General features: G+C 35.3%; 68 protein-coding genes and 2 tRNA genes (2 of these 70 only partly in view). 42 read left to right on the top strand and 28 right to left on the bottom strand.

Translation table 11 applies throughout. The annotated features are described in order from the left end of the window. A protein-coding gene (locus NsoK4_RS06130) for a thrombospondin type 3 repeat-containing protein (RefSeq protein ID WP_211686152.1) crosses the window boundary here: on the top strand, positions 1 to 129 show its 3' end. 1,455 nt of this gene lie to the left of the window's left edge; 129 of the gene's 1,584 nt are visible here — the last part of the coding sequence; its start codon lies off the left edge, out of view; it ends in the stop codon at positions 127 to 129. A gap of 423 nt (positions 130 to 552) precedes the next feature. Beyond that, the gene (locus tag NsoK4_RS10035; RefSeq protein ID WP_249111016.1) at positions 553 to 2,310 is read left to right on the top strand and encodes a hypothetical protein; all 1,758 of its coding nucleotides are present in this window, start codon (positions 553 to 555) and stop codon (positions 2,308 to 2,310) included. A gap of 626 nt (positions 2,311 to 2,936) precedes the next feature. Here NsoK4_RS10035 and NsoK4_RS06120 read toward each other — a convergent pair. Then, entirely contained in the window at positions 2,937 to 3,728 is a 792-nt protein-coding gene (locus tag NsoK4_RS06120) for an adenylate/guanylate cyclase domain-containing protein (RefSeq protein ID WP_211686150.1), read from the bottom strand. A 139-nt stretch (positions 3,729 to 3,867) separates the two neighbouring features. Between NsoK4_RS06120 and NsoK4_RS06115 the strand changes: the two genes are divergently transcribed. From NsoK4_RS06115 to NsoK4_RS06105, 3 genes are read left to right on the top strand one after another with little or no spacing between them, the layout of a single operon-like run. Further along, a complete protein-coding gene (locus tag NsoK4_RS06115; protein WP_249111015.1) occupies positions 3,868 to 4,050 on the top strand; it encodes a hypothetical protein in 183 nt (60 codons plus the stop codon). Between the two features lie 46 nt (positions 4,051 to 4,096). Further along, positions 4,097 to 4,702, top strand: coding sequence for a PEFG-CTERM sorting domain-containing protein (locus tag NsoK4_RS06110; protein ID WP_249111014.1), 606 nt, complete (start codon positions 4,097 to 4,099; stop codon positions 4,700 to 4,702). 20 nt (positions 4,703 to 4,722) lie between these two features. Next, positions 4,723 to 5,457, top strand: a complete 735-nt coding sequence (locus NsoK4_RS06105) for a plastocyanin (protein WP_211686148.1) — start codon at positions 4,723 to 4,725, stop codon at positions 5,455 to 5,457. A gap of 2 nt (positions 5,458 to 5,459) precedes the next feature. Here the strand turns inward: NsoK4_RS06105 and NsoK4_RS06100 are convergent, their stop codons facing one another. Continuing rightward, positions 5,460 to 5,846 carry a DUF6659 family protein gene (locus tag NsoK4_RS06100; protein ID WP_211686146.1) on the bottom strand — a complete coding sequence of 129 codons (387 nt, stop codon included), beginning with the start codon at positions 5,844 to 5,846 and terminating at the stop codon, positions 5,460 to 5,462. A 50-nt stretch (positions 5,847 to 5,896) separates the two neighbouring features. Here NsoK4_RS06100 and NsoK4_RS06095 point away from each other — a divergent pair, with 50 nt between their 5' ends. Further along, a complete protein-coding gene (locus NsoK4_RS06095; protein ID WP_249111013.1) occupies positions 5,897 to 6,175 on the top strand; it encodes a hypothetical protein in 279 nt (92 codons plus the stop codon). A 447-nt stretch (positions 6,176 to 6,622) separates the two neighbouring features. Here NsoK4_RS06095 and NsoK4_RS06090 read toward each other — a convergent pair whose 3' ends face one another. From NsoK4_RS06090 to NsoK4_RS06080, 3 genes are all read right to left on the bottom strand, one after another. Then, positions 6,623 to 7,108, bottom strand: a complete 486-nt coding sequence (locus NsoK4_RS06090) for a YqaA family protein (RefSeq protein WP_211686144.1) — start codon at positions 7,106 to 7,108, stop codon at positions 6,623 to 6,625. Positions 7,109 to 7,165: 57 nt separating this feature from the next. Next, positions 7,166 to 7,336: a hypothetical protein gene (locus NsoK4_RS06085; protein ID WP_211689069.1), complete on the bottom strand. Its 171-nt coding sequence runs from the start codon at positions 7,334 to 7,336 to the stop codon at positions 7,166 to 7,168. Between the two features lie 801 nt (positions 7,337 to 8,137). Further along, entirely contained in the window at positions 8,138 to 8,287 is a 150-nt protein-coding gene (locus tag NsoK4_RS06080) for a hypothetical protein (RefSeq protein WP_211686142.1), read from the bottom strand. Between the two features lie 395 nt (positions 8,288 to 8,682). Between NsoK4_RS06080 and NsoK4_RS06075 the strand changes: the two genes are divergently transcribed. Continuing rightward, the gene (locus NsoK4_RS06075) at positions 8,683 to 9,564 is read left to right on the top strand and encodes a nucleotidyltransferase domain-containing protein (RefSeq protein WP_249111012.1); all 882 of its coding nucleotides are present in this window, start codon (positions 8,683 to 8,685) and stop codon (positions 9,562 to 9,564) included. Between the two features lie 112 nt (positions 9,565 to 9,676). Here NsoK4_RS06075 and NsoK4_RS06070 read toward each other — a convergent pair. Further along, positions 9,677 to 9,751, bottom strand: a tRNA-Glu gene (locus NsoK4_RS06070). A gap of 112 nt (positions 9,752 to 9,863) precedes the next feature. On the opposite strand from NsoK4_RS06070, the gene NsoK4_RS06065 reads away from it, so the two are divergent. Continuing rightward, positions 9,864 to 10,748: a hypothetical protein gene (locus tag NsoK4_RS06065; RefSeq protein ID WP_211686140.1), complete on the top strand. Its 885-nt coding sequence runs from the start codon at positions 9,864 to 9,866 to the stop codon at positions 10,746 to 10,748. 53 nt (positions 10,749 to 10,801) lie between these two features. Then, a complete protein-coding gene (locus NsoK4_RS10135) occupies positions 10,802 to 10,936 on the top strand; it encodes a hypothetical protein (RefSeq protein ID WP_256438670.1) in 135 nt (44 codons plus the stop codon). Between the two features lie 32 nt (positions 10,937 to 10,968). Here NsoK4_RS10135 and NsoK4_RS06060 read toward each other — a convergent pair whose 3' ends face one another. Then, entirely contained in the window at positions 10,969 to 11,139 is a 171-nt protein-coding gene (locus NsoK4_RS06060) for a hypothetical protein (RefSeq protein WP_211686138.1), read from the bottom strand. A gap of 95 nt (positions 11,140 to 11,234) precedes the next feature. On the opposite strand from NsoK4_RS06060, the gene NsoK4_RS06055 reads away from it, so the two are divergent. Further along, entirely contained in the window at positions 11,235 to 12,698 is a 1,464-nt protein-coding gene (locus tag NsoK4_RS06055; RefSeq protein WP_211688967.1) for a peptidase, read from the top strand. A 49-nt stretch (positions 12,699 to 12,747) separates the two neighbouring features. Next, complete coding sequence (locus NsoK4_RS06050; protein ID WP_211686136.1) at positions 12,748 to 13,107, top strand: lipopolysaccharide assembly protein LapB; 360 nt, start codon at positions 12,748 to 12,750, stop codon at positions 13,105 to 13,107. Position 13,108: 1 nt separating this feature from the next. Here NsoK4_RS06050 and NsoK4_RS06045 read toward each other — a convergent pair whose 3' ends face one another. Beyond that, positions 13,109 to 13,585: a hypothetical protein gene (locus tag NsoK4_RS06045; RefSeq protein ID WP_211686134.1), complete on the bottom strand. Its 477-nt coding sequence runs from the start codon at positions 13,583 to 13,585 to the stop codon at positions 13,109 to 13,111. A gap of 82 nt (positions 13,586 to 13,667) precedes the next feature. Here NsoK4_RS06045 and NsoK4_RS06040 point away from each other — a divergent pair, with 82 nt between their 5' ends. After that, complete coding sequence (locus tag NsoK4_RS06040) at positions 13,668 to 14,312, top strand: hypothetical protein (protein WP_211686131.1); 645 nt, start codon at positions 13,668 to 13,670, stop codon at positions 14,310 to 14,312. Here the strand turns inward: NsoK4_RS06040 and NsoK4_RS06035 are convergent. Then, entirely contained in the window at positions 14,296 to 14,637 is a 342-nt protein-coding gene (locus tag NsoK4_RS06035; RefSeq protein ID WP_249111011.1) for a nitroreductase/quinone reductase family protein, read from the bottom strand. The genes NsoK4_RS06040 and NsoK4_RS06035 overlap by 17 nt on opposite strands. Positions 14,638 to 14,705: 68 nt before the next feature. Here NsoK4_RS06035 and NsoK4_RS06030 point away from each other — a divergent pair, with 68 nt between their 5' ends. The 9 genes from NsoK4_RS06030 to NsoK4_RS05990 all read left to right on the top strand — a co-directional run bounded on the left by NsoK4_RS06030 (position 14,706) and on the right by NsoK4_RS05990 (position 23,727). Beyond that, entirely contained in the window at positions 14,706 to 15,158 is a 453-nt protein-coding gene (locus NsoK4_RS06030; protein WP_211686129.1) for a hypothetical protein, read from the top strand. Positions 15,159 to 15,377: 219 nt separating this feature from the next. Beyond that, positions 15,378 to 16,379, top strand: coding sequence for an ATP-binding cassette domain-containing protein (locus NsoK4_RS06025; protein ID WP_249111192.1), 1,002 nt, complete (start codon positions 15,378 to 15,380; stop codon positions 16,377 to 16,379). After that, entirely contained in the window at positions 16,376 to 17,161 is a 786-nt protein-coding gene (locus NsoK4_RS06020) for an ABC transporter permease (RefSeq protein WP_211686125.1), read from the top strand. Before NsoK4_RS06025 ends, NsoK4_RS06020 begins: the two co-directional genes overlap by 4 nt. Positions 17,162 to 17,232: 71 nt before the next feature. After that, a complete protein-coding gene (locus NsoK4_RS06015; protein WP_249111009.1) occupies positions 17,233 to 18,792 on the top strand; it encodes a 6-bladed beta-propeller in 1,560 nt (519 codons plus the stop codon). A 139-nt stretch (positions 18,793 to 18,931) separates the two neighbouring features. Continuing rightward, complete coding sequence (locus NsoK4_RS06010) at positions 18,932 to 20,533, top strand: hypothetical protein (protein WP_211686123.1); 1,602 nt, start codon at positions 18,932 to 18,934, stop codon at positions 20,531 to 20,533. 129 nt (positions 20,534 to 20,662) lie between these two features. Then, complete coding sequence (locus NsoK4_RS06005) at positions 20,663 to 21,292, top strand: DUF47 domain-containing protein (protein WP_211686121.1); 630 nt, start codon at positions 20,663 to 20,665, stop codon at positions 21,290 to 21,292. Positions 21,293 to 21,301: 9 nt separating this feature from the next. Further along, positions 21,302 to 22,288, top strand: a complete 987-nt coding sequence (locus NsoK4_RS06000; protein WP_211686119.1) for an inorganic phosphate transporter — start codon at positions 21,302 to 21,304, stop codon at positions 22,286 to 22,288. A 48-nt stretch (positions 22,289 to 22,336) separates the two neighbouring features. Then, a complete protein-coding gene (locus NsoK4_RS05995) occupies positions 22,337 to 23,425 on the top strand; it encodes a sodium-dependent bicarbonate transport family permease (RefSeq protein WP_211686117.1) in 1,089 nt (362 codons plus the stop codon). Further along, complete coding sequence (locus NsoK4_RS05990) at positions 23,422 to 23,727, top strand: DUF3240 family protein (RefSeq protein ID WP_211686115.1); 306 nt, start codon at positions 23,422 to 23,424, stop codon at positions 23,725 to 23,727. The genes NsoK4_RS05995 and NsoK4_RS05990 overlap by 4 nt, the downstream gene beginning before the upstream one ends. Here NsoK4_RS05990 and NsoK4_RS05985 read toward each other — a convergent pair. Next, on the bottom strand, positions 23,724 to 24,023 hold the full coding sequence (locus tag NsoK4_RS05985; protein WP_211686113.1) for a metalloregulator ArsR/SmtB family transcription factor: 300 nt from the start codon (positions 24,021 to 24,023) through the stop codon (positions 23,724 to 23,726). The two genes, NsoK4_RS05990 and NsoK4_RS05985, sit on opposite strands and share 4 nt — an antisense overlap. A gap of 40 nt (positions 24,024 to 24,063) precedes the next feature. Here NsoK4_RS05985 and NsoK4_RS05980 point away from each other — a divergent pair, with 40 nt between their 5' ends. The 13 genes from NsoK4_RS05980 (at position 24,064) to NsoK4_RS05920 (ending at position 36,350) form a co-directional block, all read left to right on the top strand. Beyond that, the gene (locus tag NsoK4_RS05980; protein ID WP_211686111.1) at positions 24,064 to 24,465 is read left to right on the top strand and encodes an arsenate reductase ArsC; all 402 of its coding nucleotides are present in this window, start codon (positions 24,064 to 24,066) and stop codon (positions 24,463 to 24,465) included. Positions 24,466 to 24,468: 3 nt separating this feature from the next. Beyond that, complete coding sequence (locus NsoK4_RS05975; protein WP_211686109.1) at positions 24,469 to 25,149, top strand: MIP/aquaporin family protein; 681 nt, start codon at positions 24,469 to 24,471, stop codon at positions 25,147 to 25,149. 32 nt (positions 25,150 to 25,181) lie between these two features. Then, entirely contained in the window at positions 25,182 to 26,462 is a 1,281-nt protein-coding gene (gene hemL, locus NsoK4_RS05970; protein WP_249111007.1) for a glutamate-1-semialdehyde 2,1-aminomutase, read from the top strand. Next, positions 26,459 to 27,394 (top strand): hydroxymethylbilane synthase, encoded by a 936-nt coding sequence (gene hemC, locus NsoK4_RS05965; protein ID WP_211686107.1) that lies wholly within the window; start codon positions 26,459 to 26,461, stop codon positions 27,392 to 27,394. Before hemL ends, hemC begins: the two co-directional genes overlap by 4 nt. Beyond that, entirely contained in the window at positions 27,391 to 28,131 is a 741-nt protein-coding gene (gene cobA / locus NsoK4_RS05960; protein ID WP_211686105.1) for a uroporphyrinogen-III C-methyltransferase, read from the top strand. The genes hemC and cobA overlap by 4 nt, the downstream gene beginning before the upstream one ends. 1 nt (position 28,132) lies before the next feature. Next, positions 28,133 to 28,930, top strand: a complete 798-nt coding sequence (locus NsoK4_RS05955; protein WP_211686103.1) for a uroporphyrinogen-III synthase — start codon at positions 28,133 to 28,135, stop codon at positions 28,928 to 28,930. Between the two features lie 84 nt (positions 28,931 to 29,014). Continuing rightward, on the top strand, positions 29,015 to 31,084 hold the full coding sequence (locus NsoK4_RS05950; protein ID WP_249111005.1) for an Ig-like domain-containing protein: 2,070 nt from the start codon (positions 29,015 to 29,017) through the stop codon (positions 31,082 to 31,084). A gap of 89 nt (positions 31,085 to 31,173) precedes the next feature. Continuing rightward, positions 31,174 to 32,574, top strand: coding sequence for a Fe-S cluster assembly protein SufB (sufB, locus tag NsoK4_RS05945; RefSeq protein WP_211686098.1), 1,401 nt, complete (start codon positions 31,174 to 31,176; stop codon positions 32,572 to 32,574). Positions 32,575 to 32,597: 23 nt separating this feature from the next. Then, positions 32,598 to 33,998, top strand: coding sequence for a Fe-S cluster assembly protein SufD (gene sufD, locus NsoK4_RS05940; protein WP_211686097.1), 1,401 nt, complete (start codon positions 32,598 to 32,600; stop codon positions 33,996 to 33,998). Positions 33,999 to 34,003: 5 nt separating this feature from the next. Next, positions 34,004 to 34,312, top strand: a complete 309-nt coding sequence (locus NsoK4_RS05935) for a non-heme iron oxygenase ferredoxin subunit (RefSeq protein ID WP_211686095.1) — start codon at positions 34,004 to 34,006, stop codon at positions 34,310 to 34,312. A gap of 4 nt (positions 34,313 to 34,316) precedes the next feature. Continuing rightward, entirely contained in the window at positions 34,317 to 35,561 is a 1,245-nt protein-coding gene (locus NsoK4_RS05930; protein ID WP_211686093.1) for a cysteine desulfurase, read from the top strand. Then, on the top strand, positions 35,558 to 36,001 hold the full coding sequence (locus NsoK4_RS05925; RefSeq protein ID WP_211686091.1) for an iron-sulfur cluster assembly scaffold protein: 444 nt from the start codon (positions 35,558 to 35,560) through the stop codon (positions 35,999 to 36,001). Before NsoK4_RS05930 ends, NsoK4_RS05925 begins: the two co-directional genes overlap by 4 nt. 1 nt (position 36,002) lies before the next feature. After that, entirely contained in the window at positions 36,003 to 36,350 is a 348-nt protein-coding gene (locus tag NsoK4_RS05920; protein ID WP_211686089.1) for a hypothetical protein, read from the top strand. Here the strand turns inward: NsoK4_RS05920 and pgk are convergent. Beyond that, entirely contained in the window at positions 36,343 to 37,551 is a 1,209-nt protein-coding gene (gene pgk / locus NsoK4_RS05915) for a phosphoglycerate kinase (protein ID WP_211686087.1), read from the bottom strand. The genes NsoK4_RS05920 and pgk overlap by 8 nt on opposite strands. 134 nt (positions 37,552 to 37,685) lie before the next feature. Between pgk and NsoK4_RS05910 the strand changes: the two genes are divergently transcribed. Then, positions 37,686 to 38,354, top strand: a complete 669-nt coding sequence (locus NsoK4_RS05910) for a phosphatase PAP2 family protein (RefSeq protein ID WP_211686085.1) — start codon at positions 37,686 to 37,688, stop codon at positions 38,352 to 38,354. Here NsoK4_RS05910 and NsoK4_RS05905 read toward each other — a convergent pair. Next, positions 38,343 to 38,654 (bottom strand): hypothetical protein, encoded by a 312-nt coding sequence (locus NsoK4_RS05905; protein ID WP_211686083.1) that lies wholly within the window; start codon positions 38,652 to 38,654, stop codon positions 38,343 to 38,345. The genes NsoK4_RS05910 and NsoK4_RS05905 overlap by 12 nt on opposite strands. A 137-nt stretch (positions 38,655 to 38,791) precedes the next feature. On the opposite strand from NsoK4_RS05905, the gene NsoK4_RS05900 reads away from it, so the two are divergent. Then, positions 38,792 to 39,745 carry an ATPase V gene (locus tag NsoK4_RS05900; RefSeq protein ID WP_249111002.1) on the top strand — a complete coding sequence of 318 codons (954 nt, stop codon included), beginning with the start codon at positions 38,792 to 38,794 and terminating at the stop codon, positions 39,743 to 39,745. 62 nt (positions 39,746 to 39,807) lie between these two features. Here the strand turns inward: NsoK4_RS05900 and NsoK4_RS05895 are convergent, their stop codons facing one another. Then, positions 39,808 to 40,122: a DNA-binding protein gene (locus NsoK4_RS05895; protein WP_211686081.1), complete on the bottom strand. Its 315-nt coding sequence runs from the start codon at positions 40,120 to 40,122 to the stop codon at positions 39,808 to 39,810. Between the two features lie 149 nt (positions 40,123 to 40,271). Between NsoK4_RS05895 and NsoK4_RS05890 the strand changes: the two genes are divergently transcribed. Beyond that, positions 40,272 to 40,372 (top strand) — tRNA-Leu (locus tag NsoK4_RS05890). Between the two features lie 46 nt (positions 40,373 to 40,418). On the opposite strand, the gene NsoK4_RS10130 is transcribed toward NsoK4_RS05890, so the two are convergent. After that, positions 40,419 to 40,541, bottom strand: a complete 123-nt coding sequence (locus NsoK4_RS10130) for a hypothetical protein (RefSeq protein ID WP_256438669.1) — start codon at positions 40,539 to 40,541, stop codon at positions 40,419 to 40,421. 186 nt (positions 40,542 to 40,727) lie between these two features. Here NsoK4_RS10130 and NsoK4_RS05885 point away from each other — a divergent pair, with 186 nt between their 5' ends. Further along, on the top strand, positions 40,728 to 41,348 hold the full coding sequence (locus NsoK4_RS05885) for a hypothetical protein (RefSeq protein WP_211686079.1): 621 nt from the start codon (positions 40,728 to 40,730) through the stop codon (positions 41,346 to 41,348). Continuing rightward, positions 41,349 to 41,969, top strand: a complete 621-nt coding sequence (locus NsoK4_RS05880; RefSeq protein ID WP_211686077.1) for an HD domain-containing protein — start codon at positions 41,349 to 41,351, stop codon at positions 41,967 to 41,969. 178 nt (positions 41,970 to 42,147) lie between these two features. On the opposite strand, the gene NsoK4_RS05875 is transcribed toward NsoK4_RS05880, so the two are convergent. Both NsoK4_RS05875 and NsoK4_RS05870 read right to left on the bottom strand, forming a co-directional pair. Beyond that, positions 42,148 to 43,053 (bottom strand): transcription initiation factor IIB family protein, encoded by a 906-nt coding sequence (locus NsoK4_RS05875; RefSeq protein WP_211686075.1) that lies wholly within the window; start codon positions 43,051 to 43,053, stop codon positions 42,148 to 42,150. Between the two features lie 252 nt (positions 43,054 to 43,305). Next, a complete protein-coding gene (locus NsoK4_RS05870; RefSeq protein ID WP_211686073.1) occupies positions 43,306 to 44,148 on the bottom strand; it encodes a B12-binding domain-containing protein in 843 nt (280 codons plus the stop codon). A gap of 316 nt (positions 44,149 to 44,464) precedes the next feature. Here NsoK4_RS05870 and NsoK4_RS05865 point away from each other — a divergent pair, with 316 nt between their 5' ends. Beyond that, on the top strand, positions 44,465 to 45,844 hold the full coding sequence (locus NsoK4_RS05865; RefSeq protein WP_211686070.1) for an NAD(P)H-binding protein: 1,380 nt from the start codon (positions 44,465 to 44,467) through the stop codon (positions 45,842 to 45,844). 11 nt (positions 45,845 to 45,855) lie between these two features. Here the strand turns inward: NsoK4_RS05865 and NsoK4_RS05860 are convergent, their stop codons facing one another. Further along, on the bottom strand, positions 45,856 to 46,404 hold the full coding sequence (locus NsoK4_RS05860; RefSeq protein WP_211686068.1) for a YbgA family protein: 549 nt from the start codon (positions 46,402 to 46,404) through the stop codon (positions 45,856 to 45,858). A gap of 135 nt (positions 46,405 to 46,539) precedes the next feature. On the opposite strand from NsoK4_RS05860, the gene NsoK4_RS05855 reads away from it, so the two are divergent. Continuing rightward, entirely contained in the window at positions 46,540 to 47,442 is a 903-nt protein-coding gene (locus tag NsoK4_RS05855; RefSeq protein ID WP_211686066.1) for a peptidase, read from the top strand. A gap of 25 nt (positions 47,443 to 47,467) precedes the next feature. Here NsoK4_RS05855 and NsoK4_RS05850 read toward each other — a convergent pair whose 3' ends face one another. From NsoK4_RS05850 to NsoK4_RS05835, 4 genes are all read right to left on the bottom strand, one after another. Then, on the bottom strand, positions 47,468 to 47,689 hold the full coding sequence (locus NsoK4_RS05850) for a hypothetical protein (RefSeq protein ID WP_249111001.1): 222 nt from the start codon (positions 47,687 to 47,689) through the stop codon (positions 47,468 to 47,470). A gap of 86 nt (positions 47,690 to 47,775) precedes the next feature. After that, the gene (gene hemB, locus NsoK4_RS05845; protein ID WP_211686063.1) at positions 47,776 to 48,756 is read right to left on the bottom strand and encodes a porphobilinogen synthase; all 981 of its coding nucleotides are present in this window, start codon (positions 48,754 to 48,756) and stop codon (positions 47,776 to 47,778) included. Between the two features lie 36 nt (positions 48,757 to 48,792). After that, positions 48,793 to 50,052: a glutamyl-tRNA reductase gene (gene hemA, locus NsoK4_RS05840; RefSeq protein ID WP_211686061.1), complete on the bottom strand. Its 1,260-nt coding sequence runs from the start codon at positions 50,050 to 50,052 to the stop codon at positions 48,793 to 48,795. Beyond that, positions 50,049 to 50,702 carry a bifunctional precorrin-2 dehydrogenase/sirohydrochlorin ferrochelatase gene (locus NsoK4_RS05835; protein ID WP_211686059.1) on the bottom strand — a complete coding sequence of 218 codons (654 nt, stop codon included), beginning with the start codon at positions 50,700 to 50,702 and terminating at the stop codon, positions 50,049 to 50,051. Before NsoK4_RS05835 ends, hemA begins: the two co-directional genes overlap by 4 nt. Positions 50,703 to 50,805: 103 nt before the next feature. Here NsoK4_RS05835 and NsoK4_RS05830 point away from each other — a divergent pair, with 103 nt between their 5' ends. After that, positions 50,806 to 51,822, top strand: coding sequence for an Lrp/AsnC family transcriptional regulator (locus NsoK4_RS05830; protein WP_211688957.1), 1,017 nt, complete (start codon positions 50,806 to 50,808; stop codon positions 51,820 to 51,822). Here NsoK4_RS05830 and NsoK4_RS05825 read toward each other — a convergent pair. From NsoK4_RS05825 to NsoK4_RS05795, 7 genes are all read right to left on the bottom strand, one after another. After that, a complete protein-coding gene (locus NsoK4_RS05825; RefSeq protein ID WP_211686057.1) occupies positions 51,819 to 52,154 on the bottom strand; it encodes a hypothetical protein in 336 nt (111 codons plus the stop codon). The two genes, NsoK4_RS05830 and NsoK4_RS05825, sit on opposite strands and share 4 nt — an antisense overlap. Before the next feature lie 6 nt (positions 52,155 to 52,160). Further along, on the bottom strand, positions 52,161 to 53,159 hold the full coding sequence (locus NsoK4_RS05820) for an aldo/keto reductase (protein ID WP_211686055.1): 999 nt from the start codon (positions 53,157 to 53,159) through the stop codon (positions 52,161 to 52,163). A gap of 93 nt (positions 53,160 to 53,252) precedes the next feature. Further along, entirely contained in the window at positions 53,253 to 53,930 is a 678-nt protein-coding gene (locus tag NsoK4_RS05815; RefSeq protein ID WP_211686054.1) for a chlorite dismutase family protein, read from the bottom strand. 36 nt (positions 53,931 to 53,966) lie between these two features. Further along, positions 53,967 to 54,188 (bottom strand): DUF167 domain-containing protein, encoded by a 222-nt coding sequence (locus NsoK4_RS05810; RefSeq protein WP_211686053.1) that lies wholly within the window; start codon positions 54,186 to 54,188, stop codon positions 53,967 to 53,969. A gap of 34 nt (positions 54,189 to 54,222) precedes the next feature. Further along, positions 54,223 to 54,993, bottom strand: coding sequence for a Fe-S cluster assembly ATPase SufC (gene sufC, locus NsoK4_RS05805; RefSeq protein WP_211686052.1), 771 nt, complete (start codon positions 54,991 to 54,993; stop codon positions 54,223 to 54,225). A 102-nt stretch (positions 54,994 to 55,095) separates the two neighbouring features. Beyond that, positions 55,096 to 56,052: a transcription initiation factor IIB family protein gene (locus NsoK4_RS05800; protein ID WP_211686051.1), complete on the bottom strand. Its 957-nt coding sequence runs from the start codon at positions 56,050 to 56,052 to the stop codon at positions 55,096 to 55,098. Next, a protein-coding gene (locus NsoK4_RS05795; RefSeq protein WP_249111000.1) for an H/ACA ribonucleoprotein complex subunit GAR1 crosses the window boundary here: on the bottom strand, positions 56,049 to 56,115 show its 3' portion. It continues 182 nt past the right edge of the window; the window shows 67 of its 249 coding nt (coding positions 183-249); the start codon falls outside the window, past its right edge — the gene reads right to left on this strand; it ends in the stop codon at positions 56,049 to 56,051. Before NsoK4_RS05795 ends, NsoK4_RS05800 begins: the two co-directional genes overlap by 4 nt.

Here is a 56,115-nt window from a genome sequence, read left to right as displayed (position 1 = left end):
GTTATGGTCAATGGTCAGAGCCCTAGTCAGTTGGATGCAAAAAATAATGTGTTGGGAGAAGATATTGTAATGATAAAATTTGTTCCAAATGAACAAGGACTGGTTTTGATTACTCCTCTAGCCCAATAATGAAGTAATAAAATCGAGAATCTTATCGAAGATATTTTCCATGACGGATATTGCAAAATTTGTATTTAGCTTAGTTTTACCTCTAAAATTCGACTATGTGCTAATGTCAAAGTCCTGACAAATCTGATTTCTATTGTGTATTTTTATCCTCAAAATGGTCGTTGTGTTTCTGTGTATTCTCGCTTCTAATGGGCTAAAATAAAGTCTTGACTGGTTTTGCCGCTAGTTGTCTCCTTCCATTTTTGTTTTAGACTTAATGGGATTGCTTAGGATCATAAACCAAATGTGTGATACTGGGGTATACGCAACGACTTTACGTCTGACTTTCTGAAATCCAGTGAAATTATCTTTCTACAATTATTCTAATTTCATAATTGAGAATTATCACAGTCATTAAGTAATATTTTTCAAAAATCTAAAATAATGAATCCGTTTTTTATTCTAGTTTTACTCTTTGCTTTTGTTGGTTTGTTACTTCCTCCTGTAGTATATGCTCAGGAATGGAAAGACAGATGGATGGATTTTAAATCCTCTGAATGCAATTATTCACTTGATGGGCAGAATTGGGAGTTTGAAGATGGATATGGGACACGAGGATCAATTTGGGATAATCCTTCTGGGTTTTCATGGTTGCATCCAAATGAAATACAATTGTTAATGATTGCATGCAAATCACACCATGCATTTGAAACTGAAATTGGAATTGCATATGCAGATCAACTGATCACTTTCCTCATTTACAAGGATGACTCCTTGGCAAGCTATGTGTTTTCAGAACTAGAAAAGGGGATTCCAATTTCAGGTGTTCTTTATGGTGGAAAAGATCAAGAATATCTTAAAAAAGTTATAGACCACAATAATCTTAAAAAATATTTTGCAGAACCTAGATGGATTGACGATGATTTTGGAAAACTAGACTATACTCTGATTGGCAAAAAACAGTCTGCAATCACTGAAAAAACCAACAATGTTTTGATGATTTCAAGCATTGATGTTTACTTGACAACAGAATACAACGAAGGTGCAAGACCGCAACCCAATGATGCCTATCTTTCACCCCCTGGCGTGAATATTGACAAACTGCATGAAGTTTCAAAAAAAATCCTAAACACAAGGATTGATGATTTTGAAGAAATACCAGAAGAAGAATTTGATACTAGGGCGGATATTGCATTAGATGCTGAGGGCACATGCATCGATATGGAACAAGCAAAACCTGTTGGTCAGTTTGTTGGGGTTTTTGGCGAAGTGTATGTAAAGCCACTTGGCTGCAATTACTGGAAACCTGCTGTCAAAGGGTTATTGTTTCATGAAGGCTCTGAAATTCTGACTGTGGACAAAAGCAGAGCAAGAGTAGAATTTGATGATCACCTTTCTCAAAGAATACAGCATGATAAAGAATCCTTTTCTCCTTATGTGTACTCGGGTAATGGAGCAGGACCTACAACTATCAACATATCTCCAAACACACAATTTGTTGTAGAAGATTACATCACACAATTAACAGATGGGGAACCAGAACAACAAGGAGTAATTGATATCATACGTGGAAAGATTAGGGCATTTGCCAAGGGCTGGGGGCAAAATTCTATGTTTAGCATAAAGGGAGGAGTCGGGATTTGTTGGATCAGAGGCTCTGAAGTAATAGTTTCACATGATCCTGATACAGGTAGTTTTGAGGCAATGGTAAAAGAGGGACTGATGGAGGTACAAAATACACAGTCAGAAAAAACATTTGTTTTAACTGACAATCAAATGGTGTCTGGCAACCGTGATAACTTTGTCAAAAGTGTTCTGTCTGACCAAAAATGGAATACCGCAATGACATCTTCAGGATTAGATGATGATGTGTTTGGAACACCCATATCAGAATCTCATGAGAAAAAAGTTGAACAGAGCAAAAAATCAAAAAACATCCCTGATTGGATCAGAAACAACGCAAAATGGTGGGCAGATGGTTCCATTGATGATAACTCCTTTGTCCAGGGATTGCAGTTCTTGATCAAAGAAGGAATCATGAAGATTCCGCCTACGACACAAGGTGCAGGTTCTGGCTCTAATGAAATTCCTGCATGGATTAAGAACAACGCAAAATGGTGGGCAGATGGTTCCATTGATGATAACTCTTTTGTCCAAGGAATTCAGTTCATGGTAAAAGAAGGGATAATCAAAATCAATTAGTTTTATTTTTCACTGCTGGAGTATGGTGTCCTTAAAGTGATCTATTTGTTTAGTTAAACGCACTTCACCTTATGCAATCTTGCAGATTAAATGGAGCGTTTTGTAACATGGGAAAAATCACAAGGGGGTTGAAAAAATTACCTCTCCAATAATTGACGGTTATACGTTGTATCTACATTACATTGTATCTCACAATTTGTAAGAAACCATGGAAATTGGTGCAAAATCTAATGATGTGCTATGTGACTTTCTTTAATGCTCTATCTCGCTTACATATGGCACAATATTCTTCATTTGAATTTTTACTAATGGGAGTTAAACAGTCGTGACAATATTTCATATCTTTTAACAGGTAAGCGCATTATATTAAGAACTATCAGAAACTCTTTAACTGTTGACGTCACGCCACTTTTGATGTGGTATTGCTAAATTTACTGTGATATCTAATTTTTAGTTGTTTTTGTACATGCTCTAAAATTTTCCAAGACACCGTTATTCCAATCAATTACTGAGTGCAAAATCTTCTCCTCTAACTATCTCAGTTTGCAATACCGCATCGGGTTTTATAAGATAAGTTCACCACTACATTATTTTGAGATATTTGATCGAAAATGAATTATCCTACTTCACTGATACTTGTATCTGTAAACGCGGTAAATCTTCTCATTCTCGTCTGAATGATGCTGTAAAGGATAATCCAATTCATCTGTCATGTCTAAGAAAAAGTCTTGCATGTATGGATCTAGTTTATTGTATATGTCTTGGCCCACTATGATCTGGTTTGGTTTTGCCAAATTTTGAATCTTTGATGCCACATTCATTGTAGGTCCGAGTAAATCCACGTATGCCTTTTGTTCATCGGCACCATATCTTACTACTGAATTCTTCCCAAAATCAATGCCGATTTTTACGCTAATCTCTGAAAGACCCGCTTTTTCAATTAATATTGGGTTGATTCCTTGTTTTACAACCTTTATCATGGATTCTGCACAAGCAACTGCGTTGTATGCTGCCGGTATTTGGGTTGTCTCGTTTTCTACAAAATATCCTATAACTGCATCACCGACAAATTTTAGGACATATCCATGAAACTGTTCGATCACATATGACATTTCCTGGGAAAATGAGCTTAGTATTAACGATAGTTTGTCTGATGGCAATGTCATACTCATTTTTGTAGAGCCCACAATATCCACATAAAGTACTGCCATGTTAATTTGCCCAAATACGTTTTTTCTTAGAAATTTTTCAGATGAGTCAATAACTCGTACATACTCATATCCTTTTTCTAATGCATTATTGACTCTGGTCTGCACATTTTCTAACAATATGGCAGAATCAACCGTATTTTCTGAACTCTTGCTCAAAAGCATGTCTATTATGTTTGGATTTTGTTCTTTGCTTGGTTTAGAACTCATTAATTTTATAGTGTGTGACTAGTATATACGCCATAATCTACCTGTTTTGTTTTTGTAAAAGAAATTAATGCTGAAATATGAAATTAATGAGTTTGTTTATCTATGATAGAATGCATCTATACATATGGTAAGAGGAAAGATGACTCAAGAAGATGTAGAAGAACAGAAAAAAGAGCAGAAATTAAGAACCGATGGTTCAAGAGCAGATAGAAGAAGTGGAAAATCCATCAAGAAAGAAGGTAAAGTTAACAAAGCAAAGGCAAAAACAAGAACGCCTAGATCACAGAAGAAATCAGCAACAGTACGAAAATCACGCTACTAACAGACTCCTTAATAGTAACATAGACGTATATAACATAGTGATTATTTTGAATAATTTAGTTTGTATTTTCAATCTGAATACAATACAAAAAATTTTATGCATTTCTGTATTGCTTGTTACAGTATTTTCAATTACAAATTTTGATATATTTGCAGAAGAATTAGTCATTCCAAAAGCTGAATTGAGTCTTGGTGCAAATCATCTTGGTTCTATGATAACAACACAGACAGTTTCTGACGATGGCTCTGTCTGGATATTTGTTACAGCAACAGAACCCGTAGAACGTGAACATATGACAATTAATGTAAGATTTACTGATAAAAATGGTCAAGAGTTAACTGATGTAAATTATGACATTATGGCATCTCAAAACGGACAAGTCATTTTGGACAAAACTATGGTAAATCAACAAATTGGCATTGGCGACCACCTTACTCAAGCATTGCCAAGTAATGATAATGTGAGTATCGATATTACATTACATGGAATTGGAGATGATTCCTTTGCATCATCTAATGGAGAATCTATTGAGATTAATGTGGTTCCAGAATTTGGAGCGATTGCCAGTATTGTTTTGGCAATATCGATTTTGAGCATAATAATTATCAGTGCAAAAAAGAACTCTGTGTTTAAACCACTTATTCCTAGTTAAAAAGGAAAAACATGTCTAACTTGAAAACAGTTCTTGTTTTAATTCCGATTATGGCATTGTTGATAGGGAGTTTCAGTTCATATTCTTCGGCAGAATCCGTTCCGTCTTGGATAAAAAACACTGCCCTGTGGTTTGGAGAGGGTAATGTATCTGAACAAGAATTTCTTAATGCTATAAAATTCCTAATTGAGAACAACATAATTACAATAGATAAAATAAAAGACAAAGTCGTTGCAGATCCTGTGATCTTAACATCTGATGAATCATTTAATGATCCAAGAATTGCTCAATGCAATATTTTGTATTCTTCATACACTTCTCTAGATTATTACCAATTCCAAGAACAGTATTCCTACATAAATTATCTTTATGACTGTGTGGAACTATACAATGACAAGGTTTGGAACTATAGGGGAGAAGATAGGGAAGAAAGAGTTTACGAAAAATTCATTGAAATACACACACAAAATCTTGCATCTCCTTCTAGAGTTCCAGTAGATCCTTACACTGAAATTCGTTCAACAGAACAACTTGGCACTGAAACATACATGGTACAATTTGATATTTGTGCAGGTGATGTGCTTTTGGATAAAATCAAAGTGTTGGTAAAATCAGATGTGGAGACAATTCTTGTGGTAACTGACAAAGACTTTTTGCCAAATTCTTGTCGAAATTATGAAACAAGGATTTACTCAACACATTTAGATCATATAGAAATTGAAATAATTGAAAAAATTTTAATGCATGATGAATAAATCTATGTTCTTTCAGGCATATCTTTCAAAGATTGAATTATCTCATCAATTATGGGTTCTACCTTTACATTAGATTCAGCAGAAATCAACACAAGATAATTGCTCACGGGAATTGTGATTATCTTTATGTTTTTTCTTTTTGAAATTATGTAATCCAATGGTCCCAAGGAGTCATCAAGATCATTTTTCATGAATAGTTCTAACGCATGCTCCATACAGATCTTGTATTGGTCTATTTTTGCAATTGGCACTACTCCTTTTTTGTAATCTCCTGCAACAAGATTACCCATATTGTCTATGATTCCCACAAATCTGATTTCTGGAAAACTCAGAATGTACTTGCTTGTAGATTCCCAATATGGCATATTTTCAAACTTGAATTTTGACATCACATTACCTAGTTCTTCTTGGATATATACTAGATAAGACCTAGTAATACATGGATACAAATACCAACAAACGTGATAATTCAAATGATGCATCTGAATATGTGCAACAAGAAAAAATTGACTCCATAATAGAATATGGACAAAACAAGATCAAACAAATACTCAAAAGAGTTTTAGAAAATGAGGTAAAACTAGAATCAATGGAATCACATTCTGATTATGAATACAAAGATTTACTCAAAGAATTCAACGAGGCAGAAAAAGATCATAAAAAGGATCTAAATCTTTTTGTTGATTTGCTTTGCAATTACAAAATTATTGCAAAGTGATCAAGAAACAAGTCTACTCTACTAACCTCGTTATGATGACAATGGAATCCTTTGAAGGAACAACATAAAACTGATCTATATGAAGACATGATCTAGAATATATCCTATGTATGTGTATTCTATAATATGACAAAAATAAAGAATAAGAAAATACATCAGACAAACAAGAATAATAAAACAAAACCCGAGAATTTGATGAAAAAGGAGTATCTAGAATCATACAATGAGTTAAAAAAAGATATCGAGACTAGTCAACAACCATGAAAAAATATCTCAATTTCATCAAAATACATTTTGGTGTTTCATCTAAATGACACTTGTAAATGGTATCTGGTATGACAATGAACTGAACTACAAATACGAAAAACACGTGTTTGTAATATTGCCAAACAGTCATTCAATGATATGATGAAATGATAAATAGACAATATGGTTTAAAACATTTTTTTAAAATACAAGTCCCAATCCTGCTACCACTACAATAGTTTTGAAGGTTTTTCCTGTGATCATAAAAATAACAAACTTGGCAAGGTTCATTTTCTTCACTCCTGCAGAAATCAAAATAAAATCTCCGATAATTGGAATCCAAGACGAAAAAAACACTGCTCCCCACCCGAATTTATCCAGCATCTTGCTGTCTTTGTTTTTATGTTCTGTCTTTTTTTCATCTTTGTTTTTGACTTTTACAAACAATATTTTTCCACCAAATCCAATAAAGTAATTTAACACCCCTCCAATAGATGATCCTAAAATTAACGCAATGCCAACTAGAATTTGGCTTTCTCCGCCCAGAAGTAAGGCTGAAGTTAAAATTTCAGTTGGTAATGGTATTGCAGTAGAAGACAAAAAAGAATTTAGAAATAATCCGATTATTCCATAATCCTGAAAAACATCGTTAGAAAAAATATTTTGGATTTGTGTATGAATTTCCATATTGTTCTAGTCCACAGATGTTACTTTACTTTTCTCATGATGATTTCTGTTTCTACATTATTGTGTCAAACGTTGATGAAGTTCATTGTTTGTGTTTTCTTTATCTTTTGAAGTACCAGTACGGATAAACTTGTGACATCTGGTACACTCATACATGCCAGCATATCCGGCCATCTTTACTTTTGCATCATGCGGACAAGTGTCCTGAGTCATTGTATTGTATGCCAAAACTTACCTATACCGATCCCAGTGACAGTCACAGTTACAACCATTCTGACAGTTCATTCTCTTGCAATCTGAACATGTCTTTTCTCCCCAAGAAACAGTAGTGCGCATGATGTTATTGACGCTTTCATCCTAATTAACCCCTCATTTACAGAAACAATATAGGCAAAATTGACGTATGGTAAAACGTCGTAGTGGTGTGAGTTTGCATATCTGTAAAGAAGGACTGAATTAACTACTCAGCTACGCACTGGTTGGAACATTGTGAAAATTTCTGTCTTTATTAGGCAGATAAGCCCTATTTAATCATGTTAAAAAGACTAATTTTAAAACTGAAAGGAAAACAAAAAGAGACATCAAACTACGTAAACACCCTCAAAGAAATCAAGGAGAAGAAAAATTCTGAAGTATAATTGCAAAAACTGCAAGTTTCATTGGGAAGGGTGGATGGACACTTTTGCGGCAGTTTTGATTCATGAAAAAACGCATTTGACAAATAAACATAATCTGATTGGGGTGACAACATAATGGTCACATTAAATGATTTAAGGACATGTGAAAATTGTGGCAATGTATTTTCAAAACAGATTTTAGATACGAAAGTAAATCGATGCCCTGCATGCAATGTGTGGAAAAAGGAAGACACGAAATGAAATTAAGTGCGTATGATTATCTTAAGAGCATTTTTCATCGATTCCTTCACCACAACATACAAAAGAAACATCATTGGTGGAAAGAACAATGATGCAGTCACAAATGACTTGCATTTGTGACCATTCTTCAATTAGATTATTGTAAAATTAACTAATCTAAAGGCAGTCTTCTAAACTTTTCAGCTTGTCTATCAAGTATTAACTCACGTACATTTATCAGTTCTTTATCAGAAATGGATTTTCTTCTAAGACTTGAAATTGTATTTTCAAATATTTCTATTTTCTCTTCTTTTGTAATCATGTTGTAATGTGCAGTTCATCGTACTTAAGGTGCATAAACTTCTAGATTCCAATGCGATCATTATGATGTTGCTCCTGTTACATTTTCTGTATGGGTTTTCTCATGAATCAAAACTTTCTCAAAAACATCGATGTTTCCCCCAGAAAAATTTGTGGTTTTTGCACCGTGTATATCCCCCTAAAGTGTATGCTTCCATCGGGTTTTGTCAAATTGGTTCAAGACTCAGCACTTTTGTTTATAAAGAAAATTAGATTTTTACAAATTATGCCATTTAGAGTCATGATCTAATTTGATTTTAGTTTTTGAATTGTATGTGATAATTTAGTTGTTAATGTTTTCATCATAAACATTGGAAGAGTTTATGAATGCATTTCATGGAAATATCTTGATTTTACTTGCCAATTCAAAACAAAATGCTAAAGCAATTCATGAAAGACTTTGTATTAGAACTAGTCAAGAAATACCCTGGTGAAATTATCTCCTTTGTACTATTTGGCTCTGCTACCACTGGGGAATGGATACGCGGAAAATCAGACATTGACTGTATTGTGATAATCAAGAACAGAAAACTATGCCGAGAAATTGAAGACTATCTGACTAGTCTTTTACTTTCTCTTGATGCAAAATATGATTTGAAACTGTCTGATACTTGCACATCCTACAAAAAAACTGATAACCCCGCATTGAATCTAATTTTCAAGACTGAAAACAAGATGATGTTTGGTCAGCCATTTTATGTGGTGGCTCAAGACCAACTAGACTTGAAAAAATTCAAGATTACAAAAGATCTCAAAGTAGAGATTGGAACAAGAACTATTGCATCTATTGGATTATTCTTGCAGAGAATCAAAAACACCGGAGTCATTTTGTATGGTAAAGATATCAGAAAAGAAATTCCAAAATCGGTTCCAACAATTGAGAAGATAAAGGCGTCATTTAATGCAATGTTGTTATTGATGATGAGTTTTGTAATATTTCCATACAGTCCAAAGTCTGCATTCTCTCATGCAGTAAAGGCAAATTTTTGGGCATGTGATGATGTACTTTTTGCATTAGACAAGCCGTTGTCCACTACAAAACAAGAGGTAAAGGAAATCTGCTCTATTTTTGGCAAATCTGAAATTGATTCGGATCATCTAATCCAATCATTGGAATACAAGAAAACTAAAGATGACATAAAAATGAAGAAAGGATTTGTTTTTGGGTATATGTTAAAGAGCACAAAATTTGTTTATGGATTATATGCTGTAACTTTAAGAAAACTATTCCAACGGTAAGAGTATGTATAATCAACATGACTCTCAACTTTTGTTTAACATTCTATGAATACTAAGCAATGTTCCAAGAATCTTTGAGCGTTTTGCTTGGGGATTTAAACCAGATGTGTAATGCTCCCATCGGGATTTGAACCCGAGTCACAGCCTTGAGAGGGCTGTATGCTTAACCGGACTACACTATGGGAGCTTGTTGAAAAACAATTTCAATCTCAATTTAAAGGAAATGTTTTGTCAATACATCGATTGGTAAAAATTAGTAAGTTAGATCCTTTATACAAAATTCAAACTACGTTATTTTCATGGACTGGAAAAAAGTTATCCTGCAAGAGGGATTGGCAGACTTTCCAGTTGGTTTGGGCGGTTGCCGAGTAACTGACACTAGTTTTGATTTATGCGATTATGACATATCTGTTTTTGATGACAAAACAGAATCTGACAAAATTGTAACTTTTGATGATAAACTTGTTCACATACATCATAGTTCACTAAAAGAGACAAAATCTGAGATTTTAGTTCAATATGATCAAATGAAAATACTTCAAGATGATTCTTGGGAATTGCGTATGTTCTTGTCAAAAATTCAAGAGAAAAGAGATGCGCTTTTCAAAGATTTTGCAAAAAATTGCCTAATTGAATCTCTTTTTTGTTGCAAGAAAACAACTGATGGTCTGGACTCGTCACATGTTTTTGCGTCTTGTTGGCAAAAATGTGCATCTTACTACCTGGCTGATGCAATATGCGCTTTGAATAAGAAAAAGCCTTCACCATCTCACATGCTTGATTTGATGAGAAAGTTTGAAAAAAACTCTATCAACAAAGAAATTTCTGTTGTAAATGAGGCAATAGGAATTGAGCGTGCAACACCTGTATTGTTGGAAAGAATGCTAAAGTCTACAATAGGGTTTTCAGAACAAATTGAAAAAAATAACCATTTTGAGGAAATCCAACAAAAACATGACTTTTTTGTAAATAACTCTATGATGTCTGATTGCTACTTTTACTTAGGATACATCAACAAGACAAATTTTGTTCGGTTAAAAAACCATGTTGAAAAGCAACCCGAACTTATTCATATCTTAAAGATCGCATTTGATTTGGAGGTTGATTCTGAATTAATACGACAACATTCAGGAAATACCCAAAAAGCATGTCGCCAAATTCTTGAAAATGTTTTTCAAGCGTAATTTTCCAAAACCCTGTACTAACCTTTTAAAATAAGTTAATTCCTTGCTATGGTATGTCCGACGCAGCATGTGGATGCGCAGCACAAGCCGAAAACGGCACTGAATGTGACTGTGCTATGCAAGGAGAATGTTACTGTGACGCTACTTGTGATTGTAAACTAGATGTTTGCAAAAACGCAGAACATTAAAGAAAAACAACTTTTTCTTTTCTTTTTTAATTTTATTCGTCTTCTTCCTCTTCGAGTCCCCAAGACTTTACTAGTTCTTTTTGAAATTTGTCTGCTTGTTTTTCATCTAATGCAAAACCGCAGTTTTTGTGCGTTGGGACTACAACCATTCCGTCTAACTTGAATTCCACTTCATACAAGTGAACTTTGGAACATTCGCACATGTCTGAAATTTCTCTAATTTTCCTCTATATTTGCTTATTTGAATAACCTTTAACTATCCGTTGCGTTCATTTTTTTTAAATTGAAGGCAGCATCTATGGCCATTCCATTAATTGCAGTTTTGATCTTCGGATCGTTTTCTATGCCATTAGCATCTGCTCAATTCCAAGCAGGTGGAGTTGACAAAGAAGGATCTTGGTATGCAGGTGAGGGCCTTAAACAAGGTGATTTTTTCCGATATTCTATGTGTCATGTTGATTACAAAGAATGCGCAACATTTGAGATGGATTTTTGGATTAAAGGCGACAGACAAGTTGGAACTGAAGATAAATGGGTTGCAGAAGTAGTTGTCTATGATGGTAACAAAGTAGTTCACGGTGAAATTGAATTAGGTAAAGTTGCACCAGAACCAACAGGTGGCTCTACCGAACTTGGTGTCTATCGAGGTGCATTCAAATCCTCAATTGCATGGCTTTCTGCTTTTGCAACATCATATGGAGCTGAAGGCGGTGAAGGTCCAAAAAAATGGACTGCAAAATCTTGGGGAAAGATTGGAAACATTGGCGGTGAACAGGTTATTCCGACAGCACTTGAAACAATTACTATAAAATCCGGAACGTGGGATACCGTGCTAATTACATGGAAGACTGGTGGATATTCAAGTAAAGTTTGGCTCGTAGATGATTTCCCATTCCCAATTAAAGCCTCAACATTAACGCATGTGTCTGAAGGAATTCCTCCACCTGAATACAAATTTGAATTATTAGAGTACAAAGAAAATGTTTCATCAAGTCCATTTGAAGGAATTGTTTCAACTGCTGACAAGGCAGCAGCTATGGGATGTCCTGTGAACTATGAGAAAACACAAAGCATCAAAAAACATACCAAAAACTTTTCTTATCAAATACATGCATTTTATGGTCCTGAAAATCCACAACAAGGATGCTCAATGCAATGGCTCATCAAATTCATCAGCATATATGACGATACAGAATTTTTGAATCAAGTACAGTATGACTTTTTGCGTGTAGATGAAAACCTAAAACCATTAAGATCAATTGCACAAGATGAAGGCAGACAATTCCTCTATTCCCCATCTGGGCAATCTTTGATTGATATGGTTGTAGATGCAGAACCAGGAACTGCAAGATATGTTGTATGGGTCTATGGCTTGGCACCTGAGGGAGTCGTTCCATCAACACCTGATGACTATCTGATTATCGAAGTGCCCATTTTTGCTGGTGAGGGAAGTACGACAATCCCTCCTGTAATTACCCCTCCTGCTCAAAACATTCCTGCATGGATTAAGAATAATGCAGGTTGGTGGGCAGAAGGTGCAATTGATGATAACTCCTTTGTCCAAGGAATTCAGTTCTTGATCAAAGAAGGAATCATGAAGATTCCACCTACGACACAAGGCGCAGGTTCTGGCTCTAATGAAATTCCTGCATGGATTAAGAATAATGCAGGTTGGTGGGCAGAAGGTGCAATTGATGATAACTCCTTTGTTCAGGGAATTCAGTTCTTGATCAAAGAAGGAATCATGAAGATTTCTTCTTAGTATGTACATTCAAATTGTTATCTTTCATTAAACACTCAGTTGATTTGATATGGTAGGCTTGTTTACTTATCCAAAAAGGAAACTCAAGAAACTCATCAAAGAAGGTGAGTATGTTGAAGCTCTAGAATATGGCAAAAGCCTAGAATCAAAATTTACTGATGACCATGATTTCATGTTTATCATGGGTAGCATCTATTATATCTTGGAAGATGGAAAAAAGGCAATTCCGTATTTTGAGCGGGTACTTGAACTTGACAAAAATGATGTTGAGACCTTGGTCCTAAAAACAAATGCTCATCTTCAAGTACAGCAAAAAGAAGATGCAATAAAATGCTGCAAGAAAATTTTGGAATTAGAACCTGAAAATTATGAGGCCCATGGATTGCTTGAAAAGCTAGAAAACGCCTAAATTATTTCCGTTTTACTAAATAGACCTCATCCATTAACCAATCACAAAACTTTGTTACTTTTTCATCAAACACTGTCCAAATGTGCAATGAATGTGGCAAGATGTCGATCTTCCATCCTTCATCAAAAACCCTGACTCCCTCTTTATTTTCATACATGTATGCATCTTCTGTTTTGACATCTCCTAAAATCTCATATGCTTTTTCCTTGATGATGTTTCTATCCATTGGAAATTTTTTTCTCTCATAATCTATGATCAGACTGAGGTCTCGTTTTCCATACATGTCATATTCTTCAATTCTTCCCTCTTTGGGAAAGTTTACTACAAGTTTGATGTTGTATTTTTTTCCAACCTCTTTTCCGATCTCTACGATTCTTGTGTATCCCATTGCAGGGTTTTTCTTTAGCAGATACACGATCTGAGCCAAATTTGCTTTGAGTTCTTTTTGTAAATCTCCTATTAATTCAGAAAATATCATGACTGTACTGTGCCCATTCCTATTATATTCATTAATTTTGTAACAGGATTGGTTTTTTAGATGTAACCTCTAATGGCTCATAATGGCACTTCCAATGGATTATGATGGTCTTAGAACTGATGATGCATCTGAAAGAACAGACAACGTAGATGACTACAAACGAACTTGTATGGACTTTATCGAAGATATTTCTCATGATTATGAAGCATGGGTTGATTACTACAAACTCCCTGAAGACGAAGACAAAAAACGCCGTGCAGGAATTCAAGCTACAATAGAAAGAACAAATGAATGGATTGCAAAAGTAGCTCAATCAATCCAAGCAGTTGATGTAGTGATGAATGATGGAATCCAGAAGATGGCTGAATCGACTGCTGGAAAACCATTTCCAATTGGCGTGTTTGTTAATGGGCTGTCTAGCTACACAAAAGCAAAACCTGGAATAATTGAAATAAATGTAAAAGCAAATGGTAGGGAAAACAGAAAGACAAAACTTGGTTTTCATTTTAAAGATGACCGATTTAGGGTAGAATCTACATGTGGGGCTTATCTTGATGAAACAAATCTTCCAACAGGGGAATTTGATTTGATGGATATCAATCTAAAACTGCATGCTGAAAACGCCAAGCAACGTGACGTGATTTCATTTACCATAACCGTTGTTGAAACTGAAAACGGTGCAGAATTTGATAAACGAGGTCTTACAACAATCATTCATCTAATGTAACTTCAATTGTGACTCTTTTTTCTTTGGCTCTTTGTTCACCTGGGTATTTTAATTCTGAAATTTTCTTTGACAACTCTTCATCTTTGACTTCCTTTGCATTTCCAATGTGTTTTGTGCCTTTGTACTCTATAATGACTTCTGGATTTGCAACTGCGTTTTTGAACCAATCCCCATCTGGTCTGTGTCTTGAAAAATAGATTTTTTCATTGTACTTTACTGCCCGAAGCATAACTGAATGGGGATTTCCCGTTTTTCTACCCTTTGTTGTGAGGATGGGTCTGAATAAATCCTCATCAATTGTCATGCTCAGTCTTGTTGCTGTCAAGTAATTTAACCCCATTGCTAGAAAATTCTGATATTTGGTATGATAAGCAAATCTGTCAATAACGCACCATGTCCGTAAAACTAGAAGGAATGCCTACAAACATTACCACTGCTGATTCTTTTACTGGAAAAAAAGTAATTGACCGGGAAGGAATCGAATATGGTAAGGTAAAACACATTCACATAAACCAAGAGACACTTCTTGTTTCAGGTGTTACGATCCATCAGGGATTTAACAAAGACTATTTCCTTGCTGAGGACTATATTGACAAATTTACTGAAGAAACCCTGCTTCTTAGCAGACCTCCTGTAAGAACTGGAATTCCAGTAGTTGATATTGACCGACACAAAATTGGCAAGGTAAAACGTATCCATAGAAACCCTGACACAAATGAACTAGAGTCAATTGAGATCAGTGATGGATTGATGCATTCTAAAATTCTCTCAAAATCTGAAATTTGGGGAATTGGAGAAAAAGTAATTCTTGGCATGACTAAAGAAGAATACAAAAAACTAGAATAGTTTTTTTCAATTTATTTTTCATTTTAGTATGTTTCTAGTCTTTTTTGCTACATTGATTACAGACTGGAATGCCGTCTTGGACTGTAATTTCTACATTTGATGAATGACATTTCTGACAAAGTCCTTTCATACGAAAATTCTGGTTTTACACTTTAAATTTTTTTTTGAGGTTTTTGCTGCCAAACGCTTAGCAATTTATAATTGAGTAAAGCGATCAAAGTGTTGAATTCTATAGATGTCAAATCCCTTTTGAAATCTTTTGGAACAGTTACTGCAGTTGATGACATTTCTTTTTCAGTAGAGAGCGGGGAGATCTTTGGATTTTTGGGACCAAATGGCGCTGGAAAAAGTACTACTATGATGATACTTACCACTTTACTCAAACCCACTTCTGGACAAGCTCTTGTATCTGGATATGACGTTGTAACTCAAGCAAAACAAGTTCGCCAAAGTATAGGCTATGTACAACAGGAAACTGCAGTTGATGAATATCTTACGGGAAGGGAAAATCTTATCTTGCAAGCAAGACTGAATCACATTCCGAAAGATCAAATCAACAGAAGAATTGATGATGTGCTTGAACTCATTGAACTGACAGACAAACAAAACGATCCTGTTGTGACGTACTCTGGAGGGATGAGAAAAAGACTAGATATTGCAGGTGGATTGTTACACCATCCAAAGGTTTTGTTCTTAGATGAGCCTACAGTTGGATTGGATATTCAAACCAGGCGTAAAATTTGGGAATATATCAAAAAAATCCACACTGAATTTGAGATGACAATATTTCTAACAACTCACTATATGGAAGAAGCTGATCAATTGTGTGATAGAATCGGTATCATTGACTATGGGAGAATTCAGGTGATTGATTCTCCACAAAACATGAAAAGCGCAATGGGAAACGAAGTAATTACTTTGTCTGTTGATGCAAATGAATCTGGAGATCTGTTTCTTTCAGAGATTGAAAAAATTGAAACCATTAATAAAATTAACAAGGACCATGACAAGCTTGTCTTGTTTGCATCAAAGGGAACAGAGGTTATTCCCAAGATTTTTGAGATATCTTCTTCTCTTAATGTAAAAGTAAATTCTATTTCTTTAACACAACCTACACTTGATGATGTCTTTATCTCGTACACTGGACATGAAATTCGAGATGATGATTCGGGATTTAACAGAAGACGTGAACACGCAAAGATGAAGAGGTTGCGAGCATGAACACTTTGATTTCTGATACATATACTATTTTTTGGCGAGAGCTAAAACGATACAAAAAATCACGTAGCGGTGTTTTGATAAGATTGATTCAACCTGCAATATGGATTATTGTAATTGGAAATACTTTTGCAGGAACTCAACCCTTGATACAGGCAGTTGGGTTTGAAGGACAATACATTGAATTTATGGCACCTGGTGTCATAATACTGACTGCAATATTTACAAGCATTTTTGGTGGCGTCAATACTTTGTGGGATAGGCGTTATGGTTTTATGAACAAAGCGCTAACATCGCCAATATCCCGCTCATCTATTGCGTTGGGAAAGATGCTTGCAATTTCATTAATTGCTGCACTTCAGGCTAGTCTAATTTTGGGAATTGCACTTGCAATTGGTGTTACATTTCCCAACCCGATAATGATTGCACCTATTATGGCAATTGTAATTTTGTTTTCATTGGGATTTTCTGGAATCTCTGTTATGGTTGCAGCTACTGCCAAGTCCCAAGAGACATTCTGGGGAATCATTAATTTTCTTGGAATGCCACTTTTCATGTTAAGCCCTGCCCTGTTCCCATTGGAGTTGCTTCCTGACTGGCTTGCGTCTATTGCAAAACTAAATCCTGTAACCTACACTGTTTTGCTTGTAAGGGGAATGATGACTGGGGTTACCGAAGGTGGCATATCTTCTCTTTTGAGCATTGCAGTGATCTGCGTATTTGTTCTTGTAATGGTTGGACTTGCAAGCTATGTCTTTACGCGTGAAGTAAACAAGCCTTTTTAACATTTTTTTGACAAAAACTGCAACATTTGCTAACTTTGGAGGACTTTGTGAAACTATGAAACAAGGAACCGTTGCAAAAAACTGCCTTTGTTATTTTCACATTTTCTGTAGTGTTGTTAGCAGTAGGAATGTCTCAAAACTCCTATGCTTTGGGCGATTATGATTTTCTAACTTCATGGGGTTCTTTTGGAATTGTCCAAGAAGGACAGTTTTCACATCCTCAATACCTGGCAGTTGATTCTCAGGGAAATGTCTATGTCACTGATTTGGGAAACAAACGTGTCCAGAAATTTTCAAGCACTGGTGAGTTTCAAACTATGTGGGGCAATAGCGGAAAACTTCCAGGAGAATTTCATTACCCTTCAGGAATAGCAGTAGATGAAAACTCTGTATTTGTCGCAGACCGTGACTTGAATAGAATACAGAAATTTGATCATGATGGAAACTTTGTTTCAGAATGGGGTACTAAAGGAATCTATGAAGGGCAATTTCTTTTTCCAAACGGAATAGTTGTTTCAAATAATTTTGTATATGTGGTTGATACGGGTAATCAAAGAATTCAAAAATTTACAACTGATGGTGAGTTTGTCTCCTCGTTTGGTTCTAGTGGTATAGGTGAAGGTCAGTTTCTTACTGCACTAGGAATTGATGTGGATGATGAGGGAAATATCTATGTCAGTGATAGAGGCAATGGAAAAATTGAAAAGTTTGATTCAGATGGAAATCACATAAAATCTCTACAGTACTATGGTGCAAACTATGTCTTTTCCCCAGAAGGAATTGTTCTTGATTCAAACAATGAAATTTTTGTGATAAATTCTGCAACTGATAGAATATTGCACTTGGATCAAGAGTCGATGTATCTTGATATTTTTGCTCAGAATGGCCCTTACTCTGATGTGTTTGCAATGCCAAATGACTTGGCACTGGGAATAAATGGTGAATTGTTTGTGATTGACTCAGCACAACATCATGTCAAACTATTTGAAACCGAGTTTTATGTTGAACCTGAGATTGTTGAAGTTGAAGTGATTGAAGAACCAGTAGTCAATCTGGAAGATAAAGAGAAACCAGACATTACTGCTCCACCAAACATGACAGTTGACGCTGAAGGGATATTGACATATGTTGACTTTGGCGAGCCTGTGGCAACTGATGAGAGTGGAATCAAGACCATTTTGAATAATGCGCCTGATGGGTTACCATTGGGCGTGACTACCATTATGTGGATAGCCTTTGATAATGCTGGAAATTCAGCACATGCATACCAGACCATTACAGTAAATGCATGCGGGAAATTCTATTCTGAATACAACAAAATCCATGGTACTTCAGAAGACGATGTTATTCAAGGGACAGATCTTGATGATCTGATATTTGCACTTGATGGAAATGATCTTGTAAGTGGTGGATTGGGAGATGACTGTATCTTTGGCGGAAATGGCGATGATATTTTGTATGGCCATGAAGGAAATGACACACTAAATGGTGGTGATGGAAATGACATCCTCAAAGGCTTTTCTGGACATGATGTACTAAATGGAAATGATGGCCAAAACGTTGGAGATGGTGGTGATGGAAACGATCATTGCTACTTTTCAGAAGATGAGCTGACAATCAACTGCGAGTAATCATTCTAAACAATCATTCTAAACAATCATTCTAAACTTTTGTTCTTCTATATAGTAACAACTGAATTATCTATTACTATATTACAACCTGATAGAATTAGGATTTATCTTATAATGAGGAGTTCTGATTTTTATTTTAATGACTATGAAAAACATACAAAACACTGCATTGTTTGGTATCATTGCAACAATTGTTCTTGTATCTTTTGCACAACCTAATGCATTTGCTGAAGAAAACAAATACACTATGGTTGGAGATATTGCCCCTGTTCTGACTTTTACTTTCAGAGATGGTGTGGAAACATACACATTTCCTGTCTTTAACATGGGTGAAAACTTTGTTGATAATTCTGGTGCATCCTTTTCTGTAGAAGGCACTGTTACAAAATCTCCAATGTTGCATAAAGCAATGGATGAGGCATACAAGTATAGGTTGTCAAATAACGCATTTGATTTTCACTTCAAATATTTTGATGTAGATGCTGATTTTGTTAAAGATGGCAAATCTATACTATCTCTAGATTATAACAATTGTAGAGTAGATAACTATCAAGTTGAAACTTTGGATTCAAATGACTATGAAAGTTATTTCAAAGAAGTTGGATTCGCTGTTGTAGATAAAATAGACTTTGTGTGCAGTGGTGTAAATTCAAACAATGAATTTGCAATGCCATCTGAGAAATATACTGACTATGGTGAATCTGGATTCAAATTTGCAAATGACATGAAAACAACTGTAACGTTTAACCATGACATTGGCACCGAAAAAATTGAGTTTCCTGTTTTTAACTTAGTTTCAGCATATGAGGAATCATCTGAAAATGTAGTTGCAGAGTTTGAAGTGGAAGGTATTTTGGAATACTATCCGTTACTTTACAGAGCAATTGAAAACTCCAGAGCAATTTCTGGAACTACTTATGCCTCAAATGAAGACTTTGACGCGGTAGTTGAGTTTACAAATGGTGCTGAAACTTTAAGGGGATTTAATTTTAGAGACTGTATTGTTAGTGACGCTCAAATCCATACAAAAACTGACAAAGAAGAAGGATTTACTGGAAAGAGTGGATTTGTACTAGTCAATACTGTTGGAATTGCCTGCTCAGGAATTAAACCAATTAACAATAACTATAACGCACTGCTTGGCGATGCTCCTTCATGGAAAACACCTCAACTATCAAATGAGTATATCGAACCATTGCAAAACACTGATCAGGGATTAGATGTTTTTACAACATTTACTTTTGCAGATGGAACTGAAACCATTGAATTCTCAATGTTCAAACAAAGTGAGGTTCTTACTGCCACGGTCGATTCAGGAGATTCAACTGTTACTGATAAACCATCTATCCCAACAATTGAATTTAGAGGAATTGTTGGTGATTATCCGATGCTTTATCATTACTTGGATAATAACCGAAAAATCCAAAGTGTTGCTGGAAGTCAAATGAGGGATCTTGTTGAGATTGACGTTGATATTGTTTCAAATGGTGAAGTAATTCGTGGATTTAATTATTCTAGCTGTAGGGCCACTGATTACTCTATTCAAACAGATCCAAACAATGAAGAAAGTTATACCAAAAACAAGTTTGCACTAGAAACAATTCTTGATTTCGAATGTCAGGGATATCATGCAAACAACCCAGCATATGATGCAATGTTTGAATTTCAAAAAGCAAAAACAACTAGTAGTTCAGAACTTAGACAAACACATGATTGGAGAACTGGTTTCTACGTAGAGTAGATTCTTTTTCTTTTTTATTTTTTAATTTGAAGTATGTTTTTGATCGATCATTTTTGAAAACCTATTTCTATATAGTTACGTATATTGTATGTTCACCATTCTTAACTTCTATTTTGTTTTCGTACTGATATGGGACAATGGTTATCTTGGGTAAAATCCAATGAAAAACAATTATTAAAAATTCTAGATGATTTGGCCAAAAAAGCAGTTGAAACATCTGAAGCATTATTGGTACTGCTTGACGATTTAGGGAATACTGAAAAAATGGAAACTGTTAGAAGACTTGAAAGTGAAGGTGATGTTCTGACCAGGGATATCTTTGCTGAGCTAAACAAGACATTCATCACTCCATTAGACAGAGAAGATATGCAGAGAATAGCCTCAAAAATTGATGATGTGATTGATTTTATGGATGGTATTGCTGCAAGGCTCTATAGTTACAAGATTGAAACTCCTCCTGCATTTTCAAAAATGATGGTTGAAGAACTAGTAAAAGCAACACACGAGGTTCACTATATGGTTTCAAAATTACAAAAAATCAAAAACCCTCAAGATATGATTAACCATTGTAGAAACACCAGTGACATCGAACACAAAGTTGATGACTTGTATAGAGAAGCAATAAAAGAACTATTTGAAAGTCAAGATGCAATCCACATCATTAAACTAAAGGATATCTATGAATCCATTGAAACTGCTTCTGACAGATGCGTTGATGTTGCAGATGTCATTGAAGATATTGTTCTAAAATATACTTAGGTAATTATTATGTTGGAACTAGCGATTGGAGCAATTATTGTGGCGCTAATCTTTGATTTTGTAAATGGATTTAATGATTCGGCTAACTCTGTCGCAACCGTAATTGGTACTCGTGTGTTAAAACCAATACATGCTGTTTCCTTATCTGCAATTGCAAACTTTGTTGGTCCTTTTATTTTTGGTGTAGCAGTTGCAACAACAATTGCCAAAGGAATTGTCAGCCCTGATGATATCACGATTTACATGATTATTGGTGGATTAGCTGGTGCAATTACTTGGAGTACTATTTGCACATACTTTGGATTGCCAATTTCTAACAGTCATTCTTTAGTTGGTGGTATTATGGGTGCAGGAATTGCTGGATTGGGATTTGAGAAACTTGTTTATGGTGGATTAACCAAAGTGTTTGCTGGAATTGTTATTGCTCCTATTGGTGGAATTATTTTTGGATTATTACTTACAGGACTAATCATCACTGTTTTTGCAAGTAGGAGACCATCCATTGTTAACAAATCATTTGGTAGGTTACAAATCATTTCATCGGCTTGGTTTGCACTCACTCATGGCGCAAATGATGGACAAAAGACAATGGGAATTATTGTATTGGTATTATTCTCTGCAGGAATGATTCCTGAAATTGAAATGCCGTTGTGGGTAATCTTTTCAGCAGCAACAGCTATGGGGCTTGGAACTTTCTTTGGTGGCTATAAGGTTATCAAAACACTTGGAGTCAAAGTTGCACGATTACGTCCATACCAGGGATTTTGTGCTGAAACTGGTGGTGGGTTGATGCTAGCCATATTTGCTTATTTAGGAATTCCTGCAAGTACCACGCATGCGATTACTGGCTCAATTATGGGTGCAGGCGCTGCAAGAAGAAAGAGAGCAGTAAGGTGGAATGTTGGAAAACAAATAATCTATGCATGGGTTATTACGATTCCAGGTGCCGCGGCATTTGGAATTGCATTTACTTTTCTAATTGATTTGTTTGTCTAGTTCTAATGCCTTGATTTTTATTCAACAGAAAATTTTTTGAATCATTAAATGGATATTCTTCAACTAATTCAATCGAATCTCTTAACACCAATTGTGTTGTTTTTCATTTTTGGAATTGTTGCTGCTCGAATAAAATCTGACTTGAAAATACCTGATGCTATTTCTGAATTCTTGCCAATCTACCTGCTTGCAGCAATTGGTCTGCATGGTGGAATTGAAATGAGAAATACTGGCTTTGAGACAATGTTGATTCCAATGCTTGCAGCAATTGGACTGTCATTGTTGTTTACCTTAAACCACTATCAGATTTTAAAACGACTAGGAAAATTCAACCTCTTTGATTCCTATGCACTTGCATCAACATATGGTGCAGTTGGCGCAGTAACGTTCTCTGTTGGTTTGTCATTTCTAAAAAATCAAGGTGTCACATCAGAAGGATATCTTGCAGCAGTTCTGGCAGTGCTTGAACCAGTCGCATTTATTCTTGCAATATTTCTTACAAACATGGCTGTATCAAAGCAGATCAAGAACAAAAAAGAGTCTGTCGGAAAAATTGGCGATTCTGATTCAGAAATTGATCTGGGGCTTAATGAAACAAAAACAAATCTCAAACAAGTTCTTCATGAATCTATCACTGGTAAGGCCATTGTGATTCTTCTTGGGAGTATAGTTATTGGGTATATTATTGGCGAGGAGGGCTTTAGCTCAATTAGTATTGTCTTTGATGAGTTGTTTACTGGTGCAATAGTTATTTTCTTAATTGAGATGGGAATTATTGCAGGTCAAAGACTCGATGATATCAAAAAAGTTGGAGTTTTCTTGACTGCATTTGCAATAATCATGCCTACTTTTAACGGAATAATTGGCGTGTTGGTTTCAACTGCATTAGGACTAAGTCTTGGTGGCGCTGTTATGTTTGGGTTGTTGATGGCAAGCGCATCATTTATTGCAGCTCCTGCAGTTTTGCGTCATGCAATCCCGCAAGCAAAACCAAGCCTCTATATCACATCAGCTTTGGGAATTACATTTCCATACAACATCATAGTGTTATTGCCGATAATGTTTATGGTCTCATCAATTGTGCATGCAGAAGGAACGATAGACTTATTCAATTACATTACAGAGGATTTGATATGAAACTCTATAACGTAAAACTCCTAACTGTTACATGTGAAATCTTAGCTCAGAAAAATGTAATTGATATTTTAGCAAAACATGACATTACCGGTTACACAACTTATGAGGTTGATGGAAATGGTGCTAAAGGTATACGGGGACAAGGATTCAAAAATGAAAAGAACGTAAAAGTTGAAGTAATCATGCAAGAAGATAAGCTACAGGATGTTGTTGAAGAGATTGCAAGAACGTTGTTCACAAACTTTGCAATAGTTTTGTATGTTAGTGACGTGGGCGTGCTGCGTACTGAGAAATTTGTCTAGCAACAAGATTCATTATTGCATAATATTGGAATCTTTTTGCTTGCCTTTGTGATGTTTGAAATTAGCTCTGATAACTGGTTGTTGGTTATGCTGTACATTGCCTTTTTTCCCTCCTCTCTTGATTTTACAATGCCGCATTTTTTTAGTGTCTTTAGATGATGCGAAATTAACGGCTGATCTTTTTTTATTTCATCTACAAAGTCGCTAACGCACAACTCTTTATTTTTCTGGAGCATCTCTAGAATCTCAAACCGTGTCTCGTCACAAATGCATTTTAACAGACTGACCCCGTTCATATCAATCTAAATTTATATAAACTGATATTTATGTGATGATATGCCTGAATCCAAACCTGTGCTCTTTGTATGTGTGGAAAATGCAGGGAGAAGCCAGATGGCCGAAGGGTTCTTGAGAAAATATGCCCCTCAATGTGCTGTGACTAGTGCAGGAACACAGCCTGCATCTCAACTCAACCCTGTTGTTGTTCAGGTGATGAACGAGGTTGGAATTGACATTACTTCGCAAAAACCAAAACAACTAACTGATGACATGATTCAAAAATCAATATCAATCAATATGGGTTGTATGGATAAGGACTCTTGTCCATCATTGTTTGTAAAAGATGTAATTGACTGGAACATCTCAGATCCAAAAAATAAGAGCATTGAAGAAGTTAGAAAAATTCGTGATCAAATCAAAAATGAAGTTTTGAACTTTGTAAAACAATTAGAGGGATAAAACTTGACATACACTAATCATCAAATATTCCTCGTTGAGTTAATTGGAACTTTTATTCTTGTAGTGTTTGCAACAGGTTCTATTGTTTATGATGTTCAGATTGGTGGTCCGTACGGAATTTGGTTTGCAGCTGTTGCACCCTTTGTGGCCTTGATTATTGGTGTGTATTCATTTGGAAAAATCTCCCTTGCACATTTTAACCCTGCAGTAACAATTGGCTACTACATTACAGGACATATTTCAAAAATTCAAATTATTTGGTATTTTGCAGCCGAGATTATTGGTGCAATTCTTGGGTCGTTATTTGTCATGTTCTTTATTGGAAATGAAGCAAATCTTGGAGCAAATGCACCAAATTATGATTATTCCTTATTTTTGATATTTTCAGTAGAAGTGCTGGCATCTGGATTACTTATGGCAGTTATCTTCACTGTTGTGTATACAAAAGGCTTGAAAGGATTTAGTGGAATTGCCATTGGCGGAATTGTTGCATTGGATATTTTCTTTTTAGCATTTATTTCAGGTGCGTCAATGAATCCTGCTAGAGCATTGGCCCCTGCATTGTTGTCTGGGGTGATGAGTGATTTGTGGCTTTATTGGACAGCTCCTTATGTTGGAACAATAATTGTTGCATTCTTGTTTCGAAAACGATTCATCATGCAAAGAATGGAAGAAAATTCCTGATATTACGAATAATAATGACCTAAGTTTAAAGCATGATGTTGAAGAACTCCAAGCACTTCTCAGATGCCAAGAAAGTCATTCCATCAGGAGTAAATAGCCCTGTACGACTATTTGATCCATATCCATTCTTTGCAAAAAAATCTAATGGTGCCTACATTTGGGATGAGGAGGACAGAAAATATGTCGATTTCTGTAATGGATATGGTGCATTACTCTTAGGACACCGAAGAAAAGAGATAATCCAAGCTGTTTCAAAACAACTGACAAAAGGAACTCTGTTTTGTACTCCAACATCACTGGAGACTGAATTATCAAAACTCATAATTGGAAATTTTCCATCAATTGACAAAGTTCGATTGATGAATACTGGTGGTGAGGCCACAATGACTGCAATTCGCCTTGCTCGTGGATTCACAAAAAAGAAAAAGATCATAAAATTTGAAGGATGCTATCATGGCGCCCATGACTCTGTTTTGGTAAAAGCAGGCTCTGGTTCTGCACATCAGGGAATATCGGTATCTGATGGTGGCTTGGATGAAGTATCAAAAAACACTTTGGTTGTTCAATACAATAATGCCGAAGATCTTGAAAAGACAATTAAAAAAAATAATGATGTTGCCGGTGTTATAATAGAGCCAATTTTGGCAAACATGGGGTTGATTTTACCTGAAAAGAATTTTCTGTCTGATGTTAGAAAAATTACAAAGGAAAACAATGTACCTTTGATTTTTGATGAGGTAGTTACCGGCTTTAGGGTCTCTACTGGCGGTGCACAAAAACACTTTGGAATAAAGCCTGACATTACGACTCTTGCAAAAGCACTGAGCAATGGATTTACCATATCTGCAGTTGGAGGGAAAAAAGAAATCATGGATTTACTTTCTCCTGGAGGCAAGGTTTACCAAGCAAGTACATTTGCTGGAAATCCAATTGCAGTGAGTGCCGCAATAAGCTCAATTAAAACAATAAACAAACTAAAAAACAAACTCTACTCAAAACTAGAAAAATACAATCTACGATTCACCAGGGCCTTAGATGATATTGCAACTGATCTGAAAATTTCTCACCAGATCAACTCTGCTGCATCAATGTTCCAAATTTTCTTTACAAACAAACCTGTGGTTGACTATGAATCATCGGTAAACGCAGATGCAAAAAAATTCAAAAAAATGTTTAACATGTTGTTAAAAAACGGCGTATTTATTGCACCTTCCCAATTTGAGGTTGTCTTTTTGTCTGATGCTCATTCTCAAAATGATCTAAACAAAACTCTTGATGCATATCAAATCGCACTAAAATCGGTGAAGAATTGAAATACATTATTGGTGCTAGGGGAAGTCAGTTATCTATTGCACAAACAAACTGGGTGATTTCAGAGCTTAGACATGCTCATTCTGATATAGATTTTGAAATCAAACCGATAAAGACTCAGGGTGATACTGATGCAAGACCTTTGTTTACAATTGATCAAAAAGGCATTTTTGAAAAAGAGATTGATCGTGCCGTATCTGAAGGACAAGTGGATTTTGCAGTGCACAGTCTAAAAGATGTGCCTTCACAACTTGATTCTAGTCTCACATTGGCATGTATTCCAAAACGTGAACTAGTCAATGATGTCTTTATTTCATTTGATGGCTCTACACTTGAAAACATCAAACCTGGTTCTACTATTGGTACTAGCTCACTTCGAAGGGCTGTTCAAATTTCTAGAAAACGTCCTGATGTAAAGGTAAAACCTATCCGCGGCAATATTGAAACCCGAATTAAAAAAGTATCAGGAGAAAATTATGATGCGATTGTTTTAGCACAAGCTGGTATCTCTAGACTTGGAATTGATGTCTCTTTTACTCCTTTATCAATTGAAGATTTCTCACCGTCTCCTGGACAAGGAGCACTTGCAATTGTTGCAAGAAAAAATGATGAAAAGACAATTCAAATGCTAAAAAAAATTGAAGACTTTGACTCGCGATTGGAGATTGAAGCAGAACGTGCACTGTCTGACTTTGTTGATTCTGGATGCAGGTTTCCAGTAGGTGCATATGCAAAATCAAATGACACTGAAATGAGTATCAAAGTTAATGCATTTTCTGTTGATGGAAAACAATCACTTTATGTCACAAAAACAGGAAACAAAAATGATCCTTATTCATTAGGAAAAAGTGCTGGTGAAGAACTACGTCAGAAAGGCGTAAATGACCTTGCATTAAATTGGAGAGAAAAAGTAGAGGAGTGGAATAAGCAATGACAGGTAAAGTCTATCTGGTTGGAGCAGGTCCTGGAGACCACAAGCTCATCACTATGCGTGCTGTAGAATTACTCCAAAAGGCAGATGTTGTGTTGTATGATAGACTGGTTAGCAAAAAAATAATCTCTATGATTCCAAAAAAGACTGAAAAAGTCTATGTTGGACGAGCAGTAGGAGATGACACTACTCACCAAAACACTACAAATGATCTTATGGTAAAATATGCAAAATCCAAAAAAAATGTCGTACGGCTAAAAGGTGGCGACCCGATAATTTTTGGAAGAGGTGGTGAAGAAGCTGAATTTCTAAAATCTCACAAAGTAAAATATGAAATTGTTCCAGGAATTACATCTGGAATCGGCTCTGCAACATATGCAGGAATTCCTTTGACTCACAGAAAACATGCTTCATCTGTTGTTTTTGTTACTGGACATGAGGACCCTGAAAAGAAAAATGAAGTTGTAAAATGGAAAAGACTTGCAAAATCCGTAGACACTATTGTAATTATGATGGGATTGTCAAGAATTGGGATTATTTGCAAACAACTTATTGCTGGAGGTATGGACAAGAAAACCCCTGTTGCAGTAATTCAAAACGGAACAACCCCAAAACAAAAAATGATTACTGGAACCGTTTCAAACATCGCATCTTTAGTTAAGAAAAACAAGATTGCTCCACCTGCTAATATTATTATAGGAAATGTAGTTGATCTATCAAAAACAATAGGGTGGAAATAATATGCTTGATGGAAAGACAATTGCAATAACTCGCTCAAAAGACGATGCAGCAGAATTCATTGAACTTGCACAAAAAAATAATGCAACACCAATGCCATTACCGACAATTGAGCTTGTAAGTAAGGGCGAGAAAATAGTTGATGAATTTTTAGAATCTATTGAAAAATACAATCCTGATTATTCTGTTTTTATGAGCTCAAAAGCAGTCAAACTACTCTTTGATACTGCAAGACAAACTGGAAAACTTGAAAAATTACAACTTGCTGTTGCAAACACAATGGTGATGTCCGTTGGTCCTAAAACTACCATTGCACTTGAAAATGAAGGAATCAAAGTAAACTATCAACCAACAACATACTCCTCAGTTGGTGTTGGAGAAGAATTTACCAAAATTCATGCTGTTGGAAAAAAAGTCATTGTTCCACGTAGTGGTGCTTCAACACCCTTTCTCAAAGAACTGCTCAACAAAATTGGAATTGATGTGCTTGAGATTCATCTTTATGATGTATGTGCATTCAGAGACACCACTCAATGGAATGAATTCAGGGAATTGTTCTCTCTGGGAAAAATTGATGGAATAATTTTTACAAGTGCTTCATCTGTGAGAGGATTTTTTGAAATAATGTTAAAAGATTATGAAAAATCAAAATTATTGGAACAACTAAACCTTGTACAAGTAATTGCTATTGGGCCCTTTACTGCTGATGAACTAAAGAAATTTGATGTGCACAATGTTGTGTCTGAAGTCCACACCGTTTCAGGCTCTTTTGATACTCTGAAAACCACTCTTTCTAACTAGTCCTAAAATTCGCCCTTCACCATGATCTTCTTTTTATATTGTTAAAACCAGAATGCTGTTATGAAATTCATTTTGCTATTGCCTTTGGTTCTTACTGTTTTTCTGATTGGCAGTTTCTCTAACTCATTTGCTCAGATTGATTCTGTGAATGTTGTTGAAAATAAACTTGTGACTTTGATTGGAGAAGGATATGATGCTGATGAGGAATCTCTAAAATTTAGATGGGTCCAGATTGGCGGTGATCCTGTAAAACTCTCCTCGTACACTGATCCTATGCCTACCTTTATGGCTCCTAATGTTTCAAATGGTGAAATCAAAGTCTTAACATTTGAATTGACAATTACTGATCCTCTTGGTGCCAGCAATTCTGATGTTGTTGAAGTTGTAGTGAATCCTGTAAATCACCCTCCTGTAGTTGATGCAGGGAGAGATCGTTTGGCTTTGCCTACTATCAATGCAATGACTCTCATCCCAACTGTTTCTGACACCGATGGTGATGTTCTGAGTTATTCTTGGAAGCAACTATCAGGACAACAACTTGAATTATCAAACCCTGCTCAGAAACACCTTACCCTCCAACCAATTTACTTTGATTTCTCTCAATTAGACCCATTAACATTTGAACTTACAGTTAGCGATGGATTTGGTGGTATTGCAAGTGATACTGTAAACGTTTTTCCATTTACTGGATTATTAGACAACAAACGCATATCTGTTCAAACTGGTTCTATGCAAACCGTTACTGAAGGTGATGTAGTAACATTAAGTGCAACTGGCCAAACATTAGATGGAAAGTCAATCAGCTATTCATGGGTTCAACTGATTGGACCTCGTGTATCCCTAAATGCATATAATGAACAACAAGTACAATTCACAGCACCAGAAATAGGAGATGTTGAGAAACTACTATCATTCCAAGTTACTGGTTATTCACAAGGAAACGGATGGGCAAATGCATTGGCCTTGGTAAAGGTTTTGCCTTCTAATGGATCCCCAATCGCAGATGCTGGACCAGACCAAAATGTATTTGGAAACACTCTAGTCAAACTTGTAGGAACTGGCACTGATCCTGATGGTGAAAGATTGAAATCTTCTTGGGCACAAAAGTCAGGCACTTCTGTACCCTTCTATGAACGTACACCCTTTTCAATTTATTTTACAACCCCCACTGTATCCTCTCCTGAACAACTTGTCTTTGAATTTACTGTAACTGATCCTCATGGAAACTATGATACTGATGAAGTAATAGTTACTGTAACTGATGTAAACTCTCCCCCAAGAGCATTTGCTGGAAATGATAAACGTGTTGTTAGTGGCTCTCAAGTTGAGATTGTTGGATCTGGTTCTGATGTGGATGGTGATCCTCTGACTTACAAATGGAGACAAGTTTATGGTTCTTTTGTAAAATTTACTGACTCTGCCTCTTCCTTTACATTTACTGCACCAGAAGTGACTGGTTCACCTGTGCGTTTAGAATTTCAACTAATGGTAACTGATACTGAAGGACAAAGTGCCAAAGACAACGTTGTAGTGTTTGTTGTTCCTGAAAATGGGGCTCCTATTGCAAACGCTGGTGCCGATATGAGAGTAAATGAAAATACTTCTGTAAACATTATGTGCAGCGGACAAGATCCTGACCATGATATTATTTCATTCTCTTGGGAATCTGAATCCGATATTGAAATAGCACAAAGTAAGAATCCAAAAACATCCGTAGTTACTCCAAATGTTGTCAAGGATACTCCGATTACATTAACTTGTACTGTTAGTGATGGAACATTATTTTCATCTGACAGTATGGTTCTAACAGTAGTCAATACTCTTAATTTGGATATTGTAGCAAACGCTGGTCCAGATAAAATTGTCAATGAAAATGTCAAAGTATCGTTAGATGGAAGTGGCAGCTATGATCCTGAAAAACAAATCCTTTCATACCAATGGACTCAAACTTCGGGAGAAAAAGTATCCTTGTCTTCTGCCACTGCAAAATCCCCTTCATTTACTAGCCCAACAGTTGCAAATAATGAAATCAAAGTGCTGACATTTGAACTCAAAGTTTTTGATGAACATGGCAGAAGCGATGTTGATTCTGTAACAATCACAGTTGATCCAATCAACTCTCCTCCTGAAGCTTCTGCTTCTGCAATGCAATAATTGATTTTTGAAATTTGTTTTTAGCTCGAGCTATTTAGCTGTGCCTATTTTTCCTCATGTATTTATAATATAACGGAGTTATTTCATTCATGGCAACTGAAAACCTTGACATGGATTATTCAAAATATGATTTTAAAGACTCTACAGAAATGTATGTTCACCTTAGCAAGAAAGGCCTGACTAGGGAAACTGTGATTGGCATTAGCAAAATGAAAAATGAGCCACAATGGATGCTTGATTTTAGATTACGTGCATATGATATTTTTATGAAAAAACCAATGCCAACATGGGGTGGAGATCTTAGTGTTATTGATTTCCAAAATATTTACTATTATGCAAAAGCATCTGAAAAAACAGAAAAAAACTGGGATGATGTTCCAGAAGATGTCAAAAACACTTTTGATAAATTAGGCATTCCAGAAGCTGAAAAGAAATTCTTAGCAGGTGTTGGTGCACAGTATGAATCTGAAGTAGTTTATCATAATTTGAGAGAAGACTTGGAAAAACAAGGTGTTCTTTTCTTAGATACTGATTCTGCTCTAAAAGAACAGCCAGAGATTTTCAAAAAATACTTTGGTAAGGTTATTCCTCCTGAGGATAACAAATTTGCAGCACTAAACAGTGCAGTATGGAGTGGTGGCTCTTTCATCTATGTCCCTCCTGGTGTCAAAGTTGACATGCCTTTACAAGCATACTTTAGAATTAATGCAGAAAACATTGGACAATTTGAAAGAACTCTGATTGTTGTTGATGAGGGTGCTGAAGTACATTACATTGAAGGATGTACTGCTCCTGTTTACTCCTCAGAGTCATTGCACTCTGCTGTTGTGGAACTTGTTGCACACAAAGATGCAAAACTGCGTTACACGACAATTCAGAACTGGAGTAATGATGTATACAATCTTGTAACCAAGAGGGCATATGCATATGAAGGCGCAACCGTTGAATGGATTGATGGAAACATTGGAAGCAAACTTACAATGAAATATCCTGGTGTTTATTTGATGGGAGAAAGAGCCTATGGTGAAACCTTGTCTATTGCATTTGCAGGTAAAGGCCAACATCAAGATACTGGAGCAAAAATGGTACATTTGGCACCAAACACTACCTCGAAAATCACTTCAAAGTCTGTTAGCAGGTTAGATGGACGCTCAACATACCGGGGGTTACTCAATGTAGCAAAAGGTGCAACTAATGTTAAATCAACTGTGAGATGTGATGCACTGCTACTAGATGACACATCTAAAACTGATACATATCCATACATGGAAATCAATCAGGAAGATGCAACAATAACCCATGAAGCAACAGTTGGTAAGATTGGAGATGAACAAATCTTCTATCTTATGACTAGAGGTTTCACTGAAGAAGAGGCCTTGTCTCTGATTGTCAATGGATTCATGGAACCATTTACAAAAGAATTACCAATGGAATATGCAGTAGAGCTAAACAGACTCATCAAACTAGAAATGGATGATTCTGTAGGATAGTCAAAAATTAATCTTGAGTAGACATGTCTCAGCAAACACTTTCCAAAATAAGCCCTAATCATATAGAAGAAATCTCTTCCTCAAGAAATGAACCTGAATGGTTAAAGGAATACCGAAAGAATTCTCTTACTGTGTATGAAAATCTTCCAATTGAAACATCTCCTCTTTACAACAAATACACTGATGCAAAAAAGATGGATCCTGAACAGGTTTCGTTTGCAGCAAAAACGGGCGATGCAATACCAGCATTCTTGCAAAAAAGACTAGGAGAGCTTGAAAACAACATCTGTGTTATTCAGATTGGAACAAACATTCAAAAAATTAACATCACAGATGATGTAAAATCAAAAGGAATTGTCATATCTTCGATTGCCGATGCAATTCAAAACAACCAAGAACTTGTAAAAAAAGCACTAGAAGCATCAAAATCAAATGAAGATAAATTCACCGCATTAAACAATGCAGCATTTAATTCAGGAATATTTATTCACATTCCAAAAAATGTTGTTTTAGATTCCCCTATACATCTAGTTTCATGCTTGTCTGAAGATGGAATTTCTACAATTTCTCGAAATGTAATTTATGCAGATGAAAACAGCAAAGCAACAATTGTTCAGGAATTGTATTCTCCCAAAGCAGAAAAACAGCAAGCCTATCTTGAGTTACTAAATACGTCTGTTGCTGCAAATGCACATCTTGACATTACTACTCTTCAAATGATGGATCAAAGTACTGTAAACTTTTCAACTAGAAGAACTGATCTTGGACAAGATGCCAAAGTCAATTGGTATTCTGGATTGTTTGGTTCTTTATTGTCTAGATACAGAATTGATTATTTCCTTAATGGGTCTGGCGCATCTGCTAATGACTCTGAAGTTGTTTTTGGAAATAATGAACAAGATTTTGATATTCAAACCAACGTAAACCATGAGAGCCCTTCAACTGAGGGAAGAGTTGTTGAAAAATCTATTCTTAGAGACAAATCAAAATCTCTTTTCAAAGGGATGATTAGAATCAAAGAAAAAGCCGCAAAATCAAATTCTTTCTTGTCTGGACGCTCTATTTTACTGGATAAAGGTGCAAAATCCGATGCTATACCTGGACTGGAGATTTTCACAAATGATGTTAAAGCAACACACTCTGCATCTGTTGCACAAATTGACGAAGAACAAATCTTTTACTTGCGGTCCAGATGTCTCTCAAAAGAAGAAGCAGAGAGAACTATTGTTGAAGGATTCTTAGAACCTCTATCAAGAAAAATGTCTTATCAGGTTAGGGCGTGGATTGCATATCTTATTGAATCTAAATGGGAAGGAAAAGAACTGACAATTAATACTGATGAGGAGCTAACAAAATTCGTTGAGGTTGAAGAGACTCGCTACAACGAAGATTCTGAAATTGAACAACACTACAAGTATAGGTGATTAATTTGTCTGAATGGATAAAGGCTTGTAATTTAGATCAAGTAAAGGATGGTCAGATGTTTGGATTTACTCATGATGATAAAAAAATTCTTTTGGCAAACCAAAAAGGAACCATTCATGCTACTGATTTGATATGTACTCATGCTGATGCTGACCTTTCAACTGGCTTCTTGAGTGATGAGGGTGTTAGATGTCCATTACACCTTTCTGTTTTTAATTTAGAAAATGGACAGCCCCAGAACCTTCCAGCTGAAACCCCTCTCAAAGTATACAATGTTAAAATAGAGCAAAACGAGATTTACGTGGAGGTTTAAAATTATGCAAAGCGCTCAGTCATCTTTTGAAAATTTAAGAAAAGATTTTCCAATACTTGAAAGAAAAGTTAGAGACAACAAACCTCTTGTGTATCTTGATAATGCATCAACAACTCAAAAACCAAATCAGGTAATTGATGCAATAAGTGATTACTATCAAAATCATAATGCAAATATTCATAGAGCAGTTTATGCGCTTGCTGAAGAAGCAACTGAGGCCTTTGAATCTACGCGTGACAAAGTTGCAAATTTCATTAATGTAAAAAATAGAAACGAAATAATCTTTGTCAGAGGGACCACTGAGGCAATCAATCTTGTAGCGTATGCATGGGGAAGAACTCATGTTAATGAAGGTGATGTTGTAGTTTCTACTGAATATGAACATCATAGTAATATTGTTCCGTGGCAACTACTTACTCAAGAAAAGCATGCAAAAATTGAGTATATTGGCATGGATGATAACGGGGAGCTCATTTTAGATGATCTTGATAAGTTGCTTGATACTGGAAAAGTAAAACTAGTTGCTTTTAGTTTGATGTCAAATGTTTTGGGAACAATTACTGATGCTGAAAAAATTATTGCAAAATGCAAAGCAAAAGGTGTCTTGACATTGGTTGATGGTGCACAAGCAGTACCTCACATGAAAGTTGATGTTGACAAACTAGGATGTGATTTTTTTGCATTCTCTGGACACAAAATGCTTGGTCCTACTGGCATTGGTGTGCTGTGGGTCAAAAAAGAAATTCTTGAAACAATGAACCCTTTCCACGGTGGTGGTGATATGATTAGAGAGGTTCACAAATATGAGACCACCTGGAATGATCTACCTTACAAATTTGAAGCAGGAACTCCAAATATTGCAGATGTGGTTGGATTAGGAGCTGCAATCGATTATCTTACAAAACTTGGAATGGATAATGTCAGACAACATGAAATCGAATTGACAAAATATGCCATTGAGAAACTCTCTCAGGTAAAGGGACTCCAAATTTACGGCACTAAAGATATTTCAAAAAGAGGTGGTGTGATCTCATTTAATTTTGCAGATGTTCACCCACATGATGTGGCACAGATTATTGATGAGGAGGGAATTGCAGTTCGTTCAGGTCATCACTGTGCACAGGTATTGATGGAACGACTAAATGTTGCTGCAACATCAAGAGCAAGCTTTTACATCTATAACACAAAAGAAGACATTGACGCACTAGTAAATTCATTAAATAAGGTGGCGAGGTTATTCAAACTATGAGTAGTAATGCCGACATTTACCACGAGATGATTATTGATTATTCAAGAAATCCTATTAACTATGGAGAAATTGAAAACCCTGATGTGACGTTTCATGATTCAAATCCATTATGTGGTGACAGTATTGATATTGATATGAAAATAGACGAGAACAAGGTATCTGATATCAAATTCCATGGAAAAGGTTGTGCAATATGCATGGCTTGCTCATCTGTCCTCACTGAAATTACAAAAGGCAAGAGCATTGATGAAGTAAGAAATATTGAGAAAAATGATGTGTTAGGTGAACTAGGTCTGGAAAATCTCCAAGCAGTACGTATAAAATGCGCACTGTTATCCCTCAAGGTTCTAAAATCTGCTCTCTACTCTTATCTTGGAAAACACATGAAAGATTCCAAAGATGTAGATAAGTTAAAAGAAGAGGCAGCAAATCTGTACTAGTATGGGTGATTTTACTCCTTCAACTCCTATCTCTTTACAAATCCGAAAAATTATCTTCGAGGATCACAATAATGTTGACACAATTTTTACAAATGATCAGATTTTTGAAAAATTAAAACAAAATGGTGATTTAGATCCTTCTTGGATTGTTGATGACATTGAGCCCTATATCAATGAATTATGTGATTCCAATCTAGCTAGAAACATTGCACAAAACTTTACAACTATTCATATGAAGCTCTTTGATTCCATGGTGAAACATCACTGTAATGCTTGTAATTTTGATGTATATCTTGGAACATCAGAAGAAAAAACATGTCCAAATCCTTCTTGTAAATCTTCTATTTAGCTCTATGTTTGATTGCAGCATCTTCTAATGCTTTGATCATTGGAAGTCTATCTCCTGTGAGGTATAATACTAAAGCACCTCCTGCAGTACTGATATGATCAATTTTTTCAGCTAACCCGTATTTTTTTAGTGCGGAAGTTAAGTGACCTCCACTCACAATTGTTGTTGCCATTGAATTTGCAACTGCCGTTAGTAATCCTTTCGTCCCATGACTGAAGTTTTCTTTTTCAAAAAATCCTGCAGGACCACTAATGAAAACAGTTCCTGCACCTGCAATTAATTTTGAATAGTGCTCTACTGTTTTTGGACCTAAATCGTAAATGCTGTCACCTTTACCAAGATCTCTTACGTCAATCTCTACTCTTTGACCGTCTTTATCAATAGCAATATCTACTGGCGTTGAAAATACATCTGGATACTCTCCAATCAAACTATGTGCTTTTGCAACCACTTCTTCTTCTCTTTTTATTCCCAATGGATATTTGATACGTGCTTGTGCTCTCATGAAGACATTTCCAATCAATCCTGTAAGCAAGACGTGGTCTGCCCTTCCATTCTGAATTAGCATCTTTATTGCCTCTAGTCTATCTGGCACCTTTGAGCCTCCCAGCACAATTACGTGGGGAGCTTTTGCAACTGTCATTATCTCATCGAGGTTTCTTACCTCTCTTTCTACAATTCTTCCTGCACATGCAGGCAAGACATGCGGGAATCCAACAATTGATGGGTGTGATCTATGTGCACTAGGGAAAGAGTCTAGAACACACAAATCAAATAATTTGGAAAGACGTGAAACCATGATTGTTTTTGCTGCATCTTCTGGTGAAAATTCATAATTTTCTTCAGCACACAATCGTAAATTATCTAAAAGTAAAATTTCGCCGTTTTGCAAATCTCTGATGGCATTCTGAGCTGCTTCTCCAATGACGTCTTCAACATATTTTATCTTCTTGCCCATTAATTCTTCTAATACTTTGGCATGTTTGTCCATTCCAGTATAGTCTTTGTTTCCTACACGGCCTTGATGTGATGCTACGACAACTTTTGCTTCATCGAGATCTTTGATTGTTTGTATTGCTTCTTCAATACGTTTGGTTCCTGAAATCTCCATAGTTTCAGGATCTATGGGGCAATTCATGTCTACTCTCAAAAAAACTGTCTTACCTTTAAGATCAAAATCATCTAATGTGAGTACCTTCACAATTTTCCTATTATCACCTTGGTTAAATTCTTTCAGCCGATCAGAAAAATCTTGTTACACAATTTTGAATCAAACACTTCCAAAACTTATCTACCTGAGAAAAATTAAAAATGACATACTTGAGGTTTGAATAATTGCAAAATTGGATTTTTGATATCAGGTCACGTTCATTTGTATTGTTGGTTGCAGCCTTTGTCTTTGCATCACTATTGGTAATTTTCGAAGTTACTGAAAATCTTGATCAATCTGTGATTTCTTTTATGGCCGAAAACTCTGGTAATTCTTTCACTCATTTTGTAATGCAGATTATCACTGAAAGTGGTGATTCGTTTTACATGTTGGGATTTGGCATCTTGATGCTGATAATAAAAAGGACTAGAAGAGTTGGCATTACCTTGATGATCTTGATAGTGCTATCTACTTTGCTTACTGGCTACATTAAATGCGGGGTGGATAGAGACCGCCCCGAATTTGAATACGAAGGCGTATCTTTCCCTGTTGGTATTAGTAAGGACACATTTGCTTTATTTTGTGAAGGTGGATACAATGCATCATATCCATCAGGACATGCTGCAAGGTCCATGATTTTTGGAATTGTTCTGGGTTTTGCATTGTCTCAAAGGTTCCCACGAGGAGCGTATCTGTTGTTATTATATCCAGTATTGGTCTCTTTGAGTAGGGTGTATGTTCTTCAGCATTACCCTATGGATGTAATTGGTGGTGCATTGTTAGGCGTTTTACTTGCAGGTGTTTTGGCAAAAAGAACAAAACTGTATAAAATTTTTGAAAAATCAAAATCCTAACTCTGTCAAAGTTTTGTTGCTGATCAAAACAATGGCATAGTGTTCTTGATCATGATGGTATGTCCAATACTTTATGTCTCTGATCTCATTTTTATCTCGCAGGCCTGATGTCACTCCTGTTGTAATGGTATATCCCATCCGCTTTGCAATCTTTGCTTCTTTTGGCATCAATACTCTAAATCCCTCTTTTCTGTTATTGAAACCCATGTTTACCATCTCCTCAACTGCTTCTAACGCATCTTTTTCGTCTTTTAGATCAAACGTTTTTGCTACTGGCAAATCTTTTGGATGAAAATCCATCAATATTTGTAGAATTTCTTAACTAATATTTTTTAAAAAACGATTTTTGCGATCAAGGCATGTTAATTTTCTTAACAGGTAAGTCAAATCCTGATTATGTTAACAACTTAATCGCATAAATTTACCTGATTCAATCGTTGGCAACATTAGAAAAATTAGTACTTGAATTAAGAAAAAAGAAACAAGAAGCAACTAAGTTAAAGAATAAAGCTGAAAAGCAGTATAAAGAATATAGATCACTTGAAAGAAGATCTTCCTCTGGATTAAACACTATTGATAAAAAAATCGAATCTGAAAAAGAAGATGCATCAGAAGTTTCTGAAACTTTAACTCAAAAAAATGCTCAAATTGAGAGTATTGAAAGATTGATAGCATCTGCCAAAGAAAGATTGGAACGCGAAAAAGAGGCTATCATTCAAGCAGAACAAGAGATTGAATTTGCTGAAACCCCTGAAGAAAAGTCATATGCTGAGTCAAGATTAAAAACACTTCAAAATCATATCGGTGAACTGGAATTTGAAATAAAGTCTAGAACCAAAACTGCAAAAAAACTTGCTGATGAGGTGGCCAAGTTCAATGATATTAAATCCAAAATATCCTCAAAAATTCAAAAACAGACCAAAGCCAAACCTGATTTGAGAGAGAAAATGGCTACCGGGCACAAACAGGCTAAGAAATTAGAAAAGGAGCTAGAGAAAAGAACCAAGGCAGAAGAATCAGCTAAAAAAGCACTTGAACGAGCAACTGCTAGACTAAAAGAATACCTTTCTAAGAAAAAACCAACAAAAAAATCTGCCCCTAAGAAAAAAACTGTAAAGAAAACAACAAAAAAGAAACCTGCAAAGAAAAAACCTGCTAGAAAGACTGCTGCAAAGAAAGCATCTAAGAAAAAACCAACAAAAAAATCTGCCCCTAAGAAAAAAACTGTAAAGAAAACAACAAAAAAGAAACCTGCAAAGAAAAAACCTGCTAGAAAGACTGCTGCAAAGAAAGCATCTAAGAAAAAACCAACAAAAAAATCTGCCCCTAAGAAAAAAACTGTAAAGAAAACAACAAAAAAGAAACCTGCAAAGAAAAAATCTAGAAAATAGATTTACAAAAGTAATTTAGAATAAAATATTAAAACAATGAAAAACTAATTTTTGAAATTAGTTTATTGAGGATTTATTTCCATTTGGCCGTACTTGCCTTTGGTTAAGGATACTTCGCCTTTGAATTCGTTTGTATAGCCATTTGTAATAACAACGACATCTCCGACATTTACTGCTTTGATATCGTCTCCCCAGAGTGTTAATTTCATTTGTTCTTCTTCTGTTTCACCGTCTGCAATGATTGCATCACAAACATCTACAGTCCCGCCTGATTTGAGATTAACAGTTCTTGGTTCTCCTTTACTTTTTACTTCGGCTTTTACATTAACTCCACTTCGCATTTTTTTTGCTTGTGAAATTGGGATAAATTCTGCCATTCTGATTCTGAATCAATTCTGTGCCATTAAAAGCTTTTTTTAACATGATTGTCTGTTTTTTGATTTTTTGCAAATATTGATTTTCATCGATCAATTTTGAAATCATCCAAATAGTAATCGAAAAATATTGGTCATTATCCACTCTCTTTGCAGAGGTATCGAAGCCCGGTCAACCGAGAGGGACTCAAGATCCTCAAAATAGGAAATCCCTTCTCTCAGGAGTTCGTGGGTTCAAATCCCACCCTCTGCACTAAATTTTCATTATTTTCCAAAAATTCTACTAAATTTCTTAGAAATTATGCAGGAATTGCTTTAACTTTTGAAATAGAGTGCTTTGAAATATTTTTGTGCATTTCTGCAATGTCTTCATCTTTGAAAGAGAGGTCACATCTAAAACATTTCCAAGAAACTTCGGACATGCTTAACTATAACGTATAATTATCTTATAAGGATATTGCATGATTGATCCAATTTTTTGTAAAACATGATCATTCTATCTGGAATTATGCAATTTTTTGATTTTTTATGATCAAATTGAAATTTTTTCATAGGTAAATCCCCAATCCAAGGGTTTAGAAACAAAAAACTGGTTAAAAAACTGAAAGATGGCCGATATTTTTGAAATTTTTGCAGAATGGTCTTATCTTGGGATTTTTTTGGTATTGATTGGAATAAACGCTGCGCCAATTTTAATGCCGCCTAGTTGGATTGTACTAACTTCTTTTTACCTTCTTGATCCTAGTTTGAATATTATTTTACTTGCAATGGTTGGTGCTACAGCTGCTACAATTGGTAGGTTTATTCTTAAAAAAATTAGCAGTCTTTTTAGACGCTTTGTAGGTCCTGAACAAAAATCCAATCTTGATATAATTGGAGATTATCTTAATAAGAAAAAATATGGTTATGTTATAGCCTCATTTCTTTTTGGTGCCACCCCACTTCCAAGTAACATGCTCTTTATCACATATGGCTTGATGCGAGCAAAAAGTATTGGGATCTATGTTGGATTTTGGTTTGGGCGTATGCTGTCCTATATTGTGATGATATATTTTGGAAATGCAGTTTTGCAACCTTTTCTTGAAATTTTTGAGAATAGATTGACAGGAATTCTATTAGTTGATGGTGTTGGGGTGGGTATTATTGTATTGTTTGCATCAGTAAATTGGGCACTTTTAATTACACAAAGGAAACTAAAATTTGTAAAACCTAAGCTTTGGAGATTTTAGATGAGAGACATTGAATTACTTCAAAAGTATGTGAAACAAAGAATGGAAAATGATCCTGCACATGATTTTGCTCATATAATGAGAGTATTCAATAATGCAAAAAAATTATGTAAAAAAGAAAAAGCTAACGAAAAACTTGTTCTTAGCGCAGCATTGTTGCATGATATTGTATCGTACCCAAAATCTGACAAACGTTCAAAACTTTCCTCTATTAAAAGCGCACAAGAAGCACAAAATATTCTTATAAAAATGAATTACGCTTTTGATGATGTTGAGATAATTTGTGATGCAATACGTGATCATAGTTTTTCAAGAGGTGAAATTCCAAAGACCTTGGAAGGTAAGATACTTCAGGATGCAGACCGACTTGATGCAATTGGTGCTATTGGAATAGCTCGGGTTTTTGCTGTAAGTGGCTCTGAACAAAGACCTTTTTACAATAATGATGATCCTTTTTGCAAGCACAGGATGCCTGATGATAAAACATGGGCTCTAGACCACTTTTATCAAAAATTACTCAAATTAGAATCACTGATGAATACAAAATCTGCAAAAACTGAGGCAAAGAGGAGAACTAGAATCTTGAAATCTTTTCTTTCTGAACTCAAAAAAGAAATTTAGATTCTTTTGCTCCTGGCCTTTGTTCTCAACACGGCTTTACAACAAATACATCTTGTGTCTTTAACTGACATAAAGATTCCACAAAAAGTACAACGTTTTTGACCAATTTCATATTTTATTTTATTTGGGGCAGGTTCTGCCTTGTGCATTTGGCAAATGCCTCTACATGTCCTTCCCATTAAATTTCGCTCCATATTCTTTTTTTGATTTCTTTAGTTCTATCTCTGATAGTCACTGCACTGATTCCTGATGTCTGAGAAATTTTAACCTGTGATGCTTTTTCTTTATTTTTTTGTGCAGCTACATGAACTGCAGCTGCTGCAATTGCCATTGGGTTTTTGCTAGTAGATATTCCTTCTTTTTCAGCTAGAGTTACAATTCTAAACGCTAATCTTTCTGTTTTTTCAGAGATTTTAATTGCCTTTGAAATCCTTGATACAAATTCATGGGGATTGTATGCTTCAGGGTAAATTTCTAACTCTTTGACCAAAAATCTGTATGTCTTTTGTAGATTTTTTCTTCTGATATTTCCTGCATTTGCAATATCTTGCAGGGTTCTTGGGGTGTTTGTCAATCTACATGCAATGTATACGGTAGCACAAAGAATACTGGATGTGGACCTTCCACTAAGTATCTTTTTTGCAGATATTTTTCTAAAAATATACGCTGTTTGCTCTACCACTGATTCGGGTATTGCAAGTTTTGTCTTAATCCCGTCTAACAACAAAAATGCCTTTTGCAATGATTTTACAGTGTTTGCTGAACGACTATTTCTGTCCCATATACGCAAACGATAAAACATTTTACGGTTTTCTCTTGAAAGTGATTTGCCTGTTGCATCTTTATCCTTTGATTCTATAATCGTTGGCAATCCCATATCTGCCATCTTTAGAGAAATTTTCCTTCCTGCTCTGAATGAAGTTAAGTATTCTTCTTTTGTCAACCCTGTGTTTTCAGGACCTAATGCCACTGCTTTTTCTGGTGATACTGCACCACAATTTTGACATGCAATCTCACCCGTATCAAAATCTGTAACAATTCTAATTTTTTTACAGTTATTTTGATGAATTAACTCACTAAGCATTTTTGTCTCCCAAATGTTGTTCCGCATTCTTCACATGATATTCCATGTTCAAAAAACTCAATATTGTGATTACCGCATATTATGCAAATTTTGATATTTGAATTAACATAAACTAAAGATTCATCATTTTTTTCTTGATGAATGATTTTTGTTTTCATGATGTAATTTAGGTTTAAGAATATTTAAGCCGGTTATGTTTTTTTGACTAGTGCTAATTTTCTCAAAAATTTTATCTTATCTAAAAATGTAATTTTATGCTGTTCTGATGAGTCTTGGAATCTCTTCTAATGTAGATTCTACAATAATTTTTGCATCAAATTTTGGAATTTTTTTAGATTGAAATGCAAATCCGCCTACTAATATTGGAATGTTGAATTGATCCTTAATTTTTCTCACCAGTCTTTGTCCTGCAGATAAATTGTCTTCTAAAGTAATTGATAACAGTAATACATCTGGTTTATTGGCATCGATGAAACTAAGTATTGATTCTGTTGGTAATGATGTTCCCATGTTGTATATTTTAAAGCCCTTTATTGACAGATAAGTTTCAATTACATCGCATCCGAGATGATGCTCTTCTCCTAGAGGCACACAAATCATGATCCTTTTTTTACTTCCTGTGGCTGAAACTCGCTCCATGATAATTTTTACCAATGTCTGAGCTACATTGCTTGCCACATGTTCTGTAGCGATACTTATTTTGCCTTTTGCCCAATCATCACCGACTTTATACATCACCGGTTTTAGAATTTTATCAAAAAAGTCAGATGCATTAAAAATTTTGATATAATCTTCATAAATTTTCAGCGAACCTTGAATATCACCATCTGTTAATTTTTGGAATAGTTGTTGTTTGGATTTTTTTGATGCCTCTTCTCTCTTTTTGATATCTTTGGGATTGAATTTTGCTAGTACTGATAATATTTTGGGATCATTTCTATAATCTGTTGGAATGTCATCCTTGTCTACATCAGAGGCTTTTCCCAGATATTTCACAATCTCTTGTTTTGAAGTGTTTTTCTTTGAATCCCATACACTTTTGACAAGATACAGATATTGATCTGATTTTACTTTCTTGGCTCTGATGTACACCATGTTGTTTTTATTAAATTTCGATATATAACTAATGCTAACTATATTTTATAGTGCCAATTTTTGATTTTTTCAATGCTCTCATAAATTAGGCACCCTTTTAGCACTAGAATATGATTTTATCAGCAGTTTAAATAATTTAACAACATAAAAACAACATGTTCATGACACCACCGCAAAAAATGTTACAAGAAAGCGAACATTCAGGAGGCCGCCACTTGGATAAATCAATCCTTTCAGTTGGGTATTGTCTTGATGGGATTGGGTTTCATGGTAAATCGTCCACAAAAACAACAAATTGGTGCATTGAGGTAGAGTGATGAATCAGAAATTGTCTGAAGATTCTTATCATCAAAATACTCCTTACTCTATTTTAGTTTCTGGCGCAACTGGTTTTATTGGTTCTAGATTGATCTCACATTTGGTTTCTTTAGGGTATACTGTAAAAGGAATGAGTAGAAACAAGATTGATGATACAAATAATGTAAAGTATGTTCAAGTAGATGTTTTTGATGTTGAACAGCTAAAAAAAGCAATGACGGGAATTGAAACTGCATATTATCTGCTTCATTCAATGGAAGGTAGCAAAGAACAATGGAAAGAATTTACTTCTCGTGAAAAACTCCAAGCCAAAAATTTTCTTAAGGCTGCTACTGATGCAGGTGTTAAGAGAATTATCTATCTTGGTGGATTAGTAAATGATAGTTTGGGTTTATCACCTCACATGCAAAGTAGAAAACAAGTTGGTGAGATCTTATCTTCCGGTAACATTCCTGTTACTGAGTTACGTGCATCGCTAATCATTGGTGCAAAAGGTGGCTCTTATGCCATGTTGAGATATCTGGTAGAACGATTACGAATCATGGTTACACCTTCGTGGGTAAAATCTATGGCTCAACCAATTGCAGTTGATGATGTAGTGTCTTATCTAGTTGGATGTATGGAACATGATGAAACTGCAGGGAAAATTTATGAAATTGGTGGTCCTGACAAAATGACTTATGAAGAGTTAATGCGTGTTTATGCAGCATATTTGAACAAAAATCTATTCATTATTCAAATTCCATTTCTGACAACCCGCCTTTCATCTTATTGGGTTGATCTGATTACTCCTGTAAAGGCATCTCTTGCACGGCCCTTGATTGACAGTCTAGTTCATGATACTGTTGTAACAGATGATTCTATCACCAAAATCATTCCCATTCGGTTAAAATCTGTTCGAGAATCTATTGACATTGCAACTAAAGAAATGCAGCAAAATCCCCCTCCTGTTGAACTAAAGCATGAAAAAACAGGATTTCAGATAAATCAGAAACTATTGATGGTGTCCCTTGTAGCCATGGCTGTAATAGGATCTACGTATTATTGGCTAGATGATAGGCCCAGTGTATATGAACCTGCATGGATTTTTGCAAGTGTGGTTTGGTACATTGCAATACTTTCTGCAATCATATTTGTCAAAAATAAGACTCGTCTTGGTTATCTCATTGGAGGTGTGCTTTCTTGGATAACTATGGCGTTTTGGTTATTTGATAATTTTTATTTTGTTTTTAGTACTACTCTGATATCTGACATTCCAAACTATGCAATTACTATACGAAACTTTGTTGGAACTGCAATTGCAGCAATTGCAATAATTGCATCTCATAACACATTTCATAAAGTAATTGATTATCAATACAAAGGAACACCTATTTGAAAATTGATTACTCATGGATTTTGTTTGTCTGTCTGAAACATTTGCAAAAGAATTTCAGATTGTGTATCAGAATAAAGTAGAAAATAGGTTTGACTGGCAAGATATGTGTTGTTAAATCTAAAAATTATTGGATTAATTTTTGATAACATATTTCCTATGGTGATCTTTTCATTTCTGTATTTCTCAAGTAATTTCAGAAAAATTTCTTTTTCATGTTGGCTAAAATCTTTTGAAAAGTATCCAAATATGTGCATCATTACATTAATGTGCATTTTTGTTGTAGGATGTTTCTCAAATGCTCTTTTGAGATGTCTTTCATATTTTTCTAGAATTTCTTCAAATGGAATTTTTTTGTGATTGGCAACAATATTGCCCAATTTTTTTAATTCTTCTTGACCATGAACCATTATCATGTACTTGTTCATTGCTTGAAAACTTGCCAAGTCTTTGATCTTTTTAGTTCTTTTTACATCGTTAAATCGCTCAAAGACATATTGTTTTACATCTTCTTCAGAAATCATAATGTTTCTTCTATTCTGTCTGTCTTGATTTTTGCTCATCTGAAAAATCCTCTCTGATAATTTAAAAAGCCAAACGAGAAAAAAATTATTTACCACTAGATGTTATATGTGCAAATTTGGCACTAGAAAAAAAGTTAGCACCATCTTATATATCATGAATTGAGAAAAACATCAATGAAACCCGAAATAACTGCAATCACCGCAATTCTGCTGGTTGGCTCAATTACCTCTTTTGCAACTGCAGAAGGTGTACCTGCTTGGGTAAAAAATAACGCAGGCTGGTGGGCTGATGGAACTATCTCCGAATCAGAATTTATTCAGGGAATTCAATTCCTTATCAAAGATGGTATAATTGTAGTTCCTATGACATCTGTTTCTGCTGAAAAGTCTGAAGGTGTACCTGCTTGGGTAAAAAATAACGCAGGCTGGTGGGCTGATGGAACAATATCTGATGGTGAATTTGTTAATGGCATTCAACATTTAATCAAGACTGGGATAATTTCTGTTCCTGTATCGCAACAAATGTCTGAAACTCCTATGAAAACAACTGATGATTCTAAATTAGCAGTACTGGAAGCCGAACTAGAGAGATGCGCTGAAATTGTAAAAGCATATCCGCGACTAAACTGTGAAAAAGCAGCAAAGCACCAAATTGAAGCTTACAGCATAAAGAAAAACGGTCAATCATTCCAAGCAGGTCCTGTTACCTATTATTGGCCAGGACTTGGAACTGAAGGCAATTCATTTGAAATTACCGAATCCGGTCAAGCAATTCTTTCTGTCAGGATTTTAGCTGAAAACAATGGTTCATCAGACAATGTCTCTATGATGTGTACTGGTCCTGCAGTTTGCAATTATGATGTTTGGAATGGTGAAAAGGCATTCAAATACTCTGGAATGGACTTTACAAACGGACAAATTGTTTTGCAATCTGGAGAATCTGCAATCTTCAACATGTTGTTTGGTCCTAACATTGGATATGGTGGAACACAATTCATCTATGATCCTTCAAAAGATTATGTCTTTAGGATCTCAGAGCCTTATGGGAGCGTCAATATTCCATTGAATATTCAGTGACCCTTCTAATTTTTCTTTTTGAATTTTATCCATAATCTACATACCTGTCATATCTTTTTTCAACTTCTTTGTTGAGTCCCTCTTGAATTTTCTTTATTTCTTCACTGGATCTGATGTCAATGTATTTTTGAATTGCCTCAAATTGTTCTTCTTTTGGGTATGACTGAAAAACTGGGTCTATCATCTTAAAATATTCTATAGTCTTCTCTCGAAATTCTTCTCTAGATGGTTTTTTGATTTTGTTCATTCGAAACCAAATTGATGCCCAGCTACAACCTATAACATGAGGCAATAAGTCGAATGCTCTTTCTATTTCAAATCTCTCGTCGTTTCTCATGACTCTTGAAGGAATCTTGCGGCAGATTTTGCAAAATATGTGACAATCATGTCTGCTCCTGCTCTTTTTATTGAATACAAAATTTCTTCTGTAATGTCTTTTTCATTAACCCATCCTTGAGTTGCTGCCCCCTTTACAAGTGCATATTCTCCTGACACACTATATGCTGCAACTGGCACATTGAATCTTTTTCTAGTTTCTGCAATCAAATCCAGATATGATAATGCTGGTTTTATCATCACAATGTCTACTCCTTCATTGATGTCTGTCTCCACTTCCATCATAGCTTCTCTTGCATTTGTAAATGGAACCTGGTATGTTTTTCTATCTCCGAATTTTGGTGCGCATTCAGCTGCGTCTCTAAATGGCGAGTAAAATGAGGAACGATGCTTTGCAGAATGAGACATTATTGAAACGTCTGTAAACCCTTCATCATCTAGGGCCTTTCTGATTGCAGCCACTTGCCCGTCCATCATTGCCGAAGGCGACACTGTATCTACTCCAGCTTTTGCTTGACTTACCGCAGTTTTTGCTAATGTTTCTAAACTTGTATCGTTATCTATTTTATTTCCTTGAATAATTCCACAATGACCTGTTGATGTAAATTGACACAAACATACATCTGCCATGATTACTATTTTGTCTCCAAAATTCTTTCTAATTTGCGCAATCGCCTTTTGCACAATTCCGTTATCGTCAAATGCTGATGAGCCTGCTTCATCTTTGTTAGAGGGAATGCCAAATAACATGATTGCTGGGATCCCTAGATCCGAAATAGTTTCTACTTCATCGTTGATGTCTTCTAAAGGCAATCTTTCAATTTCAGACATTGATTCTACCTTGATTCTTGTTTTAAGATCCTCTTGAACAAATACTGGGCAGATAAAGTCTCTGGGTGAGAGATTCGTTTCTTGGACTAGTTCTCTCATCTTTGCTGATGTCCTTAATCTGCGCAGACGTCTTGTAGGGAATGACATTATCAAAAATCCTTCTGGGTAAAATATAATCCTAGTCTAATCTGCCTGTTTTTTATAGTCAAATAATTTGCTGGCAGTCTCCAAAATGTCTGGGTCTCCTTGCTCAGATGCTTTTCTGATGTTGTTCATAGGTGTTGATACTATGCTTTCTACTACTGCTTTTGTCAATTCTTCAATGATTTTGATTTTCTTTTCGTCTTTTTCATCTAACATTTGTAGTGCTTTTTGCAATTCTTTGGCCCTAAGTGAATCAATATTCTTGAAAACATCTTTTACCAATGGTTCTGCATCTAATCTTTTCATTGAGGCTTCTAAAACTGAAACCTCTTCATTAATTATATTTTCAACGGTTTTAACCTTGTTTAATCTGGCCGTCATGTTTTTTTCAACCATTTCTGCAATCTGATCAAGATTCATCAGTTTAACCCCTGCAATAGTAGCTACTTTTTCATCTACTGTCCTGGGATTTGACAGATCTAGAATCATCATCCCTTTCTTGTTTTGTTTCATAGCTTTGATGATTCTGTCATATGTTACAAGAAAATAAGGTGCAGTTGTTGCTACAAACAAAACATCATAATTTTCAAATCCTGAAAGAACCTCTTCAAATTTAACTGGATTTCCTCCCATTGTTTCACAAAATGCTTTTGATCTCTCTAATGTCCTGCTAGTTACTGCAAAATCATATCCCCTTCTCTGAAGTGATTTTGCAACCAGTGTGGATACTTCTCCTGTTCCAATCAGTAATGTTTTTTTAAATTTTAATTCATCAATGTTTTCTTCTGCTAGTTTTACTGCCATAGACCCTACGGATATTCCTCCCCTTCCAATCCCACTAGAATTTCTAATTCTGGTTCCTATTCGGATGGCCTTGTCAAATAAAGTATTGAGATGTCGTCCTGATGCTTTTGTATTTCTTGCAGATGTGATGGAATTTTTTATCTGACCTAAGATTTGCTCTTCGCCTACTACCATTGAGTCTAGACCTGAGGTAAGTTTTAGGAGATGATGTAATGCCTCTTGATTCTCAACTAATTCTAAATTTTCTTTGAATGTTTCTTCATCCAACCCTGTTAAAGATGCCCATGTTTTTCTGATCTTATCTACGTCATATTCTTTTGATTTTCCAAAAAGCTCTATTCTGTTACATGTCTGAATTATCACACATTCATCTAACCCTGAATGTTTTTTGAATTCCTCATACGCATTATCTATGTTCTTGATTGTGAATTTTTCTAAAACATGAATTGGTGAATTACGAAAAGTAACACGTGCATTTATGATGTTTTGTTTCATTTCCAATCCCTCAATATTGTAATTGCGCGCTTTTCAGCCTTTTTGAAGTGACCGTCTTTTATTAACTGATCAATCTTGTTATCACTCATGATATTGTTAATGTATTCTTTTCTTGCTGCTTGAGTGGGAATGCTCTCTTTTGCCATCTTTCGTGCGATCTCTTGAATTTTAATTTGTCCTATCTCTTTTTTTGTGATAATTTTCTTGAAAATTTTCTCAGACTTTGCTTTTAATTTCTTTGACATTGCAGGACTTTTTCCTCCTGTGAAAATTGCAATTTTTATTGTATTTTCAAAATCAATTATTGCTGGATTTGAAAAATCACTCTCATCTGGATTATCCGAACTGTATGCTATGATCTTTTTTCTCTTTGCAGCTTTGATGATTTTTTGATTTAGCAAATTGTCATCAGTTGCTGTGATTACCATGTCTGGCTTTAATTCTGATAGAAATGACACTTCTTGAATGTTCTTTTTTTCTAATTTGATTTTTTTAGATGTAGCAAGTTTGTTAATTGCTGTGTTTGTTTTTTTACTAACCACTGTAATCTTACAATTTTGATTCAAGAGTGAGTTTATTCTTTTTAGGGCTTCCTTTCCCCCTCCAATGACAATCACATTTTTGTTTTGGAGATTCAGATCCACTATCATCGATCAAAAAGGCTACAGTTTCTATTTATGTATTCAAAACAATGCGTAAAAATTCTAGCTACATTTTTAATTGAATGAACAAGTCATTGACTTGATGACTTCAATGGATGAGTTGGATAAAGAAATCCTCAATGAGATTCAATGGACTTTTCCACTTGTAACTAGACCCTTTGATGTGATTGCAAAAAAATTTGACACTACTCCTGAAATTATCAAAGAACGCATGAATGCGTTAAAACAATCTGGTGTTCTGAGACAACTGAGCGCAATTTTTGACACAAGAAAACTAGGTTATACCAGCTCTTTGGTTGCAATGGAAATTGAAAAAGATCAACTTGAACACGTTGCAAGTCAAATTAATCGTCATCCTGGTGTTAGTCATAATTATGAACGAGATCATCAGTTTAATCTCTGGTTTACTTTGGCAGTTCCTCCTGGCTCTGATTTGAAAACAGAACTTGACAAATTTAATGTCTTAAAAGGAATTACAAAAGTTAGGATGCTTCCAACATTACAACTATTCAAAATTGGTGTAAAACTTGACATGGTAGATGAAAAGAAACATGAAGTTGCACCAACTGAAAAGAAAAAAGAAATACAAAATGTAAAATTTGAGCCTACTGACGAAGATAAGGCGTTTGTCAGAGAACTCCAAAAAGATATGGAAATAATTGATGAACCTTTTGTAAAAGCTGCAAACAACCTTAGCATTTCAGAAGATCAGTTGTTTGAAAAAATGAAATACTATGAAAGTATTGGAGTAATGCGAAGATTTGCAGCAATTCTAAGACATCGTCAAGTTGGATTTACTGCAAATGGAATGATTGTCTGGAAAGTTCCTGAGGATAGAATTTCTGAGGTTGGAGGTAAACTTGGTGCATTTCCGCAGGTAAGTCATTGCTATGAAAGACCTACATATCCTGATTGGCCTTACAATGTATTTTCTATGATTCATTGTAAGACTCATGACGAGGCACATGAAATGGCAAAAAACATTCAGGACCAAATTCATGTTGATGATTATAAAATACTGTTTAGCTCCCGTGAATTCAAAAAAACACGTGTAGAATATTTTGTAGAAAATAACTTTAGTTTAGAAGAATCTATTACTGTTTCTTAAATTTCGTTATCGTCGTGACCTACGACATGTATTGTGCAAAAGTATTGGTCATTTATGTTACAGTAATACTCTGAACTTTCACCACATAATTGGCACGGTGGATGTTCGTCATGCTCTGAGAGCCTTACGTGGTAAATCCTTGTTCGACTTGTTATTGTGGGCTCTTTGTATATTCTAGTTAGTCTTGAATAATATTCTAGTTCTGCCTGACTCAGCGGTATTTCTTTTTTTATTTTCTTGATTATTGTTTCCCATTTTTTATACTCCCCAATTTTTGCAATCTTTAGTCTTTCAATAATTTCTAAAGTTCTTTCTGAATCTATTTTGTCCATCAGAGACTAGTTTGTTTGAGGTGTAGCCTTTAATTCATATGCTGGCCATGTATTGTATAATTCTTCAATTTCTTTCATATCTGATGAACTAAGGTATTTGCCATCAGAAATTGCTGCAAACATTTCAATTTCTTCTTCGCTTACAACTGTGGGTAAAACTGATGCAATCTTATTCTTTGATAATATGAATTTGATTGCAAATTCTGTGATGTTAAGTCCGTTTCGTTCAGCAATTGGCCTGAATTGTTCTACTTTCTCTAGTGCTGATTTTCTCCATTCTATCTTTCGATCTTTTCTATGATCATTGCTTGGAATGACTGTGTCTGCCTTTACTTTTCCTGTTAAGATTCCTGATGCATCTGGAACTCTGACTAGGATTCCAACATCTTCTTTTTCAGCTTTTTGAATTAATTCATTTCCAGGAGTCTGTTCTAAAATATTGTAGACGGTTTGAATAGATGAAACGCTTTTTCTGTCCATTGCTTCGAGCCCTTCTTGTGTCCATCCTATTGCAGGACCTAGTGCGACTTGAGCTGTTCTAATTTTTCCTTCTTTGATTAACTCATCAATGGTGTTGAATGTCTCATCATTTCTTATGTGGTGTAATTTTGGATTGTGTAATCCTAATGAATCCAAATAATCTGTTTGTAGTCTTTCCAGACATGCATCGAGTGCTTTTCTGGTGTATTCTGGACTATAATTTTGAGGAAGTTCTGCATGGCCAATTTGTTCTACATTTGAAAAATCATAACCATACTTTGTTGAAATGACGATCTCGTCTCTCATTCCTTTGAAAACTTCACCGATAAGTTTCTCACTTTTTCCTTTTCCATACATATCTGCTGTTTCAAAATAATTAATTCCTAAATCATAAGCTCTTTTTAACATCTTTTTTGCTTCATCTTCTTCAATTTTCTTTCCCCACCAATCTAAGGCAATACTCCATGCCCCAAAACCTATCTCAGATACTTCAATTCCGCTTTTACCTAATTTCTTGTATTTCATGCACTATCAACTGAATTTAAGAGATATTTGAAATTTCTTCATTTATGTTTATCCGAGATTTGCCCTTTTGATATTAAGATTGTTTTAAAGATCTTACCCTAGGCTTGTGATTAGAGGTACAATATCCTTTTTGACACATACAATCATTGGAATGTCGTTTTTCACATATGATGAAACTTCTGTTTCCCTCAAATCCATGATGAGATCCTGAAAGTCTCTGATGTTCTCAACCTCAAATGCCAACATAAAATCTTCATCATGTATTCCAAAAGAGTAAGTTGTATTGAGTACTACCTGTGGGTATTTTTTACTGACTTCGATATGTTCGTCCATAATTTTTTGTCTCTTGTCTTGGGGTAGAAGATACCATTCTCTGGTTTTAGTAAATGGATAAACTATAACATGTTTTTTTGGTTCCTTTCCAGTAAGAAAACCATGTTCTTTCCTTGCCCCTTGGACATAAATCGAAGGTCTAGTACATGAGAGAAAAGTCATAGAAGGGATGATGTATTTTCCAAAAACTGTTTTGTATAATTTTTCTATAACTGATTGGATTTCTTCAATTGATTTTGCTGCAAACCACAACAAAAAATCCGAGTCATCTCTTAATCCTAAATTGGAATATGATCTGTACATTATTCCTGAATTGTTTAAAATATTGTCTACTTCTTTTGCTGATTCTTCTTTTGCCAAATCTGCCATCCATCTCCATTTGGGATCGATTTTGAAAAATGAGAAATTGAAATAATATTGTTCATCATTTTCTGACATGTTCTGTACAATTTTGAAACCCTATTTAAACAAAAACTAGATTTTCTGTTGTGAAATTTCTATTATCTTTTCTTGAGATTTATGTCCTGATTTTATTTGAACCAGTCCTGATGATACCCCAAAATGTTTTGCTAGTTTCTTAATAATTTCCATATTGGCTTGTCCCTTGATTGGTTTTGATTTTAATCCTATGTTGATTTGATCCTCTTTAACTTCTAAAAATTCTTTTGAAAATTCTACGTGTACTTTGTAAATCAATGATTGTGGTATAAAATAATCTGTTTAAATTTGATTATGCGGTTTGTTCTAAAATCCAATCATAACCTTCGTTTTCTAGCTTGTCTGCAAGTGATGCATCACCTGTTTTCAAAACTTTGCCTCTTGCAAACACATGCACAAAGTCTAGCTTGTCTAGGAACTTTAGGATTCTTGCATAGTGAGTAATCACAATAACTGTTGCATCTTTTCCTGATACTTGACTAATTGCTTTTGCAACTGCCTGGACAGCATCAATGTCTAAACCCGAATCTGGTTCATCAAGAATTGAAATTTTTGGTTTTAATACTGCCATTTGTAAAACCTCTGCGCGCTTTTTCTCACCGCCTGAAAATCCTTCATTTAGATATCTTGATAGGAATTCTTCTTTTAATCCAACCTTGTTTAAGTTATCTTTGAGATATTTTTGAAATTCTCTTACTGTGATGAATACTTCTCTGTCTTCACCTTGTAATGCTTTACTTAGTGAGTTGTATGCTGTTCTAAGAAAATGGGAAAATCCTACCCCTGCCACTTCTGTTGGATATTGAAATCCTAAGAACAATCCTTTCTTTGCACGTTCATCAGCTGATAATTCTAAAATACTTTCACCATCTAGCAAAATATCTCCTTTAGTAACCTCGTATTTTGGATGTGCAAGTAATGTGTAAGCTAAAGTACTTTTTCCAGAACCGTTTGGCCCCATGATTGCGTGAACCTCTCCTGGTCCTGTTTTCAGATTTACACCTTTGAGAATTTCTTTTCCTTCTCTTGCTACGTGAAGATCTTTGATTTCAAGTACTGCCATGATGCGTTTTGGTTGTTTCTATATATAATACCCACGAAAATTAGTTGATCCTAATCGAGTTGGTTCTAAAATAATAAAATGAAAAGAGGGGGGAATTTGGGTTTAGTTATTGGCCAGAGATGGTCTCAAAGTAATTTTGAGTTTGTAGCTTGTTAGAATCTCTTTGCATCTGTTTCTTATTGTTACTTCTGTGACACCTGCAATGCTAGAAACATCTCTTTGTAGAACGTTTTGACCAAGCAGTACTGAGGCTACATATAGATATGCTGCTGCAATTCCATTTGGAGCCTTACCATCGGCAATACTGCTGTTTTTGGTCTTTTCAGCAATCTCCAAAGCAAGTCTTTCTACCCTTACTTCGGTTTGTGTCATGTTTGCAATTTTTGAGATGTATTTGTCCATGGTGACAACTGGAGCCGTAATTTGACCCATTTCCATTACCATGGTTCTATAGTATCTTGCCGCAAGTTTCGTTTTTGATTTTACATCTTTGGGTGCACAAATTCCTCGACAAATTTCTTCGAGGGATCTTACTACGTCGCATTGTTTGCATGCCATGTAAATTGTAGCAGCTGTAATGCTTGCTACTGATTTTCCCTTCACATCAACATGTCCGTCCAAATTTCTGTATATCATTGAAGCAGTTTCCAAAACATTTTTTGAAAGACCTAGTCCATCACATGTTTCGCCCATTTTTGCTAACACGTTTGCTAGTCTTCTTTCCCTTGGTGAGGAAACTCTAACTCTTTGTTGCCATTTTCTGAGATTGTGCATTTGATTTGCAACTTCATGATTGATTGTTTTGCCACTGAAGTCTTTAGTACTGATTGCTATTTCTGTAGCAATTCCCAAATCATGTTGGGAATAAGTTGTTTGTCCTGTTGCTCTTGCTAGTCTCATCTTGTCTTCTAGATTCGAACTTTTCGTTTCTGGTCCATAATCTGCAATCTGATCAGCAACTACTACGCCGCAACCAGAGCAGATAACCTCTCCATTCTGAATGTCGTCAATTAATGATGCTTGACATTCAGGACAGTTTTCTGTTTGTAATACATTCATTTTTTTCTTCTCCTAAATTTTTTCTGTGTTGTTACAGGAGAATTTTCGGTTGCGAAAACACTT

The organism is Nitrosopumilus sp. K4 (assembly GCF_018128925.1).
Classification (GTDB): domain Archaea; phylum Thermoproteota; class Nitrososphaeria; order Nitrososphaerales; family Nitrosopumilaceae; genus HKST03.
Note: the sequence above shows the minus strand (reverse complement) of the source record. Positions and strands in the feature narration are given on the sequence as shown.

What these genes read in the sequence shown, in the direction of transcription:
- NsoK4_RS10035 (WP_249111016.1), top strand. Translation starts at nt 553, where the DNA reads ATGAATCCGTTTTTTATTCTAGTTTTACTCTTTGCTTTTGTTGGTTTG.
- NsoK4_RS06120 (WP_211686150.1), bottom strand. Translation starts at nt 3,728, where the DNA reads ATGAGTTCTAAACCAAGCAAAGAACAAAATCCAAACATAATAGACATG.
- NsoK4_RS06115 (WP_249111015.1), top strand. Translation starts at nt 3,868, where the DNA reads ATGACTCAAGAAGATGTAGAAGAACAGAAAAAAGAGCAGAAATTAAGA.
- NsoK4_RS06100 (WP_211686146.1), bottom strand. Translation starts at nt 5,846, where the DNA reads ATGTCAAAATTCAAGTTTGAAAATATGCCATATTGGGAATCTACAAGC.
- NsoK4_RS06095 (WP_249111013.1), top strand. Translation starts at nt 5,897, where the DNA reads ATGGATACAAATACCAACAAACGTGATAATTCAAATGATGCATCTGAA.
- NsoK4_RS06090 (WP_211686144.1), bottom strand. Translation starts at nt 7,108, where the DNA reads ATGGAAATTCATACACAAATCCAAAATATTTTTTCTAACGATGTTTTT.
- NsoK4_RS06080 (WP_211686142.1), bottom strand. Translation starts at nt 8,287, where the DNA reads ATGATTACAAAAGAAGAGAAAATAGAAATATTTGAAAATACAATTTCA.
- NsoK4_RS06065 (WP_211686140.1), top strand. Translation starts at nt 9,864, where the DNA reads ATGGACTGGAAAAAAGTTATCCTGCAAGAGGGATTGGCAGACTTTCCA.
- NsoK4_RS10135 (WP_256438670.1), top strand. Translation starts at nt 10,802, where the DNA reads ATGTCCGACGCAGCATGTGGATGCGCAGCACAAGCCGAAAACGGCACT.
- NsoK4_RS06060 (WP_211686138.1), bottom strand. Translation starts at nt 11,139, where the DNA reads ATGTGCGAATGTTCCAAAGTTCACTTGTATGAAGTGGAATTCAAGTTA.
- NsoK4_RS06055 (WP_211688967.1), top strand. Translation starts at nt 11,235, where the DNA reads ATGGCCATTCCATTAATTGCAGTTTTGATCTTCGGATCGTTTTCTATG.
- NsoK4_RS06050 (WP_211686136.1), top strand. Translation starts at nt 12,748, where the DNA reads ATGGTAGGCTTGTTTACTTATCCAAAAAGGAAACTCAAGAAACTCATC.
- NsoK4_RS06045 (WP_211686134.1), bottom strand. Translation starts at nt 13,585, where the DNA reads ATGATATTTTCTGAATTAATAGGAGATTTACAAAAAGAACTCAAAGCA.
- NsoK4_RS06040 (WP_211686131.1), top strand. Translation starts at nt 13,668, where the DNA reads ATGGCACTTCCAATGGATTATGATGGTCTTAGAACTGATGATGCATCT.
- NsoK4_RS06030 (WP_211686129.1), top strand. Translation starts at nt 14,706, where the DNA reads ATGTCCGTAAAACTAGAAGGAATGCCTACAAACATTACCACTGCTGAT.
- NsoK4_RS06020 (WP_211686125.1), top strand. Translation starts at nt 16,376, where the DNA reads ATGAACACTTTGATTTCTGATACATATACTATTTTTTGGCGAGAGCTA.
- NsoK4_RS06010 (WP_211686123.1), top strand. Translation starts at nt 18,932, where the DNA reads ATGACTATGAAAAACATACAAAACACTGCATTGTTTGGTATCATTGCA.
- NsoK4_RS06005 (WP_211686121.1), top strand. Translation starts at nt 20,663, where the DNA reads ATGGGACAATGGTTATCTTGGGTAAAATCCAATGAAAAACAATTATTA.
- NsoK4_RS06000 (WP_211686119.1), top strand. Translation starts at nt 21,302, where the DNA reads ATGTTGGAACTAGCGATTGGAGCAATTATTGTGGCGCTAATCTTTGAT.
- NsoK4_RS05995 (WP_211686117.1), top strand. Translation starts at nt 22,337, where the DNA reads ATGGATATTCTTCAACTAATTCAATCGAATCTCTTAACACCAATTGTG.
- NsoK4_RS05990 (WP_211686115.1), top strand. Translation starts at nt 23,422, where the DNA reads ATGAAACTCTATAACGTAAAACTCCTAACTGTTACATGTGAAATCTTA.
- NsoK4_RS05985 (WP_211686113.1), bottom strand. Translation starts at nt 24,023, where the DNA reads ATGAACGGGGTCAGTCTGTTAAAATGCATTTGTGACGAGACACGGTTT.
- NsoK4_RS05980 (WP_211686111.1), top strand. Translation starts at nt 24,064, where the DNA reads ATGCCTGAATCCAAACCTGTGCTCTTTGTATGTGTGGAAAATGCAGGG.
- hemL (WP_249111007.1), top strand. Translation starts at nt 25,182, where the DNA reads ATGATGTTGAAGAACTCCAAGCACTTCTCAGATGCCAAGAAAGTCATT.
- cobA (WP_211686105.1), top strand. Translation starts at nt 27,391, where the DNA reads ATGACAGGTAAAGTCTATCTGGTTGGAGCAGGTCCTGGAGACCACAAG.
- NsoK4_RS05955 (WP_211686103.1), top strand. Translation starts at nt 28,133, where the DNA reads ATGCTTGATGGAAAGACAATTGCAATAACTCGCTCAAAAGACGATGCA.
- sufB (WP_211686098.1), top strand. Translation starts at nt 31,174, where the DNA reads ATGGCAACTGAAAACCTTGACATGGATTATTCAAAATATGATTTTAAA.
- sufD (WP_211686097.1), top strand. Translation starts at nt 32,598, where the DNA reads ATGTCTCAGCAAACACTTTCCAAAATAAGCCCTAATCATATAGAAGAA.
- NsoK4_RS05930 (WP_211686093.1), top strand. Translation starts at nt 34,317, where the DNA reads ATGCAAAGCGCTCAGTCATCTTTTGAAAATTTAAGAAAAGATTTTCCA.
- NsoK4_RS05925 (WP_211686091.1), top strand. Translation starts at nt 35,558, where the DNA reads ATGAGTAGTAATGCCGACATTTACCACGAGATGATTATTGATTATTCA.
- NsoK4_RS05920 (WP_211686089.1), top strand. Translation starts at nt 36,003, where the DNA reads ATGGGTGATTTTACTCCTTCAACTCCTATCTCTTTACAAATCCGAAAA.
- NsoK4_RS05905 (WP_211686083.1), bottom strand. Translation starts at nt 38,654, where the DNA reads ATGGATTTTCATCCAAAAGATTTGCCAGTAGCAAAAACGTTTGATCTA.
- NsoK4_RS05895 (WP_211686081.1), bottom strand. Translation starts at nt 40,122, where the DNA reads ATGGCAGAATTTATCCCAATTTCACAAGCAAAAAAAATGCGAAGTGGA.
- NsoK4_RS10130 (WP_256438669.1), bottom strand. Translation starts at nt 40,541, where the DNA reads ATGTCCGAAGTTTCTTGGAAATGTTTTAGATGTGACCTCTCTTTCAAA.
- NsoK4_RS05885 (WP_211686079.1), top strand. Translation starts at nt 40,728, where the DNA reads ATGGCCGATATTTTTGAAATTTTTGCAGAATGGTCTTATCTTGGGATT.
- NsoK4_RS05880 (WP_211686077.1), top strand. Translation starts at nt 41,349, where the DNA reads ATGAGAGACATTGAATTACTTCAAAAGTATGTGAAACAAAGAATGGAA.
- NsoK4_RS05875 (WP_211686075.1), bottom strand. Translation starts at nt 43,053, where the DNA reads ATGCTTAGTGAGTTAATTCATCAAAATAACTGTAAAAAAATTAGAATT.
- NsoK4_RS05870 (WP_211686073.1), bottom strand. Translation starts at nt 44,148, where the DNA reads ATGGTGTACATCAGAGCCAAGAAAGTAAAATCAGATCAATATCTGTAT.
- NsoK4_RS05865 (WP_211686070.1), top strand. Translation starts at nt 44,465, where the DNA reads ATGAATCAGAAATTGTCTGAAGATTCTTATCATCAAAATACTCCTTAC.
- NsoK4_RS05860 (WP_211686068.1), bottom strand. Translation starts at nt 46,404, where the DNA reads ATGAGCAAAAATCAAGACAGACAGAATAGAAGAAACATTATGATTTCT.
- NsoK4_RS05855 (WP_211686066.1), top strand. Translation starts at nt 46,540, where the DNA reads ATGAAACCCGAAATAACTGCAATCACCGCAATTCTGCTGGTTGGCTCA.
- NsoK4_RS05850 (WP_249111001.1), bottom strand. Translation starts at nt 47,689, where the DNA reads ATGAACAAAATCAAAAAACCATCTAGAGAAGAATTTCGAGAGAAGACT.
- hemB (WP_211686063.1), bottom strand. Translation starts at nt 48,756, where the DNA reads ATGTCATTCCCTACAAGACGTCTGCGCAGATTAAGGACATCAGCAAAG.
- hemA (WP_211686061.1), bottom strand. Translation starts at nt 50,052, where the DNA reads ATGAAACAAAACATCATAAATGCACGTGTTACTTTTCGTAATTCACCA.
- NsoK4_RS05835 (WP_211686059.1), bottom strand. Translation starts at nt 50,702, where the DNA reads ATGATAGTGGATCTGAATCTCCAAAACAAAAATGTGATTGTCATTGGA.
- NsoK4_RS05830 (WP_211688957.1), top strand. Translation starts at nt 50,806, where the DNA reads ATGGATGAGTTGGATAAAGAAATCCTCAATGAGATTCAATGGACTTTT.
- NsoK4_RS05825 (WP_211686057.1), bottom strand. Translation starts at nt 52,154, where the DNA reads ATGGACAAAATAGATTCAGAAAGAACTTTAGAAATTATTGAAAGACTA.
- NsoK4_RS05820 (WP_211686055.1), bottom strand. Translation starts at nt 53,159, where the DNA reads ATGAAATACAAGAAATTAGGTAAAAGCGGAATTGAAGTATCTGAGATA.
- NsoK4_RS05815 (WP_211686054.1), bottom strand. Translation starts at nt 53,930, where the DNA reads ATGTCAGAAAATGATGAACAATATTATTTCAATTTCTCATTTTTCAAA.
- sufC (WP_211686052.1), bottom strand. Translation starts at nt 54,993, where the DNA reads ATGGCAGTACTTGAAATCAAAGATCTTCACGTAGCAAGAGAAGGAAAA.
- NsoK4_RS05800 (WP_211686051.1), bottom strand. Translation starts at nt 56,052, where the DNA reads ATGAATGTATTACAAACAGAAAACTGTCCTGAATGTCAAGCATCATTA.